The organism is Streptomyces sp. WAC 04229 (genome assembly GCF_003947455.1).
Classification (GTDB): Bacteria; Actinomycetota; Actinomycetes; order Streptomycetales; family Streptomycetaceae; genus Streptomyces.
The window spans coordinates 1-55,887 of sequence record NZ_QHJH01000027.1; the positions used below are offsets into that span (position 1 = coordinate 1).

The following is a 55,887-nucleotide window of genomic DNA, read 5'->3' on the forward strand; positions in this document are numbered from 1 at the left end:
GATGTGTGTATGAGAGACGGGCCCGCGTCCAGCCCCGAGAGCACCATGTGACCGATGCCCGCCGAGGCCCCCCGTACGGCGGAAGAAGCCGCGCTGGGCCATGCGGGCGGTGACCGCGCTGTCGGTGGTGGTGCTCGCCTCCGCGGGCATCGGTCACATGGTGCTCTCGGGGCTGGACGCGGACATCTCGCGTGTCGACCCCTTCAAGGACATGAAGAACCGCCCGAAGGCGGGCGACGGCATGAACGTCCTGATGGTCGGCACCGACGGCCGGGACCGGATCAGCGAGGCGGAGCGGCGCAGGTACAGACTGGGCGGCGCCCCCTGCCACTGCACCGACACCGTCATGATCGTGCACATCTCGGAGGACCGGGAGCGGGCGAGCGTGGTGAGTCTGCCCCGCGACTCGTACGCCGAGACGCCCGGCCACACCGACCGCACCACCGGGGAGCAGCACAAGGGGCACCCGCTGAAGCTGAACGCGGCCTACGCCGAGGGCGGCCCGCAGCTGACCATCCGTACCGTGGAGAACATGACCCACGTGAAGATCGACCACTATCTGGAGGTCGACTTCACCAGCTTCATGAAGACCGTGGACGTCCTCGGCGGTGTGAAAATCTGCACCGTCCAGCCGCTGAAGGACAGCTACACCGGGCTCGACCTCGCGGCCGGCGACCACACCCTGATGGGCGGGCAGGCGCTCCAGTACGTCCGGGCCCGCCACCTCGACGGGGCCTCCGACCTGAGCCGGATGAAGCGCCAGCAGCGCTTCCTGGCCGCCCTGATCGACCGGGCGACTTCCTCGGGCATCCTGCTGAACCCGCTCAAGTTCCGTGACGTCACCCGGGCCGTGCTGGGTTCGGTGCGGGCCGACAAGGGCTTCGGCACCGACGAGCTGCTGGCGCTGGGGCGGGCGATGCGGAACTTCTCACCGTCGTCCTCCGAGTTCACCACCGTGCCCATCGGGAGGATGGGGTACGCCGTGAAGGGCGTCGGTTCGACGCTGAAGTGGGACCCGGTGAAGTCCGAGCGGATCTTCGACGCCCTGCGCGAGGACAAGCCGCTGTCGGCACCCCGGCCGAAGCCCACGGGCCCGGCGCCGGTGCGGGTCCCGGTGGACCCGAAGCAGATCCGGGTCCAGGTGGAGAACGGCACCCGCACCCCGGGCCTGGGAAGGCGGGTGGACGACGCGCTGGCCGCGACCGGGTTCCGCACCACCCGGGCGCCGCGGAACGCCGCCGACCGCGCCGTCGAGCGCACCGTGGTCGCCTACGACCCCCGCTGGGACCAGTCGGCGAAGTCACTGGCCGCCGCCCTGCCCGGCAGCGAGCTGCGGCCCGTCAAGGGGCAGGGCGCGCTGCTGAAGGTGATCGCGGGCGCCGACTTCCGGCAGGCCGTCAAGGTGCGGCCGGCCGATCCGCCGCAGGGGTCGGGCACGGTGGTGCGGGGCGACGAGGTGGTCTGCGGCCAGGAGTGAGGGGCCCGGCCGCCCGGCGCCGGCTCAGTTGCCGGTGACGGTGACCTTCTCGTCGTTCTTCAGCTCCTGGACGAGCTGCTTCACCTTGGCGTCGTCCCACTTGAGGTTCCCGCCGACGCTGCCGGAGATCGGCATGTTCATCGAGGTGCCCTCGCCGCCGCTGACGCTCTTCATCGCCCAGAACATGCTCGCCAGGTCGAAGAGGCCCATGTCCTTGTCGACGATGAGGGAGTCCAGGCCGGCGCCCATCGTCGGGTACAGCTTGAACGGGTTGAGGACCGTCGAGGGGGTGGCCACCTGGCTCGCCAGCGCCGACAGGAACTTCTGCTGGTTCTTCGTGCGGTCCAGGTCGGAGCCGGCCAGCGCGTACCGGGTGCGGACGAAGGCGAGGGCCTCCTCGCCGTTCAGGGTCTGCTTGCCCTTCTTGAGGTCGGCGCCGGACTTCTTGTCCTTGATGTCCTGCGGGATGTCCATCTCGACGCCGCCGACCGCGTCCACGATGTTCGCGAAGCCGGCGAAGCCGATCTCCACGTAGTGGTCCAGGCGCAGCCCGGTGTTGTGCTCGACGGTGCGCACCAGCAGCTCGGGGCCGTCCTCGGCGTACGCGGCGTTCAGCTTCGTGTGCCGACCGGTGCCCGGGTACGTCTTGCCGGAGTCGGAGCCGACGAAGGAGGGGATCTCCACGTCCGAGTCACGGGGCAGCGAGATCAGCGTCGACCCGTTGTCCCCGGTGTGCAGGATCATCATGGAGTCGGTGCGCTTGCCCTCGGCGGAGCCGGTGTGCAGGTCCTTCTTCTGGTCGTCGGTCATGCCCTCGCGGCTGTCGGAGCCGACGATCAGGTAGTTCGTGCCCTCACCGGCCTCGGGCCGCTCGATGACCTTGGACAGGTCGACCTCGCGGTTGAGCTTGGAGTTGGCCCAGAAGTAGGTGCCGACGGTGGTGACGACCAGCGCGGTCACGACGGTGATCGCGGTCCACTTGATCCGTCTGCGCCAGTCCGGGGCGGGCCGTCCGGCCCCGCCGCGGCCCTGTCCCGGCCCGCGGCCGCCGGGGCTGCCGTAGACCTGGCCGGTGTTGTAGCCGCTGTCGTAGCCGTCGCCGCCGTGCCCCTGGCCGTCGACGTAGGAAGGCTGCTGCGGCACTCCGCCGCCGTACGGCGGGGCCGACGGGCCCGGGCCGGGCGGCGGGGCCGAGCCGCGGCGGACCTGGCGCATCACGCGTGCGCTCTCGGGCTGTGCGCTGCCGCTGCCACGTCCGTACCGGCCGCGGTTGTCACCGGACCATCCCTCGGGCCAATCATTCATGCGCACCAGTGTGCAGGTACCCGCTGTGGGCCATACAAGGGTCGTCGGAAAATAGGGGCAGCGCTGTTGCGAAGCTGACACAAATCACGCCGGTGTCGCCGCGGCATAAGGTGGAGGCCATGACAGACCAGGCAGAACAGGCCTCGGCCGCGCGGTCGGCGCCACCGGAGATCCCGGGCAAGCCGACCTCGGCCTCCCGCACCACCCTCAGCCACATCATGACGCACGGCGACACCAACCTTCTGGGCACCGTGCACGGCGGCGTGATCATGAAGCTCGTCGACGACGCGGCGGGCGCCGTGGCCGGACGGCACTCCGGCGGTCCCGCCGTCACCGCGTCCATGGACGAGATGGCGTTCCTCGAGCCGGTCCGCGTCGGCGACCTCGTCCATGTGAAGGCCCAGGTCAACTGGACCGGCCGCAGCTCCATGGAGGTCGGCGTCCGGGTCATGGCGGAACGCTGGAACGAGTCCACCCCGGCCACCCAGGTCGGCTCGGCGTACCTGGTCTTCGCCGCCGTCGACGCGGACGGCAAGCCGCGCACGGTCCCGCCGGTGCTGCCGGAGACGGAGAAGGACAAGCGGCGCTACCAGGAGGCCCAGATCCGCCGCACCCACCGCCTGGCCCGCCGCCGCGCCATCATGGAGCTGCGGGAGCGGCGGGTGGCGGAGGGGTACCAGGACTGAGCGAGCACCGGGTGTCAGAGCATCAGCAGCAGCCTCGTGTTCGGTACGAGCTTCCGGTTCACGCTGGTGCTCTGGACGAAGATCGTGAAGTCGTCGTTGTGGTCGGGCTTGACGCGGACCTCCACGTCCGGCAGGCCGAGCAGCGCTCGGGCCTCCGGGCCCGTGTACACCCGGTCCGTCTTCTTCTCCAGCACTGATATCTGCTTCTTCGGCTGGACCTTCTCCGACTTGCTCAGCTGGTAGAACGCACCGCCGGTGCGGTACGTGTACCCGCATTCGACAACCCAGTCCCGAATCGCCGCGTCACGCGTCACCGGGACCAACTGGTACTTCGACGTGTCCACCGGGGTGAGGCCGGCCGCCTTGATGGTGTCCTTGTTGATCGCTTCCGCGCCCGTGGAGAACACCGCCCGCGACCCCCGGATGCCCTGCGCGCGGCCCACCATGAACTTCTCGGTGGCCTCCTGGATGACCTGCCCGGCCTCCTGCAGACCCTGCGTGCTCGTGGCGTCCCAGATGGCGATGTTGTCCTTCGGGAAGCCGTACTGCATGGCCTCGCGCTTGCCCATCTGGTCCGGCACGAGGACGGCCAGCGTCCAGTTGTCCTCCTGCGTCTCGATCATCCCGGCGACGGCGTCGACCAGTGCACGCGGATCCCTGGCCGGGGCGTCCGGGCAGCGGTGGCTCACGTTCTCCTGCCCGTCGGTGAGGACGAAGGTCAGGAAGCTGTGGTCTCCGTACAGCTGGGCGGTGTGCGCCAGCTCCCGCTGCGACTTGAGCGTGGCCGCCAGCAGCGCGGTCATGCCGCCGACGCGGTACATCTGCTTGAGCGACGGCATCCGCAGCACGTCCTTGTCGTAGATGACGCACTCCACCCTGTCGGCGAAGACGTACACCGTGACGCGGGTCTCCTGGTCCAGTTCCTGCGATCGGCGGGCCAGGTAGGCGATCTGCTCGTCGGCGACCTCGACCACCTTCTGGCTCAGCCGGGACATGGACGAGCTGGCGTCCAGCACGAGAGCGACGTGGTTGATGTAGTTCTGGCTTCCGGACAAGGCGGCTCCCCCTCTTTCCGACTCGATGCCCCTACCGTCTCACCCACCACTGACAATCGGCCCGGACAGCGCCAGGGCACCCTGGGACGTACGACAGCAGCCCCCGGCGTCACGCCGGGGGCTGCCTCCTGACCTGCGAGATCCTGCTAGGGAAGGTTGCGCGCCATGACGATGCGCTGGACCTGGTTGGTGCCCTCGTAGATCTGCGTGATCTTGGCGTCGCGCATCATGCGCTCGACCGGGTAGTCACGGGTGTAGCCGTAGCCGCCGAGGAGCTGGACGGCGTCGGTGGTGACCTCCATCGCGACGTCGGAGGCGAAGCACTTGGCGGCGGCCCCCTGGAAGGTCAGGTCGCTGTCACCGCGCTCGGACTTCGCGGCGGCGGCGTAGGTGAGCTGCCGGGCGGCCTCGATCTTCATGGCCATGTCGGCGAGCATGAACTGGATGCCCTGGAAGTCGGCGATCGGCTTGCCGAACTGCTTGCGCTCCTTGACGTAGCCCTTGGCGTAGTCGAGGGCGCCCTGGGCGATGCCGAGGGCCTGGGCGGCGATGGTGATGCGGGTGTGGTCCAGCGTCTTCATCGCGGTGGCGAAGCCGGTGCCCTCCTCGCCGATCATGCGGTCGGCGGGGATGCGGACGTTGTCCAGGTAGACCTCGCGGGTGGGCGAGCCCTTGATGCCGAGCTTCTTCTCCGGGGCGCCGAAGGAGACGCCCTCGTCGGACTTCTCGACGACGAAGGCGGAGATGCCCTTGGAGCGCTTGGCGGGGTCGGTGACCGCCATCACCGTGTAGTACTCGGACTCGCCGGCGTTGGTGATCCAGCGCTTGACGCCGTTGAGGATCCAGTGGTCGCCGTCGCGCACGGCCTTGGTCTTCATGCCGGCCGCGTCGGAGCCCGCGTCGGGCTCGGAGAGGCAGTAGGAGAACATGCCCTCGCCCTGGGCGAGCGGGGTCATGTACTTCTTCTTCAGCTCCTCGGAGCCGGAGAGGATGACCGGCAGGGAGCCGAGCTTGTTCACCGCCGGGATGAGGGAGGAGGAGGCGCAGACGCGGGCGACCTCCTCGATCACGATGACCGTGGCGAGCGCGTCGGCGCCCGCGCCGCCGTACTCCTCGGGGACGTGGACCGCGTGCAGGTCGTTCGCGGTCAGGGCGGTGAGGGCCTCGCGCGGGAAGCGGGCCTCCTCGTCCACCGCCGCGGCGTGCGGCGCGATCTTCGCCTCGGCCAGCGCACGGACGGCGTCGCGGAGCATGTCGTGCTCCTCGGACGGGCGGTACAGGTCGAAGTCAGCCGATCCGGCCAAGGTGTCTCACGCTCCAAAACGCTGTGATGCTGGGCACGCTAACTACCGTTAAGTAACACAAATTTTAGAGCCCTGGCCGGGGTCGTGGATAGGTGAGCTTGGCGACAGCCGACCGACGAGGCCGCCCCGCACCCCCGTTATGCTCGGGCGCGCACCCCGCCGTACACCTCTGGAGCACCCATGGCCCTCAAGATCACCGTGATCGGTACCGGCTATCTCGGCGCGACCCACGCGGCGGCGATGGCCGAACTCGGTTTCGAGGTGCTGGGCCTGGACGTGGTGCCCGAGAAGATCGAGATGCTCAAGGGGGGCCAGGTGCCCATGTACGAGCCCGGTCTGGAGGAGCTGCTGGCCAAGCACGTCGCCGGGATCGAGGGCGCCACCGGGCGACTGCGTTTCACCACCGACTTCGCGGAGGTCGCGGCCTTCGGTGACGTGCACTTCCTGTGCGTGAACACGCCCCAGAAGCACGGCGAGTACGCCTGCGACATGTCGTACGTCGACTCGGCGATCGCCTCGCTCGCGCCCCATCTGACGGGCCCGGCGCTGGTCGTCGGGAAGTCGACGGTGCCCGTGGGCTCCGCCGACCGGCTGGCCGCCTACCTCGCCGAGCACGCGCCGGCCGGTGCGGACGCCGAACTGGCCTGGAACCCGGAGTTCCTGCGCGAGGGCTTCGCCGTCCAGGACACGCTGCGTCCCGACCGGCTCGTGGTCGGTGTCCGCAGCGAGCGGGCGGAGAAGCTGCTGCGCGAGGTGTACGCCACACCGATCGCGGAGGGATCTCCCTTCGTCGTCACGGACTTCCCGACCGCCGAGCTGGTGAAGACCTCCGCGAACTCCTTCCTGGCCACCAAGATCTCCTTCATCAACGCGATGGCGGAGGTGTGCGAGGCGGCCGACGGCGACGTCGCCAAGCTGGCCGAGGCGATCGGGTACGACGACCGGATCGGCCGGAAGTTCCTGCGGGCCGGGATCGGCTTCGGCGGCGGCTGCCTGCCCAAGGACATCCGGGCGTTCATGGCGCGCGCCGGTGAGCTGGGCGCGGACCAGGCGCTCACCTTCCTGCGCGAGATCGACTCGATCAACATGCGCCAGCGTGGCCAGATGGTGGAGCTGACCCGGCAGGCCCTGGGCGGCGGCCCGTTCCTCGGCAAGCGGATCGCGGTGCTCGGCGCCACCTTCAAGCCCGACTCGGACGACGTGCGGGACTCCCCCGCGCTGAACGTCGCCGGGCAGGTCCACCTCCAGGGCGCCCAGGTGACGGTGTACGACCCCAAGGGCATGGCGAACGCGCGGCGGCTCTTCCCGACCCTCGGGTACGCCGACTCCGCGCTGGAGGCGGTGCGGGGCGCCGACGTGGTGCTGCACCTGACGGAGTGGCGGGAGTTCCGCGAGCTGGACCCCGCGACGCTGGGCGAGGCCGCGGCGGCCCGGGTGATCCTGGACGGGCGCAACGCGCTGGACCCGCAGACCTGGCGCAAGGCCGGCTGGACCTACCGGGCGATGGGCCGTCCCACGGCCTAGCAGTGTCCGGTGAAGGGCGGCGCCGGTTCGGCCGAGGCTCAGTCGGCCGAACCGGCGCCGTCCGCATTCTGCCCCATCGCGCGGCCCGGGGCCGGTGAACCCCGTGTGGTTCACGCCTCCTTGGCCCGGTACCTGCGCATCTTGGCGCGCGCCCCGCACACCTGCATCGAGCACCAGCGGCCGCGTCCGGCCGGGCTGCGGTCGTAGTACGCCCAGAGGCAGTCGACGGCCTCGCAGGCCTTCAGCCGGTTCCAGGTGCCGGCGACCAGCGCCTCGGCGACGGCGGCGGCGACCCGTGCGGCCAGCAGGCCTTCCCGGGCCGGGGCGAGGGCGGCGGAGCCGTCGGCGTCGTCGACCGTCACCACCAGCGGAGCCGCGGCCAGCAAATCGCCCAGCGGGGTCACCGCGCGGTGCGGCGGATGGCCGGCGTGCGCGAGCAGCGTCACGCGCAGGGACTCGCGCAGCTCGCGGGCGTCCGGTACGGCGTCCTCCGCCAGGCCGAACCGCGCCCGGTTCTCCGGCGTGTCCAGCGAGTCGGCGCCCGTCTCGACGTCCAGCGTGTTCACCAGGGCCCGGACCAGCTCCAGACCTCCCGGCGCGGGCGATCTCACACTCATGCTTGCGACGTTACCGCCAATGCGGGAGCATGAGGTAACCGTTACCGGTTACCCGCCTCATGCAGGTAACCGTCGCAGCGACCACCGCGGACCTCAAGGAGGAAGTCATGGCTGTCGCCGAACTGGGCGTCGTCGTCCTGGACTGTCCCGACCCGCACGCACTGGCCCGCTTCTACGCCGGCGTGCTCGGCGGAACCGTCGAGGACAAGAGCGACGACCACGACGAGTGGGTCGACCTGAACCTGCCCGGCGGGCAGACGCTGGCCTTCCAGGCCTCCCCCGGCTACGTACCGCCGAAGTGGCCCGGGCCCGACGGCGCCCAGCAGTTCCACCTCGACCTCGACGTCAAAGACCTCGACGCGGCCGAGAAGGCCGTGCTGGAGCTGGGCGCGCGCCCGCTGGACGCGGAGGACCGCGCCCGCACCTTCCGGGTCTACGCCGACCCCGCCGGGCACCCGTTCTGCCTCTGCGCCTGCTGAGCAAGGCACCCACCGAACCAGGAGGATCCCGCATGGCCACGACACCCGCCGCACGTTTCCGCTCCGTCGTCCTCGACTGCCCCGAGCCGCGTGAGCTGGCCCGGTTCTACGCAGAGGTCGGCGGCGGGACGCCCGACGAGGAGGACCCGGACTGGGTGGTGCTCCACGTGCCCGGCGGTCCGCGGCTGTCCTTCCAGCGGGCCCCCGGCCTCACCCCTCCGGAGTGGCCGCGCTCCGACCGCAACGCCCAGCAGTTCCACCTCGACTTCGACGGCGGGTCGACCTGGGCCGAGATGGACGCGGCGCACGAGCGGGTGCTCGCCCTGGGCGCCCGGCCGCTGGACCTGGAGGACCGGGAGACCAAGGGCTTCATGGTGTACGCCGACCCGGCCGGGCACCCCTTCTGCCTGTGCCGGATCGAGCACCCCTGACCGGCCCGGCGCTCAGCCGTCCAGTTCGGCGATCGTCGCCGTCGACGGCTCCCGGCGCTGCTGCACCGCGCGGGCGGTGAAGGCCGCGCCGCGCAGCACGCGCTGGACGTTGCCCCAGGTCAGCAGGGCCACGTCCGCCTCGTCCCAGCCACGGCGCAGCAGCTCGGCGATGAGCCGCGGGTAGCAGGAGGCGTCGCCCAGCTCCAGCGGGTGGGCGGCGCCCGAGTCGTAGGTGCCGGCCAGGCCGACGCTCTCCGGTCCGGCCACCGTGCGGACGTGGTCGAGGTGGTCGGCGACGTCGCGGACGGTCGGGCCGGTCTGCTCGGCGGTCAGCGGCACCATGCACAGCCCCCCGGCCGCGCCCAGCTCGACCAGCAGGTCGTCGGGCAGGTTGGCGGGGTGCGGGCGCAGGGCCCGGGCGGCGGAGCGGGTGCACACGGCCGGCGCCTTGGAGACGGCGAAGGTGCGGCGGATGGTCTCGGCGGAGGCGCCGGAGAGGTCGGCGAGCACGCCGAGCCGGTTCATCTCCCGGACGACCTCCTCGCCGAACCGGGTCAGCCCCGCCTCGCTCGCCCAGCTCACCCCGGACAGCGTCAGCACGCGCAGGCCGAGGGCGTGCAGCGAACGCAGGATGCCGAGGCAGTCGCCGAGGGCGGGGGCACCCGCGGGACCCGGCACCACGGCGACCCGGCCGCAGTTGCGGGCGTCGATGGCCTGCCCGGCGTCATAGGCCAGCCGCAGCCCCTCGGGATGGGCCCGCACGACCATCTTGACCAGGTCCAACTGCTCCAGCGTGGCGCCGATCGCGCGGTCACCGTCGAGGGCCTCGGGCAGGTGCAGCGACCACAGCAGCGCGCCCACGTGGCCCTCGCGCAGCCGCGGCACATCGGTGTCGACGGCGCTCTCGCCCAGCTCCAGGTCGTACCAGGGCAGGTGCTTGAGCGCCCAGGGCAGCCCGCTGTAGCCGTCGGCGACGGGGTGGGAGGCCAGGACGGCGTGCGCCCGGGTCAGCGGCTCGTCGTCGGGGTCGGAGACGGGCGTGTACGGCTCCGGCGGGAAGGCCTGCGCGGCGAGCGGCTCGGACAGGTCGCCGAGCCCGCCGGCCTCGGTACCGGTGTGCAGGTCGTCCTGGAGGTCTGCCATGGCGCGCTCCGTACGCTCGTTCGTGAGGTACGGCCACCGTCGCACGGAGCGGAAAGGGCTTCCTGGTGAGCGGGGCGTTCGGGGGTACGCGGCTCAGCCCCCGGCCGCGTCGATCACCTCGTCCAGGGTGTCCCGGGAGCGGAGCAGGTCGGCGATGGTCCGGTCGATGCGGGCGCGCTCGGCGGTGAGCTCGGCGACCAGCTTCGGCGTCGCCATGGCCGAGGGGCCGCCGTCGCCGTCGCGCATGCACGGCAGCAACTGCGCGATCTTGCTGCTGCACAGCCCGGCCGCGTACAGCTCCTGGATGCGGACGACCCGGTCGACGGCCGCCTCCGCGTAATCGCGGTGCCCGCCGGGCGTACGCCCGGCCGCGAGCAGCCCCTGCGTCTCGTAGTAGCGCAGCGAGCGCTCGCTGACGCCCGTGCGCCGGGCCAGTTCGCCGATCCGCATCCGCCGTACCCCCCGCTCCGGGCTTGATTCTGACATTGGTGTCAAGTTTTAGCGTACGGGCATGTCGAACACAACAGACCTCCTCGCGTCCACCCCGCTCGGCCCGCTCACCCTGCCCAACCGCCTCGTGATGGCCCCCCTCACCCGGAACCGGGCGGAGGCCGACGGCACGCCGACCCCGCTCATGGCGGCCTACTACGCCCAGCGCGCGACCGCCGGGCTGATCGTCGCCGAGGCCGCGACGCCGAACGCGGCCGGGCAGACGTACCCGAACATCACCGCCGTGCACAGCGCCCGGCACGTGGCGGGCTGGCGGCGGGTCACCGACGCCGTGCGGGCGGCGGGGGGCCGGATGTTCCTCCAGCTCCAGCACGGCGGCCGGGTCGGCCATCCGGCCACCAGCGGCCTGACGCCGGTCGCGCCCTCGCCCGTGCCGCTGCCCGAGACGATCCACACCCCCGACGGACGCAGGCCCGCCGTGGTCCCCAGGGAGATGACCACCGAGGACATCCGGACCACCGTCGCCGACTTCGCGCGGGCCGCCCGCAACGCGCTGGACGCCGGTTTCGAGGGGGTGGAGGTGCACTCCGCCAACGGTTACCTGCTGCACCAGTTCCTGGCCGCCAACACCAACCTGCGCACCGACGGCTACGGCGGCTCCGTCGCCGCGCGGATCCGGTTCACGGCCGAGGTGGTGGAGGCGGTGGCCGCCGAGATCGGCGCCGAGCGGGTCGGCCTGCGCGTCTCCCCCGGCAACACCGTCAACGGCATCGCGGAGGGCGCGACCGACGCGCTGTATCCGGCCCTGGTGGAGCGTCTCGGCGGACTGGGGCTCGCCTATCTGCACCTCGTGCACGCCGACCCGGACGCCCCGCTGTTCGGCAGGCTCCGCGCCGGGTGGCCCGGGGTGCTGATCGCCAACCCGGTCCTGCCCGAATCCCCCGCCACGGACGCCGTACGGCACGCCTCCGCCCGGCTGCTGGCCGCCGGGGCCGACCTGGTCGCGCTCGGCCGGCCCTTCCTCGCCAACCCGGACCTGGTGGCGAGGCTGCGGCTCGGCGCGCCGCTGAACCCCGTACGGGGCCGGTACCTGATGTACGTGGGCGGGGCGACCGGATACACCGACTACCCCGCCCTCGGAGAGATGACGGCTCAGCCGTCGAGTTCCTCCAGCGACGCGTTGGACGGCTCCCGGGTGGTCTGAAGCCCCCGGGCCACGTCCTCGGCGTCGCCCAGCACCCGGACCGCGTTCTTCCAGGTCACCTTGGACAGGTCGGCCTTGGACCAGCCGCGGTCGAGCAGCTCGGCGATGAGGTTCGGGTAGCCCGCGACGTCGCCGAGGCCGTCCGGGGTGAAGGGCGTGCCGTCGTAGTCGCCGCCGATGCCGAGGTGGTCGACGCCGGCGGCCTCGCGCATGTGGTCGAGGTGGTCGGCGACCGTGGAGACGGTGGCGACGGGACGCGGGACGCGCTCCTCGAAGGCGGCGTGCACCTTCATCGCCTCGGGGCTGGAGTCGAGGTGGTGGAAGCCGTGCGCGCGCATGTTCTCGTCGGCCTCGGCGGTCCAGTCGACGGCCGCCTGGAGCACGAACTTCGGCACGAACGTCACCATCGCCATGCCGCCGTTGGCGGGCAGCCGCTCCAGGACGTCGTCCGGGATGTTGCGCGGGTGGTCGCAGACGGCCCGGGACGAGGAGTGCGAGAAGATCACCGGCGCGGTCGAGGCGTCCAGCGCGTCGCGCATCGTCGTCGCCGCGACGTGCGAGAGGTCGACCAGCATGCCCTCGCGGTTCATCTCGCGGACGACCTCGCGGCCGAAGGCCGACAGGCCGCCGACGCCGGGCTCGTCGGTCGCCGAGTCCGCCCACGCGACGTTGTCGTTGTGGGTGAGCGTCATGTAGCGCACGCCGAGCGCGTACAGGGCGCGCAGGGTGGCCAGCGAGTTGTCGATGGAGTGGCCGCCCTCGGCACCCATCAGCGACGCGATCCGGCCCTCGGCGCGGGCCGCCTCCATGTCGGCGGCGGTGAGCGCCGCCCGCAGGTCCTCGGGGTGGCGGCCGATCAGCCGCCGCACGCAGTCGATCTGCTCCAGCGTCGCCGTCACCGCGCCCGGCAGGTCGGAGCGGACGTACACCGACCAGTACTGCGCGCCGACGCCGCCGGCCCGCAGCCGGGCCAGGTCGGTGTGCAGGTGGGCGGACTGGTCGGAGGCGATGTCACGGGCGTCGAGGTCGTAGCGGACCTGCTCGCGCAACGCCCAGGGCAGGTCGTTGTGCCCGTCGACGACGGGGAACTCGCGCAGCAGTTCCCGGGCCTGGTCCAGCGAGGTCATCCGCGTCCCTTCGGTCACTGTCCGTCCGTCACTTTCCGAATCCGAAGCCGGCCGCGGCGCCCTCGACCTTGCTGCGCAGCCGCTTGCCCTTCTCGGTGGCCTGGTCGTTCAGCTCCTGCTGGAACTCGCGCATGCGGCCCTGCAGTTCCTCGTCGTGCGCGGCGAGGATGCGGGCGGCCAGCAGACCGGCGTTGCGGGCGCCGCCCACGGAGACGGTGGCGACGGGGACGCCGGCCGGCATCTGCACGATGGACAGGAGGCTGTCCATGCCGTCCAGGTACTTCAGCGGCACCGGGACGCCGATGACCGGCAGCGGGGTGACGGAGGCGAGCATGCCGGGCAGGTGGGCGGCGCCCCCGGCCCCGGCGATGATCGCCTTGAGTCCGCGGCCGGCGGCCTGCTCGCCGTACGCGATCATCTCGTGCGGCATGCGGTGCGCCGAGACGACGTCGACCTCGTAGGCGATCTCGAACTCGTCGAGGGCCTTCGCGGCGGCCTCCATGACGGGCCAGTCGGAGTCCGACCCCATGACGATGCCGACAACTGGGCTCATTCGGTGATCGTCCCTCTCAGGTAGCCGGCAGCGTGACGGGCGCGCTCCAGCACGTCGTCGAGGTCGTCGCCGTAGGTGTTCACGTGGCCGACCTTGCGGCCGGGCTTCACGTCCTTGCCGTACATGTGGATCTTCAGCTGGGGGTCGCGGGCCATGCAGTGCAGGTACGCGGAGTACATGTCCGGGTAGTCGCCGCCGAGGACGTTGACCATCACGGTCCACTTCGCGCGCGGGCGCGGGTCGCCGAGGGGGAGGTCGAGGACGGCGCGGACGTGGTTGGCGAACTGCGAGGTGATCGCGCCGTCCATCGTCCAGTGGCCGGAGTTGTGCGGGCGCATCGCCAGTTCGTTGACGAGGACGCGGCCGTCGCGGGTCTGGAACAGCTCGACGGCGAGGTGGCCGACGACGCCGAGTTCCTTGGCGATGCTGAGCGCCATCTCCTCGGCGTGCAGGGCCAGGTCCTCGTCGAGGCCGGGGGCGGGCGCGATCACGGTGTCGCAGACGCCCTTGACCTGCCGGGACTCGACGACCGGGTAGGCCACCGCCTGGCCGTGCGGGGAGCGGACCACGTTGGCGGCCAGCTCGCGGACGAAGTCGACCTTCTCCTCCGCCAGCACCGGCACCCCGGCGCGGAAGGGGTCGGCGGCCTCCTCGACGGAGTCCACCACCCACACGCCCTTGCCGTCGTACCCGCCCCGGACCGTCTTGAGGACGACGGGGAATCCGTCGCCCTCCGCCGCGAAGGCGGCCACGTCGTCCGGATCGCGCACGATCCGGTGCCGCGGGCAGGGCACGCCGATCGCGTCGAGTCTCGCGCGCATCACGCCCTTGTCCTGGGCGTGCACGAGCGCGTCGGGGCCCGGACGGACGGGGATGCCGTCCGCCTCCAGGGCCCTGAGGTGCTCGGTCGGCACGTGCTCGTGATCGAAGGTGATCACGTCACAGCCGCGCGCGAACTCGCGCAGCGTGTCCAGATCGCGATAGTCGCCGATGACGACTTCGTTCACGACCTGCGCCGCAGAGTCCTGAGGTGTGTCACTGAGAAGCTTGAACCTGATGCCCAACGGGATGCCCGCCTCGTGTGTCATACGAGCGAGCTGGCCACCGCCGACCATGCCGACTACGGGGAACGTCACACCCCTAGCGTATCGGCCGCGCGGAGCCCACCTGTTTACCGGCCGTTTCCCGCCCCTCCGGCCGCCCGTTCCCGACCCCCGCCGGTCTCTCGGCAGGAAGATCGCGCGTCCGGGTGGTTAGCATGAACAGATTGACGCCAACCGAAGGACGGGGGCCTGCACGACCATGGAACGTGGTTCCTCGGGTGCTCACATGGCTCCCCCCGCTCCGCCCGCGCCCCGCGGCCCGCTGCGGGCGCGGATCGACCGGCTGGTGCGTGAGGTCGTGAAGTTCGGCGCGGTGGGCGGCGCGGGGGTGCTGGTCAACCTCCTCGTCTTCAACTTCGTGCGGCACGTGACCGACCTCCAGGTGGTGCGGGCCAGCATCGTGGCGACGATCGTCGCGATCGTCTTCAACTACGTGGGCTTCCGCTACTTCACCTACCGCGACCGCGACAAGGGCCACCGGACCCGCGAGATGTCGCTGTTCCTGCTGTTCAGCGCGGTCGGACTGGTCATCGAGAACGGTGTGCTCTACACGGCGACGTACGGCTTCGGCTGGGACAGCCCGCTGCAGAGCAACATCTTCAAGTTCCTCGGCATCGGACTCGGCACGCTCTTCCGCTTCTGGTCGTACCGCACCTGGGTCTTCCGCACGCTGCCCGCCCGTCCGCCGGTGACCGGCGCGGACACCTTCCGGGAGCACGGGCGCCCGGCCCCGGTACCCACCTCCGACGGCACCCCCGCGGCCCACCGCTGAGCGCCGGCTAGCGCACCGTGCCGCCCGCGTCCCCGGACGACTTCTTCGGGGGCGGGGTGCGGGACAGGAAGAGTCCGAAGACCGGGGGGCGGCCCTGGAGCAGCTCCAGGCGGCCGCCGTCCGCCTCGGCCAGGTCCCGGGCGACGGCGAGACCGATGCCCGTCGAGTTCCGGCCGCTGATCGCGCGCTCGAAGATCCGCGCCCCGAGGTCGCCCGGGACGCCGGGGCCCTCGTCGGTGACCTCCACGACCGCCTGGTTGCCGGTCACCCGGGTCCGCAGGGCCACCGTGCCGCCGCCGTGCATCAGGGAGTTCTCGATCAGCGCGGCCAGCACCTGTGCCACGGCACCCGGCGTGCCCACGGCCGTCAGGTGCCGCTTGCCCGAGCTGACGATCGCCCGGCCCTCGCTGCGGTAGGCGGGACGCCACTCGGCGATCTGCTGCTGGATGACGTCGTCCAGTTCGAAGGTGACGGCGGAGCCGCTGCGCGGGTCGCGCGAGTTGGTCAGCAGCCGGTCCACGACGTCCGTCAGCCGCTCCACCTGCGACAGCGCGATCGTCGCCTCCTCCTTCACCGTCTCCGGCTCGTCGGTGAGGGTGATCTCCTCCAGCCGCATGGACAGCGCGGTCAGCGGCGTACGCAGTTGGTGGGAGGCGTCGGCGGCCAGGCGGCGCTCGGCGGTGAGCATCCGGGCGATGCGCTCGGCGGAGGAGTCCAGCACGTCGGCGACCCGGTCCAGCTCGGGGACGCCGTACCGCTTGTGCCGCGGGCGCGGATCGCCGGAGCCGAGGCGCTCGGCGGTCTCGGCGAGGTCGGTGAGCGGGGAGGCGAGGCGGTTGGCCTGCCGGATCGCCAGCAGCACGGCGGCGACCACCGCGAGCAGCGCCACCAGGCCGATGATCAGCAGGGTGCGGCCGACCTCCCGGGTCACCGAGGAACTGGGCTCCTCGACCAGGACGGTCTCGCCCTCCTCACCGGTGGCCGTGCCCCGCAGCACCTCACCCGTCGGCTTGCTGCCGACCTCGATGACCGGTTCGCCGGGGATGCGGATCACGGCGTACCGCGCGTCCCGGATCTGCTCCCGCAGGAACCGCGCGTCGACGGAGCCGGTGCCGATCAGCCGGCTGTCCACGATGCTGGCCAGCCGCACCGCCTCCAGGTCGACCCGTTCCTGCGCGGTGCTGCTGATCGTCCGGGTCTCCACGATCACGAGGGAGACGCCGAAGACGGCGATCACGACGAGCACCACGGCGAGCGTGGACTGGATCAGTCGGCGGCGCATGTCCTCTTACCCGGGCAGGCCCTGCGGGGGCTCAGTTCTTCTCGAAACGGAAACCCACACCGCGCACGGTGGCGATGTAGCGAGGGTTCGCCGCGTCGTCGCCCAGCTTCTTGCGCAGCCAGGAGATGTGCATGTCCAGGGTCTTGGTCGACGACCACCAGGTGGTGTCCCAGACCTCGCGCATCAGCTGGTCGCGGGTGACGACCCGGCCCGCGTCGCGCACCAGCACCCGCAGCAGGTCGAACTCCTTGGCGGTGAGCTGGAGCTCCTCCTCGCCCATCCAGGCCCGGTGCGACTCGACGTCGATCCGCACGCCGTGCGTGGCGGGCGGCTGCGGCGGCTCGACGGCGCCGCGCCGCAGCAGGGCCCGGACCCGGGCGAGCAGCTCGGCGAGGCGGAAGGGCTTGGTGACGTAGTCGTCGGCGCCCGCGTCCAGACCGACCACGGTGTCCACCTCGTCGGCGCGCGCGGTCAGGATCAGGATCGGTACGGCGTGGCCCTCGGAGCGCAGCCGCCGGGCGACCTCCAGACCGTCCATGCCCGGCAGGCCCAGGTCCAGCACGACCAGGTCGATGCCGCCCTGGAGCCCGGCGTCGAGTGCGGCGGGTCCGTCCTCACGCACCTCGACCTCGTACCCTTCCCGGCGCAGGGCGCGGGCCAGCGGCTCCGAGATGGACGCGTCGTCCTCGGCGAGCAGTACACGGGTCATGAGCTGATGGTAGACCGCTCGGAGCAACGCCCGGGGCATGATCGCCGCCCGGAACTCTTACCCATGGACAAGCCGGACACCCCGGCGCCGAGCGGGTCCACGCACCCCCGGCTCGGCCCTGCGGCTGTGGGATGCCATTCTGGAATGGACCTTCGAATGATCGTTCGCGGTTCCGGAATCACCTGTGATCCGTGTCTCAAGTCCTTCCATACCGGGCGGTGTCCTGCCGTATGGTGAATCAGCGCCTGTAGCACCCAGGGGACCTTTGGCGACAGTTCGACGCTGAAGGTCTCTTTTGTGTGCGGGCCGACCCCAGGGGCCGGCCTCGAAAGGAATGACCTGTGGCCGGGCCTCGAAGCGTGCGGTGACGCGCGGGGAGGCGTGGATCCCGGTGGCCGCCGTCCACCGCTCCGTGATCCGGAGCGGAATCCCTCAGGCGTGGGGTGGGCGGGCGAAGGCCGCCGGTGCCGGCCGCCCCCCACCGGGCGCGCATCGCCTCATGAGCGCGTCCCGACCAGCAAGGATCGACCATGGCGTCCAGCCTGACGAAGGACTCGGTCACACCGGGCACCCCCGGCTCCGAGAAGACCTTCTTCGGCCACCCCCGCGGACTGGCCACACTCTTCATGACCGAGATGTGGGAGCGTTTCTCCTACTACGGCATGAGGGCTCTGCTCCCGCTGTACCTCGTCGCCCCGGGTGGCCTCGGCCTCAACGCCGGCACAGCGACCGCGATCTACTCGGTGTACCTCTCGCTGGTGTACCTGCTGACCATGCCCGGCGGCTGGTTCGGCGACCGCGTCTGGGGCCCCCGCAAGACCGTCGCCATCGCCGGCGGCGTGATCATGCTCGGCCACCTCACCCTGGCGCTGCCGTCCTCCGGCACCTTCTACGCGGGCCTCGGCCTGGTCGCCATAGGCTCGGGTCTGCTGAAGGCCAACATCTCCACGATGGTCGGCCAGCTCTACGACGGCCCCGACGACCCGCGCCGCGACGGTGGCTTCACCGTCTTCTACATGGGCATCAACCTCGGTGCCTTCGCGGCGCCGCTGGTCATCGGCACCATCGGTGAGAACGTCAACTGGCACCTGGGCTTCGCGCTCGCCGCACTCGGCATGGGCCTGGGCGTGATCCAGTTCCTGCTCGGCAGCCGCCACCTGGCGCCCCACTCCAGCGTGGTCCCCAAGCCGCTGTCCGTCGAGGAGAAGACCTCGACGCTGCGCAAGGCCGCGTTCTGGGCCGCGCTCGCCGTGGTGTTCTACGCGATCGTCGGCTTCTCCGGTGCCTACACCCTGAACTGGATCCTGGTCCCGCTGACCCTGCTCGGCGTCATCATCCCGGTGCTGGTCCTGACCCGCATCAAGCGCGACAAGTCCCTGGACCGCGCCGAGCAGTCCAAGATGTCGGCGTACATCTGGTTCTTCGTCGCCGCGGCCGTGTTCTGGATGATCTACGACCAGGGCGGCTCGACGCTGTCGCTGTTCGCCGACTCCTCGGCCGAGAACAGCGTCCTCGGCTGGGACTTCCCGGTCTCCTGGTACCAGTCGGTCAACCCGGTCATCATCATGGCCCTGGCCCCGGTCTTCGCCATGCTGTGGCTGGCGCTCGCCCGCCGCGGCAAGGAGCCGAGCACCATCGTGAAGTTCTCGTTCGGCCTGGTCCTGGTCGGAGCGTCCTTCTTCCTCTTCCTGGCCCCGCTGGCCATCGCGGACGGCGGCCACAAGGCGGCCGCCCTGTGGCTGGTGGCGATCTACTTCGTCCAGACCTGCGGTGAGCTGCTGCTCTCCCCGGTCGGCCTGTCGGTCACCACGAAGATGGCGCCCGTGAAGTACGCCTCGCAGATGATGGGCGTCTGGTTCCTGGCCGTCACCGCCGGTGACGCCACGACCGGCCTGCTCTCCATCGCGGGCGTCGACCTGAACAAGACGGGCATCGTCGCCGCGGAGGCGACCCTCGCGGTCGTCGCCGGCCTGGCGATCTGGATGTACCGCAAGCGCGTCAAGGAGCTCATGGGCGACGTGCGCTGAGGCTCGCCGGCCGAAGCACTCCTCGGAAGGGTCACCGCGTCCCGGGTGGACGCGGTGGCCCTTCCGGCTTTCCGGGGGCCGCCCCGGCCCCCTCCCTCTAGCCCAACCAGGTCTGATCCCCGCCCGCCCCTCCCTCCCCCGGTGCGTCCACGTGGCCGATGCGAGCCGCACGGACGATGTTGGTGGGCGGCGTGTGCCGCGCCGGTGAAGCGGTGCGGCACCGGACGGGTACGAGAGCGAGGGAGCCGCGATGTCGGAACTGTTCGTCGACGGAGAGTGGACCGGCGCCGTGGGCGGGGCGCGGCGGGACGTGGTCAACCCGTTCGACGCGTCCGTCGTGCAGCAGGTCGACGAGGCGGACGAGGCCGACGTCGACCTCGCCGTACGGGCCGCCCGGCGGGCCTTCGACCGGGGGGACTGGTCGTCGGCGCCCACCCGTGAGCGGGCCGACGTGCTGCTCAGGGTGGCGCGGTTCCTGCTGCGCGACCAGGAGGAGATCGCCCACGTCGAGTCGCTGGACACCGGCAAGACCCTCAAAGAGGCGCGGATCGACGTGGAGGACGTCTCCAACGCGTTCCGCTACTTCGGCGAGATCGCCGACAAGGACGGCGGCCGGATCGTGGACGTGGGCCCCGACGTGCTCAGCCGGGTCGTCTACCAGCCCATCGGGGTCTGCGCGCTGATCGCGCCGTGGAACTACCCGATGCTCCAGGCGTCCTGGAAGGTCGCCCCGGCCCTGGCCGCGGGCAACACCTTCGTGCTCAAGCCCAGCGAGACGACCCCGCTGTCCACCATCCACATGGTCCGCCTGATCGCCGAGGCGGGGGCACCGCCCGGCGTCGCCAACCTGGTGCTCGGCCCCGGCTCCACCGTGGGCGCGGCGATGTCCGCCCACGAGGACGTGGACCTGGTCTCCTTCACCGGCGGCCTGGCCACCGGGCGCCGGATCATGGAGGCGTGCGCGCCGGGCGTGAAGAACCTCGCGCTGGAGCTGGGGGGCAAGAACCCCAACGTGGTCTTCGCCGACTGCGACTTCGACGCCGCCCTCGACTACGCGCTCGACGCCGCGTTCCTGCACTCGGGGCAGGTCTGCTCGGCCGGTTCGCGGCTGATCGTGCAGGACGAGCTGCACGACCACTTCGTGGAGCGGCTGGCCGCCCGCGCGCGGACCATCCGGCTGGGCAGCGGCCTCGACCCGGCGACCGAGAGCGGGCCGCTCAGCTCGGCGGAGCACCGCGCGAAGGTGGAGAGCTACCTGGAGATCGCCCGCGACGAGGGCGCCCAGCTGGTCTGCGGCGGTACCCGGCCGGACGACCCGGAACTCTCCCGCGGCTTCTTCCTGCTGCCCACGATCTACGCCAACTGCGACCGCTCCATGCGCATCGTGCAGGAGGAGGTCTTCGGGCCCGTCGTCACGGTGGAACGCTTCCGCACCGAGGACGAGGCCGTGGAACTCGCCAACGACACGCGGTACGGGCTGGCCGGCGGCGTCTGGACGGGCGACGCGTCCCGCGCCCAGCGGGTCGCCGGACGGCTGCGGCACGGCACCGTCTGGATCAACGACTTCCACCCCTACCTGCCCCAGGCGGAGTGGGGCGGCTTCGGCCGCTCCGGCTTCGGCCGGGAGCTGGGACCCACCGGGCTGCGCGAGTACCAGGAGGCCAAGCACATCTACCAGAACCTGCGGCCGGCCCCTTCCGGCTGGTTCAAGGGCTGACCGGGCAGGGCGAGAGAGCCGGACAGGGCGAGAGAGGCAGACGCATGGACGACGAGACGACGACCTACGACTACGTGATCATCGGCGGCGGCACGGCGGGCTCGGTGCTGGCCGCGCGACTGAGCGAGGACCCGGCCTGCCGGGTGTGCGTGGTGGAGGGAGGTCCCAGCGACGTCGGCGACGAGCGCATCCTGCGGCTGCGCAACTGGATCAACCTGCTCGGCTCCGAGTTCGACTACGGCTACACCACCGTGGAGCAGCCGCGCGGCAACTCGCACATCCTGCACTCCCGCGCCCGCGTGCTCGGCGGCTGCTCCTCGCACAACACGCTGATCAGCTTCCTGCCGTTCCCCGAGGACCTCGACGAATGGGCGGCCCGCGGCTGCGAAGGCTGGGGGCCCGAGACGATCCTGCCGTACCGGCAGCGGCTGCAGAACACGATCGTTCCCGTCGGCGCCGCCGACCGCAATCCGATCGCCCAGGACTTCGTCACCGCCGCCGCCGCGCGGCTCGGTGTCCCGGTCGTGGAGGACTTCAACGCCCGCCCCTTCACCGACGGCACCGGCTTCTTCTCCCTGGCGTACGACCCGGAGACCAACATCCGCTCCTCGGCCTCGGTCGCCTACCTGCACCCCGTCCTGGACCGGCCCAACCTGACGCTGCGTCTGGAGACCTGGGCGTACCGGCTGCTGCCCGACGGCGAGGGCCGCTTCACCCGCGTCCAGGTCCGCAACCCCGACGGCTCCCTGTCGACCCTGGAGGCCGAGGCGGAGGTACTGCTGTGCGCCGGGGCCATCGACACGCCGCGGCTGCTCATGCTCTCCGGCATCGGCCCCGCCGACCATCTGCGCGACCTGGGCATCGAGGTCCGCGCGGACCTGCCCGGGGTGGGCGAGAACCTGCTGGACCACCCCGAGTCGGTGATCGTGTGGGAGACCCGCGGACCGCTGCCGCCCAACTCGGCCATGGACTCCGACGCCGGCCTCTTCGTACGCCGCGACCCGGCGGGCGGCCCCCGCCCGGACCTGATGTTCCACTTCTACCAGGTGCCGTTCACGGTCAACACCGAACGGCTGGGGTATCCGGCCCCGCAGCACGGCGTCTGCATGACGCCGAACGTGCCGCGCGCCCGCTCCGTCGGCCGCATGTGGCTGACCAGCGCCGACCCGGAGGTCAAACCGGCGCTGGACTTCCGCTACTTCACCGACCCGGACGGGCACGACGAGCGCACCATCGTCGACGGTCTGCGGATCGCCCGCGAGGTGGCGGCCACCGCACCGCTCAGCGACTGGCTGCTGCGCGAGGTGGCCCCCGGCCCGGACGTGACGTCGGACGCGGACCTGTCCGAGTACGGGCGCCGCGCCGCGCACACCGTGTACCACCCGGCGGGGACCTGCCGGATGGGCGCCGAAGACGATCCGCTCGCAGTGCTCGATCCGCAGCTCAGGCTGCGCGGACACGACGGGCTGCGGATCGTGGACGCGTCCGTCTTCCCCACGATGCCGACGATCAACCCGATGGTCACGGTGCTGCTGGCCGCCGAGCGCGCGGCGGACCTGATCACCGCCCGGCCCGCCCCGCGTCCGCTGACGACGGAAGGACAGGAGCGGTGACCCAGCCGGCGACACCGGGCGGCGCCGCGGAATCCGGCCCCCAGGAGGGCGAGTCGGAGTTCCGCAAGGAGATGGGCCCGTGGGCGAACTTCGCCCTCGGCTTCACCTATCTGTCCCCGGTCGTGAGCACGTACACCCTGTTCGGCACGGCCCTCGCCGACGGCGGCCCGCCGATGATCTGGGCGTTCGTGCTGGCGGGCTGCGGTCAGTTCCTCGTCGCCCTGGTCTTCGGCGAGGTCGTCGCGCAGTACCCGATCGCGGGCGGCGTCTACCCGTGGGCGCGGCGGCTGTGGGGCAAGCGCTGGGCGTGGATGACCGGCTGGGTGTACCTCTGGGCGCTGCTCGTCACGATCACCTCGGTCGCCTACGGCGCCGGGCCCTACATCGCCATCCTGCTCGGCTACGACGCCACCGTGCACACCACGGTGCTGTGCACGATCGCCCTGATCGTCATCGCCGTGCTCATCAACTACGCGGGCACCAAGGCCCTGTCGTGGGCCGCGCTGATCGGTTTCAGCGCCGAGCTGATCGGCGCGCTCGCCGTCGGCGTCATCCTGCTCACCACGCACCGCTTCCACGGGCTCGGCGTCCTCTTCGACGACTACGGCGCGGCCGAAGGCGGCTCCTACCTGCCCGTCTTCCTGGGGGCGGCGATCATCGGCTTCTACCAGTACTACGGTTTCGAGGCGTGCGGGGACGTCGCCGAGGAGGTAGCGCATCCCGGCAAGGTCATCCCCAAGGCGATGCGGCGCACCATCTACGTCGGCGGTGCGGCGGCGACGTTCACCTGTCTGACGCTGCTGCTGGCGGTCGTGGACTACCGGGCGGTGATCTCGGGCGAGGACTCCGACCCCGTGGTCCGGGTGCTGTTCGACGCCCTCGGGGAGGTCGGCGCGCGGCTGGTGATGGCCGTGGTCCTGATCTCGTTCCTGTCCTGCACGATCAGCCTGCAGGCCGCGGCGGGGCGGCTGATCTACTCGTACGCCCGGGACGAGATGATCATCGGCCACAGGCTGCTGCGGAAGTTCTCGTCGAAGCGCGCGGTGCCCGAGTACGCGCTGCTGCTCGCCGCCGTCATCCCGGCCCTGATCGCGGTGGGCTCGCTGATCTCCGAGGACGCCCTCACCAAGATCGTCTCGTTCGCGATCCTCGGCATCTACGCGGCGTTCCAGATGGTCGTCCTCGCCGCGCTGCGGGCCCGGCTCAAGGGCTGGCGGCCGGGCGGCGAGTTCCGGCTGGGCCGCTGGGGGCTGCTGGTGAACGTCGGGGCGCTCGCCTACGGCCTCTTCGCCATCATCAACATCTCCTGGCCGCGTACGCCGGACGTCCCCTGGTACGACAACTGGATCGTGCTGCTCAGCGGCGGCATCGTGCTGGCGGTGGGCCTCCTGTACATGTTCACGACCCACCACTACGGCCGCGGCGACGCACCGGCGGGAGTCGCGATCCCGGGCCGGGGCAGGGCGAACGCCGGCGGGGGAAGGACGAACCCGGACTAGGCCGGTGCGCCCAGCTCCGCCCACACCCGCTTGCCGGCCACTCCCGGTGTCCGCACGACGCCCCAGTCCAGGCACAGCCGCTGCACGATGAACATGCCGTGCCCGCCGGGACGTCCGGCCCGGTGCGGTGTGCGGGGCGCCGGCTGGCCGGTACCGCGGTCGGAGACCTCCAGCCGGATCACCTTCTTCTCACAGGTGATCCGCAGCTCGTCCGGCCCCTCGGCGTGCAGGCAGGCGTTGGTGACCAGTTCGGACACCACGAGCAGTACGTCCTCGGCGGCGGCCCGCTGGTCCGCGGTGGCGGAGGGCAGCCAGCCCCACGCGTACAGCGCCTCGCGGGTGAAGTCACGGGCGAGCGGGACGACCCCGCTCGCGTCCTCGAAATTCAGCAGGCGGACCTGCCGCCCGCCCTCTGAGACGGGCCCGGGCGGGGCCGGAGCCGCGGCGCCGGAAGCTGCCGGGGCCGCGCCCGCGGGCACGGGAGCGCCCATCACGGCGGCCTGCCCGGCGGGCACGCCTCCCTCGGACTCCCCGGTCCCGGGCACGCCCCTCCCGGGCGCCCCGGAAGCGCCGCCGGACTCCGGACCGCGGTCGCCCGGCGAGTAGGGCCGGGTGGTGCTCATCAGCGCTTCACCTCACCGATCCACCAGTTCACATTTCAAGTCTTGGACAGGAACGTCGTACAGCCGACTCAGGGTCTCTCCTGCCCGACCGGGCCGTCCGAACACCCCTGTAATCGGCACGAAACACGGGACGAGGCGAAAACGCCCGTCCCGTGAGGCGCACGAAACCCGCCGACGGCCGGACAAGAACCGGCTCAGTCGGACTCGTCGGCCAGGGCGGCCGCAAGCGTGTCGTGCAGGGTGAAGACCGCCTCGGCCCCCGTGATCTCGAAGACACGGGCCACCACCGGCTGCATGGCCACCAGATGCACACCGCCCCCCGCCGCCTCCGCCTTCAGCCGCGCGCCGAGCAGGACGTTGAGTCCCGTGGAGTCGCAGAACTCCAGACGCGAGCAGTCGACGACAAGGCGGTTGAATCCCTTGGCGAGGCACTCCTCCAGCGGCTCACGCAACAGCTCGGCGGTGTGGTGATCCAACTCACCCGCCGGGGTCACGACGGCGCTGGGGCCCTCTTCCCGTACCTCGACCAGAAGCCGGCCCGACTGGGCACTGCCGACCGTCCCGCGGTCCATGCCGTTTCTCTCTCCCGAGGTCATGTCTGCTTGCTGACGACCTCGAACACTACGCCTTCCCCGCGCACTCCGACACCCGAACAACCGCACACAAACGGACATAAGCGTACAGAACACACTTGCGATCGCCTCGGTAAACCCGGTAGGCCTAGGTGGACACGTAAAACGACACGGCCGGCTTTGGAGGCGCCGCACACCGCAGTGCACGTCATTGGCTTCGGCAGCCGTATGCCGAGAACGATGGAGGACACCATGTCACCCCGGCTCGACGGATCGCGTACCCAAGAAGCGACGTCGACACTCCCTCCGGAACATCTGGATCCCATCGAGCACCCCGACGCCGTCGTCGACCACGACGGCGCACTCGCCGGGCTTCCGGACATCCCCGCGTACGACGAGGTCGCTCCGGCGGACGCCAGGGCCCTGTCCAAGACCCTCTTCGGGCGACTGGAGTCGCTGGAGGAAGGCACCCACGAGTACGCGTACGTACGCAACACGCTCGTCGAGCTGAACCTGGCCCTGGTCAAGTTCGCCGCCTCCCGCTTCCGCTCGCGCAGCGAGCCGATGGAGGACATCATCCAGGTCGGCACGATCGGCCTGATCAAGGCGATCGACCGCTTCGAGATGTCGCGCGGTGTGGAGTTCCCCACGTTCGCGATGCCGACCATCATCGGCGAGATCAAGCGCTTCTTCCGCGACACCTCGTGGTCCGTGCGCGTCCCCCGCCGCCTCCAGGAGCTGCGGCTCGACCTCGCCAAGGCCGGCGACGAGCTGGCCCAGCGGCTCGACCGCGCCCCCACCGTGGCCGAGCTGGCCGAGCACCTCGGCCTGACCCGGGACGAGGTCGTCGAGGGCATGGCGGCGTCGAACGCCTACACCGCCTCCTCGCTGGACGCCCAGCCGGAGGAGGACGACGCCGAGGGCGCGCTCGCCGACCGGATCGGCTACGAGGACCACGGGCTCGAGGGCATCGAGTACGTCGAGTCGCTGAAGCCGCTGATCGCCGAGCTGCCCGCCCGGGACCGGAAGATCCTCTCCCTCCGCTTCGTCGCGGGCATGACCCAGTCGGAGATCGGCGAGGAGCTGGGCATCTCCCAGATGCACGTGTCGCGGCTGCTGTCGCGCACGCTCGTGAAGCTGCGCAAGGGGCTCACGGTCGAGGAGTGATCCTCACCCGATGACGCTTGCCCTCCAGGGGGGTGGTCCGAGGCCGGGCCGCCCCCCTTCGGGCTGCTCAGACCACGCGTACGCCGCGCCGCCAGACCCCGCTGACCAGCGGCACGCCCGGCCGGTAGGCGAGGTGCACGTGGCTCGGGGCGTCGAGGAGCGTCAGGTCGGCGTACGCGCCCGGCGTGAGGCGGCCGACGTCGTCCCGGCGCAGGGCCGCGGCGCCGCCCGCGGTGGCCGACCAGACCGCCTCGTCCGGCGTCATCCCCATGTCCCGCACCGCGAGCGCGACGCAGAACGGCACGGAGGACGTGAAGGACGAGCCGGGGTTGCAGTCGGTGGACAGCGCGACCGTCACCCCCGCGTCGAGCAGGCGCCGGGCGTCCGGCCACTCGGCGCGGGTGGAGAACTCGGCGCCCGGCAGCAGCGTGGCGACCGTCCTGCTGCCCGCCAGCGCGTCCACGTCGGCGTCGGTGAGGTGGGTGCAGTGGTCGGCGCTGGCGGCGTCGAGCTCGACCGCGAGCTGGACGCCCGGGCCGTAGGAGAGCTGGTTGGCGTGGACGCGGGGGTGCAGGCCCCTGGCCCGGCCCGCGGTGAGGATCGCGCGGGCCTGGTCGCCGTCGAAGGCGCCCTTCTCGCAGAACACGTCGATCCAGCGGGCGTGCGGCGCGCAGGCGTCGAGCATCTCGCCGGTGACGAGGGCGACGTAGGCGGCGGGGTCGTCGGCGAGTTCGGGGGCGACGATGTGCGCGCCGAGGAAGGTGACCTCGTCGGTGTGGCGGGCGGCGACGCGCAGGGCGCGGGACTCGTCGGCGGTGGTCAGGCCGTAGCCGGACTTGGTCTCGAAGGTCGTGGTGCCCTGGCGCAGGGCCTCCGCGAGGTAGCGGGTGAGGCCCGCCTCCAGTTCCGCGTCGCTGGCGGCGCGGGTGGCGGCGACGGTGGTGCGGATGCCGCCGGCGCTGTAGGGGCGGCCGGACATGCGGGCGTTGAACTCCTCGGTGCGGTCGCCGCCGAAGAGGAGGTGCGAGTGCGAGTCGACGAAGCCGGGCAGGACCGCCCGGCCGCCGGCGTCGACCCGGTTGTCAGTGGCGGGTGCTTTGCTTGATTCACCGGTCCACGCGACGCGGTCGCCGTCGATGACGACGGCCGCGTCCCGGACCAGCCCGAGCGGGGAGTTGTCACCTAGGGAGGAATCGTTGGTGACGAGTGCGGCGATGTTGGTGATGACGGTGCTGGTACTCATGGCGTCGGTGGCGTCCTCGTGGGGGCGGTCGGTGGTCGGTTCTATGCGCGCAGGGCTTCCACGGCCCGTGCGAGGGACCGCGGGACCTCGGGTACGAGGGTGTGCTCCCCGTCGCGTACGACGTGCCGTCCGCCCACGACCGTGTGCCGTACGTCCGCTGCCGTCGCGGCGAATACGGCCGTCTCGGCGCCCAGCCTGGGCAGCGGTCCCGCCGTCCTGACCGAGTCGAGGGCGACCGTCGCGAGGTCGGCGCGGGCGCCGGTCTCGATCCGGCCGGTGTCGTCCCAGCCGAGCGCGGCGTGGCCGTCGGCGGTGGCGGCGCGCAGCAGGGCGGCGGCGGTCCAGTGGCCGCGGGTGCGGGTGCGCAGGCGCTCGTTCAGCTCCATGGCGCGCGCCTCCTCCAGCAGGTCGACGACGGCGTGGCTGTCGGAGCCGAGGGAGAGCGGTGAGCCCGCCCGCTGGAGGGCGGCGGCGGGGCCGATGCCGTCGGCGAGGTCCCGTTCCGTGGTGGGGCACATGCAGGTGCCGGTGCGGCTGCCGCCGAGCAGGGCGATGTCCTCGTCCGTGAGGTGGGTGCTGTGGACGCCGGTGGTGCGCTCCCCCAGCACGCCGTGGTCGGCCAGCAGGCGGGTGGGGGTGCGGCCGTGGGCCCGGTGGCAGGCGTCGTTCTCGGCGGTCTGCTCGGACAGGTGCACATGCAGCGGGGCCCGCCGCTCCCCGGCCCAGCGCGCCACGGTCTCCAGCTGGTCCGCGGGCACGGCCCGTACGGAGTGGATCGCGGCCCCGATCCGTGCGTGATCCCGTTCCTTGAGAAGTGAAGAGCGTTGCGCCCAGGCGTCCGCCGTCCCGTCGGAGAAGCGGCGCTGGTGGGTGTTCGGGGGCTCGCCGAAGCCGGCCGACAGGTAGCAGGTGTCCAGGAGGGTGATGCGGATGCCGGCCTCGGCGGCGGCCTCGATCAGCGCCTCGCCCATCGCGTTGGGGTCGGCGTAGGGGGTGCCGCCGGGCGTGTGGTGGACGTAGTGGAACTCGCCGACGGTGGTGATGCCGGCCAGCGCCATCTCGGCGTACACCGCGCGGGCCAGGTCGAGGTAGGTGTCCGGGTTCAGCCGGTCGGCGACGGAGTACATGACCTCGCGCCAGGTCCAGAAGGTGCCGGAGCCGACCTGGACGGTGCCGCGCAGGGCGCGGTGGAAGGCGTGGCTGTGGGCGTTGGCCAGGCCGGGCAGCGTCAGTCCGCGCAGGATCTCGGCGCCGGGGGGCGGGGCGGGGGTGTCCTGGCGGACGGCGGCGATGCGGCCGTCCGCCACCTCGACGGCGACGCCCGGCTCGACGTGGGTGCCGAGCCAGGCGTGCTCCAGCCAGTAGGTCCGGGTCCGCTCGGTGGGGGTCACGTGCAGGCCAGCCCTTCCAGTGCGTCGGCGAGTGCGTTCACCCCGGCCACGCAGTCGTCCTCGGCCGCGTACTCGGCCGGGGAGTGCGAGACGCCGGTGGGGTTGCGTACGAACAGCATGGCGGTCGGGATGCGGTCGGAGAGGATTCCGGCGTCGTGTCCGGCGCCGGTGCCGAGCACGGGGACCTTCAGCTCCGTCGCGCCGCCCAGGATGCGGGCGAGTTCGTCGCGCAGGGCGTGGTCGAACTCGACGACGGGCGTGAAGGACTCGCGGACGACGTCGAGGTCGGCTCCGTGGGCCGCGGCGTACTCGCGGGCCGCCCGCTCCACCCCGGTGACCACGGCGTCCAGGCTCTGCTGGTCGGCGGCGCGGGAGTCGAGCCAGCCGCGGACCAGGGACGGGATGGCGTTGACGCCGTTGGGCTCCACACTGACCTTGCCGAAGGTGGCGACCGCCCCCGCGAGTTCGGCCTCGCGGCGGGCGGCGAGGACGGTCTCGGCGTAGGACAGCATCGGGTCGCGGCGGTCGGCGAGGCGGGTGGTGCCGGCGTGGTTGGCCTCGCCCCGGAAGTCGAACCGCCAGCGTCCGTGCGGCCAGATGGCGGAGGCGATGCCGATCCGGTCACCGGACAGGTCGAGGGCGCGGCCCTGCTCGACGTGGAGTTCGACGTATGCGCCGATGCGGGCCAGCCGCTCGGGATCCGGGCCGAGGGCGTCCGGGTCGTAGCCGGCGTCCTCCATGGCCCGCGGGAGGGTGATGCCGTCCCCGTCGGTCAGCCGGTGGGCCTGCTCCACGGTGAGCGCCCCCGCGGTGAGCCGGGAGCCGACGCAGGCCAGGCCGAAGCGGGCGCCCTCCTCGTCCCCGAAGTTGACGATGCCGAGCGGCCTGGTGAACCGCGCTCCCCTCCCGCGCAGTTCGTCCAGGGCGGCGAAGGCGGAGACGACACCGAGGGGCCCGTCGAAGGCGCCGCCGTCGGGCACGGAGTCCAGGTGGGACCCGGTGACGACGGCGTCCCCGGCGGCCGGGTCACCGAGCCAGGCCCACTGGTTGCCGTTGCGGTCGGTCTCGTAGGCCAGTCCGCGTGCCTCGGCCTGCTCCTGGAACCAGGTGCGGCAGTCGGCGTCGGCGCCCGTCCAGGCGTAGCGGCGGTAGCCGCCGGTGGCGGAGCTGCGGCCGATCGGCAGCAGCTCCGCCCACATGCTGTGGAAGCTCACGCCGCCCCACCCTCGCGGCCCTCGCGCATCGGCACCCGCACGCCCCGCTCCCCGGCGACCGACTCGGCGATGTCGTACCCGGCGTCGACGTGCCGGATGACGCCCATGCCGGGGTCGTTGGTGAGGACGCGGCGGATCTTCTCCCCGGCGAGTGCGGTGCCGTCGGCGACCGTCACCTGGCCGGCGTGGATGGAGCGGCCCATGCCGACGCCGCCGCCGTGGTGGAGGGAGACCCAGGAGGCGCCGGAGGCCACGTTGACCATGGCGTTGAGCAGCGGCCAGTCGGCGATGGCGTCGGAGCCGTCGAGCATCGACTCGGTCTCGCGGTACGGGGAGGCGACGGAGCCGCAGTCGAGGTGGTCGCGGCCGATGACGATCGGCGCGGCCAGCTCACCGCTCGCGACCATGTCGTTGAAGCGCTCACCGGCCTTGTCGCGCTCGCCGTAGCCGAGCCAGCAGATCCGGGCGGGCAGGCCCTGGAAGTGGACCCGCTCCCCCGCCATCTTGATCCAGCGGGCCAGGGACTCGTTCTCCGGGAAGAGGTCGAGGATCGCCTTGTCGGTCTTGGCGATGTCGGCGGGGTCGCCGGAGAGGGCGGCCCAGCGGAAGGGGCCCTTGCCCTCGCAGAAGAGGGGGCGGATGTAGGCGGGGACGAAGCCGGGGAAGGCGAAGGCCCGGTCGTATCCGGCGAGCTGGGCCTCGCCGCGGATGGAGTTGCCGTAGTCGAAGACCTCGGCGCCGGCGTCCTGGAAGCCGACCATGGCCTCGACGTGCCGGGCCATGGACTCGCGGGCGCGGGTGGTGAAGCCCGCCGGGTCCTTGAGGGCGGCGTCGGCCATGTCCTCGAAGGCGATGCCGGTGGGCAGGTAGGCCAGCGGGTCGTGGGCCGAGGTCTGGTCGGTGACGATGTCGATGGGGGCGCCCATGGCGAGCAGTTGCGGGACCAGCTCGGCGGCGTTGCCGAGGACACCGATGGACAGCGGCTTGCGCTGGTCCCGGGCCTCGGTGGCCAGCTGGAGGGCGTGGTCGAGGGAGTCGGCCCTGACGTCGAGGTAGCGGTGCTCGATGCGGCGGTCGATGGCGCGCGGGTCGCAGTCGACGCAGATCACGACGCCGTCGTTCATGGTGACGGCGAGGGGCTGGGCGCCGCCCATGCCGCCGAGGCCGGCGGTGAGGGTGATGGTCCCGGCGAGGGTGCCGCCGAACTTCTTGGCCGCGACGGCGGCGAAGGTCTCGTAGGTGCCCTGGAGGATGCCCTGGGTGCCGATGTAGATCCAGGAGCCGGCCGTCATCTGCCCGTACATGGTCAGACCGAGGGCCTCCAGGCGGCGGAACTCCTCCCAGTTGGCCCAGTCGCCGACGAGGTTGGAGTTGGCGATGAGCACGCGCGGGGCCCACTCGTGGGTCTGCATGACACCGACCGGGCGGCCGGACTGGACGAGCATCGTCTCGTCCTGCTTGAGCTTCTCCAGGGTGCGGACCATGGCGTCGAAGGAGCGCCAGTCGCGGGCCGCCTTGCCCGTGCCGCCGTAGACGACGAGCTTGTCGGGGTGCTCGGCGACCTCGGGGTCGAGATTGTTCTGCAGCATCCGCAGGGCGGCCTCCTGCTGCCATCCCAGGGCACTCGGCGTGGTCCCGCGTGGTGCTCGGACGGGGCGGGGTCCGGACATGGTGTGCCTCCTGGTGGCTTGCTCCCGGCGGATTGTTACTACGGATATTCACATACTCGCTTCGTGAATAGAACTAGTCAATACGTTCGTGTCCCGCGCCGGGCGCGTGCGAGTGTTTGGCTGGATGCAAAGGCAGGCTGCGACGACAGGGAGGATCGCGTGAGCGACGGCACGGGCATGAACGGTGACCTCGACGGCACGGGGACGGAGCGGGCCGCGCGGCGGGACGGGGCGGTGCGGGCCGCGGTGGAGCAGGGGCTGCTCGGGCCGGACGTTCCGCTCGTCGGGCTCCTCGACGTCGCCGGGATCCGGGAGTCGGCGGCGGCCCTGCGGGCGGCGTTCGACGCGGTGACGGCGCCCGGTACGCCCGTGCTGCACGCCTTCGCGGTCAAGGCGACCCCGCTGGTCCCGGTGTTGCGGCTGCTGCACGAGGAGGGCATCGGCGTGGAGGTGGCCAGCCCCGGCGAGCTGGCGCTGGCCCGGGCCGCGGGGGTGCCGGCGGAGCGGACGGTGCTGGACTCGCCCGCGAAGACGCCGGAGGAGCTGCGGGAGGCGCTGGAGCTGGGGATCGCGGTCAACGCGGACAACCCCCAGGAGCTGGAGCGCCTCGACGCCCTGGTGAAGGCGCTGCCCGACACCGCCTCACCCCTCGGGATACGGGTGAATCCGCAGGTCGGCGGGGGCTCCATCGAGGCCCTCTCGACGGCGACCGCGACCTCGAAGTTCGGCGTGGCGCTGCGGGACGAGGGGGCGCGGGAGTGGGTGGTGCAGGCGTACCTGGACCGGCCTTGGCTGACCCGGTTGCACACCCACACCGGGTCCCAGGGCATCCCGCTCACCCTGATGGCCGAGGGCGTGGCGGCTTCGTACGCCCTCGCCGAGGAGATCAACGAGCGGGCCGGGCGGCAGCAGGTCGACACCCTGGACATCGGCGGCGGGCTGCCGGTGAACTTCGCGTCGGACGAGGAGTCGCCGACGTACGCCGAGTACGCGCGCGTGCTGCGCGAGGCGGTGCCGGGGCTGTTCGACGGCCGGTACGGGCTGGTCACCGAGTTCGGGCGGTCCCTGCTCGCCAAGCACGGCACGGTCGTGGCGCGCGTGGAGTACGCCAAGAGCGCGGGCGGGCGGCCGGTCGCGGTGACGCACGCGGGCGTGCAGGTCGCGACGCGGACGGTGTACGCGCCGGGGGCGTGGCCACTGCGGATCGCCGCGTACGACGGCAAGGGGCTGCCGAAGGAGGGGCCCGACGTGGTCCAGGACGTGGCGGGGCCGGCGTGCTTCGCGGGCGACCTGCTGGCCGTGGGGCGGGCGATGCCGTTGCTGGCGCAGGGGGACTACGCGGCGGCACTGGACACGGGGGCGTACTACTTCGCGCATCACTACGCGTACAACTCGCTGGCGCGGCCCGGAGTGTACGGGTTCGTCTCCGACGGGGGCGGGGGTGTCTCCTTCGCCACCGTGCGGGAGGAGCAGCGCGTCGAGGAGATCGTGGCCGAGGCGGGTGGGGGTCACGCCGACGCGCTGACCGTCGCCGTTCGCCGTGGGGGTGCCGGCCGTTCGTAGGCCGGGTACTCGTCGCGGCCGGGTATTCGTCGCGGCCGGGCGCGCCCACGCGGCGGAGCCGCGTGAGGTCACCGCCCCGCGCCCCTGACGAGACCGTCAGACCGGTGCCGGGGCCTTGCGCCGCGCGCCGCCCGGGGCCGCGTCGCCCGCCGCGATGCCCGTGCTGCGGTAGGCCTTGACCGTCTTGCCCGCCGGGCGGCCGGTGCTGTCGGCGAGCCAGTCCACGCGGACCCACAGCAGGGCGTCGCCGGACTGTTCGCGGCGGCCGATCCAGGCGGACTTGAGCCACAGGCCCGCGCCGCAGCCGGCCATCAGCAGTCCGCCCGCGGCGGGCGCGGCGAAGGCGCTGCCCAGGGCGGCGAGGAAGGCGAGTAGCAGCCACCAGCGGTGGCCCCGGCGCCAGTTGCGCAGGGTCACCGCGCGGTCCTGGAGTACGTCGTGCCTGCCCGCGCGGGCGGCCGATACGGCCAGGGCCGTGTAGCGCCCGCGCCGCGTCCACGCCACGACGGCCGCCGCGACGATGAACAGCGCGGCACCGGCCAGTACGCCGATCCGGCGCCCGGTCAGCCCCGGCACCAGCGCGCCGGCGCCCGCCGCGAGAAGGCCCAGCCACCACAGCGGTGCGGCTCCCGCCCGTACGACCACGGCGACCCGAGCCAGCCCCACCTGTCCTCCGCGCGCCACGTCCTGCCTCCCGTCCCGTTTCTGCCCGTGCGATACGCCTGAAGGGCGTGTCAGGCGCCGCACTGTAACGGGGCAAGCTGAGACGAGTCTGAGAACGCGTCCGCCGTGGATCACTCCACGAACAGCCCCCGCGCCGCGGCCTTGGTGTCGAACTCCTCCAGCCGCGCCTGCGCGTCGGGCAGGTCGTCGCACATCGCCTCGAGCAGCACCCGGCCCAGGAGCATCGGCGCGCAGGCCGTGTCGAAGGCGAGGCCCGTGCCGACGGCGGCGGGCAGCAGCAGGTCGGACACCTTGGCGACCGGCGCGAAGGCGGAGTCGGCGACCGTCACCACCATGAGCCCGGCCTCCTTGGCGTGGGTGAGCGCGTCGACGACCTCGCGCGGATGCCGGGGCAGGGCGAAGCAGAGCAGGGCGGTCGCGCCGGCCCGGACGGCGGCGTCGACGCGGTCGTGGAGCATCGTGCCGCCCTCGTTGAGCAGCCGGACGTCCGGGTGGACCTTCGCGGCGAAGTAGGCGAAGCCGTGCGCCTGGGCCGCGGCGGCCCGCAGTCCGAGCACCGGCAGCGGCCGGCTCCCGGCGAGCATGCGGCCCGCCTCCGCCACCGGCCCGGGGTCGGCCAGCACCTCCGCCAGGTGCCGCAGGTTCTCGATCTCGGCGGCGACCGCCTGCTGGTACTCGTTGCGGGAGGCGGCTCCGGTGTCCGGTTCCGCCGGGGCGACCTCGCGCAGGTGGCGGCGGAGTGCCGGGTAGCCGTCGAAGCCGAGCGCGACGGCGAAGCGGGTCACCGACGGCTGGCTGACCCCGGCCAGTTCGGCCAGCTCGACGCTCGACAGGAAGGGCACCTCGGGCGCCCGGCGCACCATGCTGTGGGCGATGCGCCGCTGGGTCGGCGTCAGCCGGTGTCCCTCGAAGAGCGCCTGGAGCCGTGCGGCCGGGCTGTCCGCCCCGCCCGTCCCCCCACTCGCGCCGGCCCCGCTGGTCCCGCTCATGGCCTGCTCCCCCTAGGTCTATTCACGTCGCCCGGTCACTGCATACCGTTATACATCCAGGCGCCGGAGGGCACGATGCCGAGCGCGACGGGACAGAGGGAACGGGACGACGGATGACCGAGTTGTGGAACGCCGGCACCCCCAAGCTGGTGGAGCTGCCCTCGGGCCGCAGGCTCAGGGGCCGCGGCCTGAGGTACGACCTGCCGGAGGGGCAGAAGCCGACGTTCACCGTGCACCTGACGGATCACGAGCCGCCCAGCCCGCCGTGGGAGTCGGTCTGGGTGCCCTGGCGGGACTTCTGGCTCCCCGCCGACCCGATGGACGCCATGCGCAAGCTCCGCGACGCCTACGAGCGCGCGCCGGGCGAACGCGTGGAGGTCTGCTGCGGGGGCGGCGTCGGCCGGACCGGTACCGCGCTGTCCGCGATGTGCGTCTTCGAGGGCATGGACCCCAAGGAGGCGGTCACGTGGGTGCGGCGCAACTACCACTCCCGTGCCGTCGAGGTGCCCTGGCAGCGGCGCTTCGTCCGCCAGGTCCACGCCGCGAGCACCGGCGGAAGCGGGCGGGCGTGACCTCGTCCGTCCTCGCGGACCCCTGCGGGACATCCCCCACCGGATACGGGGGCTGTCCCCAGTGCCACCGCCTCCCCGGCCGCCTACCTTGAGTGACATGACGGGAATGGACGCGCGGGACGCCGACCTCAAGAAGGAACTTGACGCCACCCTGCAGACCCGCAGGGAGCTGGGCGAGGAGTACGAGTCCGCGCTGGTCGACTCGTTCCTGGAGAAGGTCGACCAGCGCATCGACGGCGCGGTGGAACGCAGGGTGCGCCGGCAGTTCGCCGAACAGCAGATGAGCACGGCCCGGGAGAGCCGGTCGCCGAGGCCCACGGACTCCTTCGGTGAGCGCTTCGGCTTCGGCATCGTCTCGCTGGTGCTCGCCGTCCCGCTGTCCGCGATCGGCGGCGGAGTCGCCGACCTCCCCGGTCTGCTGGTCGCCTGGGCGGGGATCGTCGGGGTGAACGTCGTGCAGGCCGCGCGCACCAACCCGGGCCTGTTCGGACGCCGCCGCACCCCTCGGGACGACGCCTGGGAGGACTGACGTAAGGGCCGTCGGAAGACTGCGCGGGGACCGCCGGCACCCCCATCACTGGGGGGCGGGACGACGGCGGTCCCCGCGGGGGACGCGCGGTGCCGGGCCTCACGGCCGGGGCGGCGCGTCCGTGGCGTCCTTGGAGGTCCGGGAGCCGCTCCGGAAGGTCCGTGACGCCGTTCGGCGCCGGCCGGACCGGGGAGCCGCTCCCAGTCCTGCCGACACCGCATACTCTGCCCGTCGCGTGTTAAGCGACTGCTGCGCGCACGTGACGTGCGCGTACCGCTTCCGCGAAGTCCACGAAGATCGCGGAGCGGGCCAAGTCGGCGGTGCCCTCCGGGGATTCACCCGGCGGACACCGCCGGTTCTACTTCCCGCGGGCGAGGAAGGACAGCAGGTCCTGACGGCTCACCACGCCGGTGGGCCTGCCCTCGACGAGGACGATCGCCGCGTCGGCGCGGCCGAGCACCGACATCAGGTCCTCGACCGGCTCGCCGGAGCCGACCTGCGGCAGCGGGGCGGACATGTGCTTCTCCAGCGGGTCGTCCAGCGAGGCGCGCTTGGTGAACAGGGCGTCCAGCAGCTCGCGTTCCACGACCGAGCCGACGACCTCGGCGGCCATCACGTCCGGGTGGCCGGCGCCGGGCTTGACGATGGGCATCTGCGAGACGCCGTACTCGCGCAGCACCTCGATGGCCTGACCGACCGTCTCGTCCGGGTGCATGTGGACGAGGGAGGGGATGGCGTCGCCCTCCTTGTGGTTCAGGACGTCGGCGACGCGGGCGCTGGGGCCGGCGTCCTCCAGGAAGCCGTAGTCGGCCATCCACTCGTCGTTGAAGATCTTGCTGAGGTAGCCGCGCCCGCTGTCCGGCAGCAGTACGACCACCACGTCGTCCTCGCCGAGCCGCTCCGCCACCTCGAGCGCCGCGACGACCGCCATGCCGCAGGAGCCGCCCACCAGCAGGCCCTCCTCCTTGGCGAGGCGGCGGGTCATCTGGAAGGAGTCCTTGTCGGAGACGGGGACGATCTCGTCCGCGACGTTCCGGTCGTACGCGGTCGGCCAGAAGTCCTCGCCGACACCCTCGACGAGGTACGGCCGTCCGGAACCGCCGGAGTAGACCGAGCCCTCGGGGTCGGCGCCGATCACCTGCACGGCGCCGTCGCTGATCTCCTTCAGGTACCGGCCGGTGCCGGAGATGGTGCCGCCGGTGCCGACGCCGGTCACGAAGTGGGTGATCTTGCCGGCGGTCTGCTCCCACAGCTCGGGGCCCGTGGAGTGGTAGTGGGAGAGCGGGTTGTGCGGGTTGGAGTACTGGTCCGGCTTCCAGGCGCCCGGCGTCTCACGGACCAGCCGGTCGGAGACGTTGTAGTAGGAGTCCGGGTGCTCGGGGTCGACCGCGGTCGGGCAGACGACGACCTCGGCGCCGTACGCGCGCAGGACGTTGATCTTGTCGGTGGACACCTTGTCAGGGCAGACGAAGATGCACTTGTAGCCCTTCTGCTGGGCCACGATCGCGAGGCCCACGCCGGTGTTGCCGCTGGTGGGCTCGACGATGGTGCCGCCGGGCTGCAGCTCTCCGCTCTTCTCGGCGGCCTCGATCATGCGCAGGGCGATGCGGTCCTTCACCGAGCCGCCCGGGTTGAAGTACTCCACCTTGGCCAGGACGGTAGCCCTCAGGCCCTTGGTCACGCTGTTGAGCCGCACCAGCGGGGTGTTGCCGACGAGGCTGATCATCGAGTCGTGGAAATGCACCGTGGTCTCCGGATGCCGCAAAGGATGGGTCTTTTATCGGGTCCGGCCAGCCTATGGCCTGCCCGGCCCGTGCACCCGCCCGTGCCACGTGACGGTCGTTCACTCCCCGTTGAGATTGGGCGACCGTCCGTACGGGGCAAGGAGTGGGTGTACGGCTTGACGGAGGTGGCGGCGACGTATGACGAGCATGTCCAGAGCGAGGGTGGCGCGGCGGATCGCGACGGGAGCGGCCTACGGAGGCGGCGGCATCGGGCTGGCCGGTGCGGCCGCGGTCGGTCTGCTGCTGGCGGAGGTGCAGCTGGCCAGGCGCCGGGTGGGCATCGGCACGCCCGACCGGGTACCGAACGCGCAGGGGCTGTACGGGGACGGCCTGCCGACGGCCGGTGCGCCGCCGCTGCGCCTGATGATGCTGGGCGATTCCACGGCCGCCGGGCAGGGCGTGCACCGGGCCGGCCAGACACCGGGCGCGCTGCTGGCCTCGGGGCTGGCGGCGGTGGCCGAGCGGCCGGTGGACCTGGGTTCGGTCGCGGCGCCCGGGGCGTGTTCTGACGACCTGGACCGGCAGGTGGCGCTGGTGCTCGCGGATCACGGCCGGGTGCCCGACATCTGCGTGATCATGATCGGCGCCAATGACGTCACCCACCGGATGCCGGCGACCCAGTCGGTCCGGCACCTGTCGGCGGCGGTACGGCGGCTGCGCACGGCCGGCGCGGAGGTGGTGGTCGGCACCTGCCCGGATCTGGGCACGATCGAGCGGGTGCGGCAGCCGCTGCGCTGGGTGGCCCGGCGCACCTCGCGGCAGCTGGCTGCGGCGCAGACCATCGGCGTCGTGGAGCAGGGCGGGCGCACGGTGTCGCTGGGCGACCTGCTGGGCCCGGAGTTCGCGGAGAACCCGCGGGAGCTGTTCGGCCCCGACAACTACCACCCCTCCGCCGAGGGGTACGCCACGGCCGCGATGGCCGTCCTGCCGTCGGTGTGCGCCGCGCTCGGCCTGTGGCCGGCCGAGGAGGAGCATCCCGACGCCCTGCGCCGCGAGGGCTTCCTGCCGGTGGCCCGGGCGGCGGCGGAAGCGGCGTCCGAGGCCGGCACGGAGGTCGCGGCGGCGATGCCGACGGGGCCCCGGGGACCGTGGGCACTGCTCAAGCGCCGCCGGCGCCGCAGGGTGTCGGAGACGGAGCCGGCACCGTCGGCACAGCCGAGGTAGGGCCGGGGGGACGCTCACCGGCACTCGCGGGGTGCCGCTGCGCCCACCCTCCCCCACTCTCGGCTTCGCTCGAGCGGGGGGACCCCCATCGCCCCGGCGGCACGACTGCCCGCAGCGGCGGCCAGGCAAAAGCAAGCGCTTAGAAAGTTGCGGTCCATGTCACACCCCCACACCCGTGACCCAGGCCATACGTCCGGGTAACTTCCCCAGCAGCCGCCCACCGCCTCTCCACTGGAGCCGTGATGCCCGAAGCCGTGATCGTTTCTGCCGCCCGCTCCCCCATCGGCCGCGCTTTCAAGGGCTCCCTGAAGGATCTGCGCCCCGACGACCTGGCCGCCACGATCATCCAGGCCGCGCTCGCCAAGGTTCCGGAACTGGACCCCCGGGACATCGACGACCTGATGCTCGGCTGCGGCCTGCCCGGCGGCGAGCAGGGCAACAACCTCGGCCGGATCGTCGCCGTCGAGATGGGCATGGACCACCTGCCGGGCTGCACCGTCACCCGGTACTGCTCCTCGTCCCTGCAGACCTCCCGCATGGCCCTGCACGCCATCAAGGCCGGCGAGGGCGACGTCTTCATCTCGGCCGGCGTCGAGATGGTCTCCCGGTTCGCCAAGGGCAACTCCGACAGCCTGCCGGACACGCGCAATCCGCTCTTCGCCGAGGCGGAGGCCCGTACCGCCGCCGTCGCCGAGCAGGAGGGCACCACCTGGCACGACCCGCGCGAGGACGGCCTGATCCCCGACCCGTACATCGCGATGGGCCAGACCGCCGAGAACCTCGCCCGCTCCAAGGGCGTCACCCGGCAGGACATGGACGAGTTCGGCGTCCGCTCCCAGAACCTCGCCGAGGAAGCCATCAAGAACGGCTTCTGGGAGCGCGAGATCACCCCGGTGACCCTCCCCGACGGCACCGTCGTCGCCAAGGACGACGGCCCCCGCGCCGGCGTCACCCTGGAGGGCGTCCAGGGCCTGAAGCCGGTGTTCCGCCCCGACGGGCTGGTCACCGCCGGCAACTGCTGCCCGCTCAACGACGGCGCCGCCGCCCTCGTGATCATGAGCGACACCAAGGCTCGTGAGCTGGGTCTGACCCCGCTCGCCCGCATCGTCTCCACCGGCGTCTCCGGCCTCTCCCCCGAGATCATGGGCCTGGGCCCGGTCGAGGCCAGCAAGCAGGCCCTGTCCCGCGCCGGGCTGAGCATCGGCGACATCGACCTGGTCGAGATCAACGAGGCGTTCGCCGCGCAGGTCATCCCCTCCTACCGCGACCTCGGCATCCCGCTGGAGAAGCTGAACGTCAACGGCGGTGCCATCGCCGTCGGCCACCCCTTCGGCATGACCGGCGCCCGCATCACCGGCACGCTCATCAACTCCCTCCAGTGGCACGACAAGCAGTTCGGCCTGGAGACGATGTGCGTCGGCGGCGGCCAGGGCATGGCGATGGTCATCGAGCGCCTGAGCTGACGGCCGTACCGGGCGGATGACTGAAGGACTGTCAGTAGCGCCCGGGGGACCCTGCGTGACGCCACGGCCCGGGACCCTGTGACCACAGGGTTCTGGGCCGTTTTGTGACCCAATCTCCCCCAGGATGTGACCTACCTCTCCCGTCCCCTTGATTTACGCAGGTCAGACCAACCACACCCCTCCCCTCCGGGCCCAAAGTCCTGTCCGTTTCGTGACGTTACGCACTGACAGGCGGATAGTCCTCCCTTCAAGCTGATGTAGGAAGTCGGGGGTCGACTTTGAACCGGGAGTACGTCAGTGAGCGCCATGCCGATCGCCCTGCTGCTCACCACGGCCGCCACCGGCGCCGTGGGCGTCGCCGTCCTGCGCAGCATTCTGGTGCTGCGCCGGCAGGTGACCGCCCTGCGCGCCGAGCTGGCCGAGAGCCGGGCCACCGCAACGCGGGGCCGCGTGCCGGCCGCCCGCACCACCGCCGACGCCGAGGAGATACGCGCCGCCGTCGCGGAGGCGCTCGCCGAGGAGCGCGAGCGGGAACTCGCCGAGGCGAGGGCCTTCTGGGCCGCCCAGGAGTCGCGGGACGCGTCCGACGCACCACTGCTGCTCGGGCTGACCGACAGTGAGCTGTTCCTGCCCCGCCAGGCCGACCTCGTGGGCCTGGAGCCCGTGATCGAGCCGGTCGCGGAGAGCGACGAGCCGTCCGCGCAGGACCTCGCCGGACCGAGGGACTCGGCCGAGCTGGCCGCCGCGCGCCGCCGGCACCCCTCGCACCCCGACTTCGTACCGAACCCGGCGCCGGCCGTGAACGACCACGAGCGGACCGTCGCCACCCTGGAGGGGCTGGCCGAGTCGGGTGTCACGCTCGCGGACGTCCGTCCGGGGCCGCTGGGCACGCTCGACGTGTACGTCTTCTCCGACGGCACCACCCTGTGCATGACCCCGGGCCACCGCGAGACCGCGGAGCGCCTGGCGGACGCGCTGGGCGCCGGCCAGACGCCGTACCTCCTCGGCGGCTCGGGGATCTCCGGCGCCTACACGCTGACCTTCGCGTGCGGCGAGGAGAACGTGTACATCCTGGCGGACCGGGTCATCGCGTCCCTGTAGTCCCGGCACACAGGACCCCGCCGCACCGAGTCCCTAGACCCCGGCCCGCTTGCGGGCCTCCTCCACCAGCCCCGCCGCTTCTTCCACCTGGCCCTCGTCCGTCAGCACGAGGGCCAAGTCGTGTGCGGCGACGGCGATCTGGTCGGCGGCCGCGAACATGCCCGCGTCGGGCATCAGACGGGGCTCGGCCCCCGGCTCCTCGATCAGCTGGGCGCGCCGGGCCAGCTCCCTGGCCAGCTCCAGCGCCTCGGCGGCGGCACCGCGTTGGAGCCTGCTCTGCGGGGCGGCCCGCAGCCGGTCGGCGAAGTCGTCCACGGCACGGGTCAAAGGCGTCGTATCAACCACGGCGCGAGCGTACGCGGCCGTCCGGGACTGTTGCCAACGGGCGAACACTCGGGCACGGTGACCTGAAGGACCGGCTTACATCCCCTTTCGCCCGGAGGCGCCGATGTCCCAAGTCTTCTCCGAGGAGACCCATCGCAATCTGCTCGCCCGCATTCCCCAGTGCACCGGTCGTGAGATCTCCGACTGGCTGCGTGCCGTCGAGGACGGCCCCTCCCTTTTCCGCTTCGAGGAGAAGGTCAGCTGGCTCCGCCACGAACACAACCTCGCGTACGGCCACGCGAAGGCCATCGTCCACGAGTACGACCTGAGAAGGGCCGCGCGCAAACTGCTCTGAGCGGGCACGCCGGCACCACACGACGAAGGGCCCCGGGCTTGGAGCCCGGGGCCCTTCACTTGTCACACCGACGGCGGTGTCCGCTAGTCGTTGCTGTTCAAGATCGCGATGAGTCGCAGGAACTCGAGGTAGATCCAGACCAGCGTCAGCGTCAGGCCGAAGGCCGCGAGCCAGGCCTCCTCGCGCGGCGCACCGTAGGCGAGCCCGTCCTCGACCTGCTTGAAGTCCAGGGCGAGGAAGCAGGCGCCGAGGATGACGCCGATGATGCCGAAGACGACACCGAGCGCACCGCTGCGGAAGCCGAGGCCGTCGCCGCCGCCGAAGACGGCGAACAGCAGGTTCACCATCATCAGGAAGACGAAGCCGAGCGCCGCCGCCATCACGAAGCCGTAGAAGCGGCGGTTGACGCGGATCCAGCCGGCCTTGTAGGCGATCAGCACACCGGCGAAGACCGCCATCGTGCCGATCACGGCCTGCATGGCCGCGCCGTCCGCGATGCGGTTGTCGACGACGCTGGAGACGACGCCGAGGAAGACACCCTCGAACGCCGCGTACGACAGGATCAGCGCGGGCGAGGCCTTGCGCTTGAAGGACTGGACGAGCGCCAGGACCATGCCGATCAGGGCGGCACCGATACCGATGCCGTACGAGCGGCCGATGTTGGCGTCGTCCACGGGCAGCAGCGCCCACGCGAGCGCGGCGGTCACCACGAGCACGCCGAGCGTGCTGCCGGTGCGGATGACGACGTCGTCCATCGTCATCCGGCCGGTGGTGGCCGGCGCCTGCGGCGGCGTGCCGTACTGAAGGTCCTGCTGGGCGTACGGGTTCTGCGCGTACGGGTTGCCGGCGGGCTGGGCGTACGGGTTGCCCTGCGTGCCCTGCGCGTACGGGTTGCCCTGCGTGGCGACGGCGGGTCCCCCGGCCTGCGGCGCGGCGTTGAAGCCCGCGTAGCCGTTGTCGCGGCTGAACCCCCGTCGCGAGAAGACCGGGTTTCTGCTCCTCATTTCACTCCTCCATGGCCACACGGCGCAGCCTTGGCTCAAGAGTAATAGAACGGCAAAGGAATGACCCTACTGCTTGGGGAGGATCTTTCCCTCGCTCTGGCGCACAACACGCTACGCCGATCAGTGATTCCCCTCACGGCCGGGGCCTCGCGGGGACGTCCGGGGCCACTCACCCGATCGGGAACCCGGTGTAGGCCTCGGCGAGGTCGGCCTCGGCGGCGCGGGAGGAGGCGATCCGGTCCAGGCGGGCCACCTGGAGGCGGTCCTCGAAGGGCGTGGCGGCCGGGTCGCGGTGCAGCAGGGTCGTCATGTCGTACGAGAACCGCTCGGCCTGCCAGACGCGGCGCAGGCAGGTGGCGGAGTAGGCGTCGAGCAGCGCGTCGGAGCCGGTCCCGGCCCGGTGGACCAGCGCCCGCGCGAGGGTGACGACGTCGCCGACGGCGAGGTTGAGGCCCTTGGCGCCGGTGGGCGGCACGATGTGCGCGGCGTCGCCGGCCAGGAAGAGGCGGCCGTGCCGCATGGGCTCGTGGACGTAGGAGCGCATGGGAGTGACGGACTTCTGGGTGATGGGGCCGCGGCGCAGCGTCCAGTCGTCGTCGGTCTCGAAGCGGCGCTCCAGCTCGGCCCAGATCGCGTCGTCGCTCCAGCTGTCGGCGTCCGTGTCCGCGGGGACCTGGAGGTAGAGGCGGGAGACGGACGGGGAGCGCATGGACAGCAGGGCGAAGCCGCGGTCGTGGCGGGCGTAGATGAGCTCGTCGTGGGAGGGGGCGACGTCGGCGAGGATGCCGAGCCACCCGAAGGGGTACGTGCGTTCGAAGGTGCGGCCGCCTGGGACCGCCGTCCGGGCGATGCCCCAGAAGCCGTCGCAGCCGACGACGTAGTCGCACTCCAGGACGTCCTCCGCCCCCCCGGCGCCGTCGGCGCCGCCGTGCCGGAAGCGGATGCGCGGGCGGTCGGTCTCGGCGCCCTCCACGGCCAGCGCCTCGGCCTCGAAGAGCAGCGGCCCGCCGTCCTCCAGCTGGAGGGCGATGAGGTCCTTGCAGACCTCGGTCTGGGCGTAGACCATGACGGACCTGCCGCCGGTGAGCGCGGGGAAGTCCACACGGTGGCGCCGCCGGCCGAAGCGCAGCTCGATGCCGTCGTGGCGCAGCCCCTCGCGGTCCATCCGCTCCCCCGCCCCGGCCGCGCGCAGCACGTCCACCGTGCCCTGCTCCAGGATCCCGGCGCGCTGCCTGCGCTCGACGTAGGCGCGGTCGCAGCCCTCCAGGACGACCGAGTCGATACCGGCGTTGTGGAGCAGCCGGGCCAGCAGGAGTCCGGCGGGGCCGGCCCCGATGATGCCGACGGTGGTGCGCATCGGTCGTCCCTTCGTCGCGTCGCCTTGTTCGCATGGTGAAGTTTCCTTCACTGCATACCGGGGGGAGTTTCCGACCACACGCATGCCGCTGTCAACGGTTCGAGGGGATCGGAAGCCTGCGGAACTGAAGGGAAGCGTCGGAAGTGCCCGGAGCCGGACTTGAACCGGCACGCCCTCGAAGGGGCAGCGAGGTTTAAGCTCGCCGTGTCTGCATTCCACCATCCGGGCAGGCCATGGGCTCCGCGTCGAGTGCCTTGAGCCTATCGGGACACACCTCCCGAACCGTGGGCGGGAGGTGCGATGTTGTCTTATTTTATTGGCGCCTGAGGGTCCATCAGTTCCTGGTTCAGGCCATCAGTACTCGCCAACAGCCTCACGGGCGGTGGCCCGCGGCGCACGTGGAATGACGGGAATTCACCGTCCCGGTGAGGGCGCCCGCCCCGTTCCGCCGTCGGGGTCGGCCGTCATCCGCAGGTATGACACCGCCGCCGTCCGTCCGACCGAAGTCGCCCCCCGAAACCGGAACAGCGGCTGACTACACGGCGCCGTCCGGGCGGAACGATGGGAGACGTCCCCGAGCACACGCCGTACCGACAGGAGCGCCCTTCCCGTGACCACCGCACCCATCGCCGACCGGTCCACCGTCGTGGCCGCACGCGCCACGGAGCTGTCCAAGATCTACGGCCAGGGTGAGACCCAGGTGGTCGCCCTGGACCGGGTCTCCATCGACTTCCGGCAGGCCGAGCTGACCGCCATCATGGGCCCCTCCGGCTCCGGCAAGTCCACGCTGATGCACTGCGTGGCCGGCCTCGACACCTTCTCCTCCGGCTCCGTGCGCATCGGCGAGACCGAACTGGGGACGCTGAAGGACAAGCAGCTGACCAAGTTGCGCCGGGACAAGATCGGCTTCATCTTCCAGGCGTTCAACCTGCTGCCGACGCTGACCGCGCTGGAGAACATCACCCTCCCGATGGACATCGCGGGCCGCAAGCCGGACAAGCAGTGGGTGGACTCCGTGATCCAGATGGTCGGCCTCTCCGGCCGGCTCGGTCACCGCCCCGCCCAGCTCTCCGGCGGCCAGCAGCAGCGGGTCGCCGTGGCCCGGGCGCTGGCCTCCCGGCCGGAGATCATCTTCGGTGACGAGCCGACCGGAAACCTCGACTCCCGCTCCGGCGCCGAGGTGCTCGGCTTCCTGCGCAACTCGGTGCGGGAGCTGGGCCAGACCGTCGTGATGGTGACCCACGACCCGGTGGCCGCGGCCTACGCGGACCGGGTGGTCTTCCTCGCCGACGGACGCATCGTCGACGAGCTGTACGGGCCGACGGCCGACGCGGTGCTGGACCGCATGAAGCGGTTCGACGCCAAGGGCCGCACCAGCTGACGTTCCCGTCCGCGCCCCGTCCGCCCCACCCCGTACCCCGTACGCCCGTACGTCTGGACAGAGAAGACCCCCATGTTCCGTACCGCCTTGCGCAACGTCTTCGCGCACAAGGCCAGGTTGTTGATGACCGTGCTCGCCGTGATGCTCGGCGTGGCGTTCGTGTCGGGCACCCTGGTCTTCGCCGACACCCTCTCCAACGCCTTCCGCAACCAGTCGGCGAAGAGCTACGACGACGTCGCCGTCGCCGTCAGCTCGCACGCCGACCCGGACAACCCCAAGGAGGAGCCCGGCCTCTCCGGCGAGGTCCTCGACAAGATCTCCGCCGCGGACGGCGTCGCCGGAGTGTACGGCCGCGTCGAGGGCTTCGCCGGGGTCGCCGACCCCGACGGGAAGCTCATCGGCGTCGGCTGGTCCAACAAGGGCTCCAACTTCGCGCCCGGCAAGGACGGCAAGGACGCCGCGTACACGTTCACCGACGGCTCCGGCCCGGTGAAGGACGACCAGATCGCCCTGGACGAGGAGTCCGCAGGCAAGGGCGAGTACAAGGTCGGCGACCGGGTGCGCGTGGCGACCAACGGCCCGGTGAAGGAGTACACCCTCAGCGGTGTGTTCACCACCGAGGACGGCGCCGTCAACGCCGGCGGCAGCCTCGTCCTCTTCGACACCGCCGTCGCCCAGCAGCAGTACCTCCGGCCCGGCTACTTCGAGAGCGCCACCGTCGCCGCCGCCCCCGGCGCCGACGACACGCGGGTCCTGAAGGCGGTCGAGCCGCTGCTGCCGGAGAACGCCGAGGCGCAGACGGGCCAGGCGCTCGCGGACGAGCAGGCCGACCAGATCGAACAGGGCATGGGCAACCTCAAGCAGGTCCTGCTCGGCTTCGCGGGCATCGCGCTCTTCGTCGGCATCTTCCTGATCTCCAACACGTTCACGATGCTGGTCGCCCAGCGCACCAAGGAAATCGCCCTGATGCGTGCCGTCGGCGCGTCCCGCAGGCAGATCACCCGCTCGGTGCTCGCCGAGGCCGCGCTGGTGGGTCTGGTGGCCTCGGCCGTCGGCTTCGCCCTCGGCGTCGGTCTGGCCGTCGGACTGCGCTCGGGCATGGCCGCGTTCGACATGAAGATGCCGGCCGGTCCGCTGGTCCTGTCCGCCACTCCGGTGGTCGCGGCGTTCGCGGTGGGCGTGCTGATCACGGTGTTCGCCGCCTGGCTGCCGGGCCGCCGGGCCGCGAAGATCCCGCCGGTGGCGGCCATGAACAGCGTCCACGCGGTGGCCACCACCAAGTCGCTGGTGCTGCGCAACTCCATCGGTGCGGCCGTCACCGCCCTGGGTGCGGTGGGGATCGTGGCGGGCGCCTCGACCGGCGGCGACGACGGCCGGCTGTACATCGGCGCGGGCGCGTTCCTGGCGCTGATCGGCGTGATCGTCCTCATCCCGCTGCTGTCCCGGCCCGTGATCGCACTCGTCCGTCCGCTGCTCGTCGGGCCGTTCGGGGTGGCGGGCAAGCTGGCCGGCCAGAACGCGGTCCGCAACCCGCGCCGTACCGGCGCCACCGCCTCGGCGCTGGCGATCGGACTGACGCTGGTGACCGCCCTGTCGGTGCTCGGCGTCACGGTCGGCGCGGCCATCGACAAGATGACCACGGACAACATCAGGGCCGACTACATGATCTCGATGGCCAACGGAGGCGACCTCGACCGGTCCGCGCTGACGGCCCTGGAGAAGGCCGACGGTGTGTCCGCGGTCTCGCCGCAGCAGGACGCCTACTTCCGGGTCGACGGCGACTTCGTGTCCGCCTCGGCGGTCACCCCGGGCGACATCGAGAAGGTCCTGACCGTCGACACCGTCAGCGGCAACGCGGGCTCGCTCGCCCAGGGCCGGATCGCGGTCGCCGAGAAGACGGCCGAGAGCCGGGGCTGGAAGCCCGGCGACACGGTCTCCGTCACCTTCGACGACGACGAGAAGGCGAAGCTGACGGTCGGCGCCGTCTACAAGGACAGCGAGTTCCTCTCCCCCGTCCTCGTGGACCGGAAGGTCGTGGCGGGGCACGAGGCCAAGCCGTCCATCCGGCAGATCTTCGTGAAGACCGACGGCGGTCAGTCGGCGGCGAACGAGAAGGTCCTCGTCGACGCGCTCGGCGACAACCCCGCGATCACCGTGATGGACCGGCAGGACATCCGCGACGAGTTCGGCGGCGCCATCAACACCCTGCTGAACGTCATGTACGGCCTGCTGGCGATGGCCCTGATCATCGCGGTGCTCGGTGTCGTCAACACCCTCGCGATGTCCGTCTTCGAACGGCAGCAGGAGATCGGCATGCTGCGCGCGATCGGTCTGGACCGGCGCCGGGTGAAGCGGATGGTGCGGCTGGAGGCCGTCGTCATCTCGGTGTTCGGCGCGGTGGTCGGCATCGGTCTCGGCACGTTCCTCGGCTGGGCGATCGGCGAGACCGTCGCGGACAGCATCCCGGGGTACGCGCTGGTCCTGCCCTGGGGCCGGATCGGGATCTTCGTGGTGCTGGCCGCTCTGGTGGGTGTCCTGGCCGCCATGTGGCCGGCCCGCAACGCCGCCCGGCTGAACATGCTGAACGCGATCAAGGCCGAGTGACCTCGCCGCGACGCGGCACACCGAAGGGCCGGGCTCCCCGCACGGGGGCCCGGCCCTTCGGGGCGTGACGGATCAGGATCGGCCCGGCGCGCCCCAGACGCGGGCGCGCAGCGGCATCCCGGAGTCGCCCGAGGCGGGCGTCTTCACGGCGAGGACCTGGTTGACGCCGATGCGGTTGCGCTCGAAGGCGAGCGCGGAGGCGGCCATGTACAGCCGCCAGACGCGGGCGCGGCCGGGGCTGACCAGCTTCAGGGCCGACGTCCACTCGGCCTCCAGGTTGGCGACCCAGCGGCGCAGGGTGAACGCGTAGTGCTCCCGGATCGCCTCCACGTCGCGGACCTCGAACCCGGCCCGCTCCAGTTGCGTGACCGTGGTGCCGACGGGGGCGAGTTCGCCGTCGGGGAAGACGTAGGCGTCGATGAACTCGTCGACCTGGTAGGCGGACTCGTCCCGCTGGGGGCGGCGGGCGATCTGGTGGTTCAGCAGCCGTCCGCCGGGCTTGAGGAGCCGGTGCAGGTCGGTGGCGTACTCCAGATAGCGCTCGGCGCCGACGTGCTCGGCCATGCCGATGGACGAGATGGCGTCGTACGGCCCGTCGGACACGTCCCGGTAGTCCTGGACGCGGATCTCCACGCGGTCGGTGAGGCCCTCGTCGGCGACGCGCTTGCGGGCGTACACCGCCTGTTCCTGGGAGAGCGTCACACCGACGACGCTCACCCCGTGCTCGCGGGCCGCGTGGATCGCCATGGACCCCCAGCCGCAGCCGACGTCGAGGAGGCGCTGATTGGGGCTCAGGCCGAGCTTGCGACTGACGAGTTCGAGCTTGTCGCGCTGGGCGTCCTCCAGGGTGCCGCCCTCGGCCGGAGGGGCCGGCCAGTAGGCGCAGGAGTACACCATGGACGGGCCGAGGACGAGTTCGTAGAAGTCGTTGCCCACGTCGTAGTGGTGGCTGATGGCCCGTCTGTCGCTGCGCTTGGTGTGCAGGTGGCCGCGGGCCCGGCGGATCTCCTCCGGCGGCGGTGCGGGCGGCAGCGGCGGCCCGGCGAGCCGCACCAGTCCGCGTACGGCGGCCCGGACCTCGGGGTCGCGCAGCGCCTCGGCCAGGCCGCGGGCGTCCTCGCCCCGCTCCCAGACGAGTCCGGCCATCGCTTCGAGGACGGTGTAGAGGTCCCCGTCGACGTCGAGGTCGCCGGCCACCCAGGCACGGGCCAGGCCGAGTTCACCCGGCTTGAACAGCAGGCGGCGCAGGGCCCTGCGGTTGCGGACGACGAGGGTCGGCGCACCCGGCGGGCCCGCCTCAGAACCGTCCCAGGCGCGGATGCGCACCCTCAGGGGTGCTCCCAGCAACTGTTCGAAGAGGTTCTGCAGCCGCAGCGCGGCGTCAGCCATGGCGTACCTCCGTGACGTGCGATCCCGGAATGTCCAACACCACGTAAACACCTGGGAGCCCGCCGCACAGTCCCCGGCACGCGTTACGACTCGGCAAAATACTTGTACACACCACGGAATCCCCGTTCCGCCGGAGCAACGCGAAGGGGCCGCCCGCACCACGGATGGCGGGCGGCCCCTTCGGGGTACCGCGGGTACTACCGACGCTCGGGAGCCGGGGTCAGGAGGCCTTGGCCTTCTCCTCGGACTTCTCCGACGACGCGGCCTTGTCGCCCTGGCCGGCGGCGACCGGCGGCGCGACCGGCGCCGGCTTGGCGGCCTCGTAGAACTCCTCGCGCGGGGTCTCCATCGCACCGAGGGAGACGACCTCGCGCTTGAGGAACATGCCGAGCGTCCAGTCCGCGAAGACGCGGATCTTCCGGTTGAACGTCGGCATCGCCATGCCGTGGTAGCCACGGTGCATGTACCAGGCGAGACGGCCCTTGAGCTTGATCTTCATCTTGCCCATGACGATCATCGCGACGCCCTTGTGCAGGCCGAGGCCCGCCACCGCGCCCTTGTTGGCGTGGCTGTACTCCTTCTGCGGGAAGCCCCGCATGCCGGAGATCACGTTGTCGCCGAGGACCTTGGCCTGACGCAGCGCGTGCTGGGCGTTCGGCGGGCACCAGGCGTTCTCGTTGCCCGCCTTGCGGCCGACGAGGTCCGGCACCTGGGCGTTGTCGCCCGCGGCCCAGATGTAGTCGGTGCCCTTGACCTGGAGGGTCGGCTCGCAGTCGACGTGGCCGCGGGGACCCAGCGGCAGGCCGAAGCGCGAGAGCGCCGGGTTGGGCTTGACGCCGGCCGTCCACACGATGGTGTTGGAGTCGACCTCAAGACCGTTCTTCAGCACCACGTGGCCGTCGACGCAGGAGTCCATGGAGGTGGACAGGTAGACCTCGACACCGCGGCCCTCGAGGTGCTCCTTGCCGTACTGGCCGAGCTTGGGGCCGACCTCGGGGAGGATCTTGTCGGCGGCGTCGACGAGGACGAAGCGCATGTCCTCGCGGGAGACGTTGGTGTAGTACTTGGCCGCGTCGCGGGCCATGTCCTCGACCTCACCGATGGTCTCCGCGCCGGCGAAACCGCCGCCGATGAAGACGAAGGTGAGCGCCTTGCGGCGGATCTCCTCGTCGGTGGTGGAGTCGGCCTTGTCGAGCTGCTCCAGGACGTGGTTGCGCAGGCCGATGGACTCCTCGATGCCCTTCATGCCGATGCCCTGCTCGGCGAGGCCGGGGATCGGGAAGGTGCGGGAGACCGCGCCCATCGCGATGACCAGGTAGTCGAAGGGCAGCTCGTACGCCTCGCCCACCAGCGGGGCGATCGTGGCGACCTTGCGGTCCTGGTCGATGGTGGTGACCCGGCCGGTGAGGACCTCCGCCTTGGGGAGCACGCGCCTGAGGGGGACGACGACGTGTCGGGGGGAGATGCTGCCGGCGGCGGCTTCGGGGAGGAAGGGCTGGTAGGTCATGTACGACCGCGGGTCGACGACGGTGACGGTCGCCTCGCCGTAACGCATCTTCTTCTGGATGCGTCGAGCTGCGTACAGGCCTACGTACCCACCGCCTACTACGAGGATCCTGGGACGCTCCGTGGTGCTCATGCCATCGAGTATCCACCCGCCCCAGGGGGGTCGTTCGTGCGCCCCTTCACAAGCTCTTGTTAGGTCTGTGTTACCATCCGCCACTCACGTGACGGAGATCATGGTGAGGAGAGGAACCGGACCCCCTCACACCCCGTTGTCAATGCCGCGTGAGCTGCTCCTCCGCGCCGCCGGGGAGGGCGGACCACCCGCTCCCGGCCCGTCTTCGAGGCACCCTCCGAGCACCGTCCTGAACACGTTCAAAGGGCAGTTGACACCCCAAAAGGGTCAACGACCGCGCTTTCGTCGTCCGACAGGGCCCAATTCCTTGTGAAGAACTTCACGAACTTTCCGGACGGGACGTCACCGGGAGGCCCGTGAGGCCCCCCGGCGGCCGCTCAATCGTCGTCCGTCCTGCTCAGACCGGCACCCCGCAGGGCTATGCGACCGACCACGCGATGCCGTCGAGGATCGCCCACGAACGCAACTCGCGACAGATACCAACGTGTACACGAGCGCGCGTACACTGGGCTCATGACTGAGAACACCGTGACCGTACGGGAAGCCCGAGCCCACCTCGCCGACCACATCAACCGGGCCGAGGAAGGTGTCCCGACCGTCATCACGCGCAACGGCGCACCGGTGGCGGCCGTGGTTCCGATCTCGGACTTCGAAGCGTTGGAGGAAGCCGCCGACGTGATGTTGGCGCGCGAGGCCGAAGCCGTGCTGGCCGAGGGCGGCGCCACCGTGACGATGGCGGAACTGCTGGCGGACCTGTTCACCGAGAAGGACGGCGAGGCGGCGTGAAGTACGCCTTTCGGTTCACCGCGGCGGCGCAGCGTCAGCTTCGGGCCGTCAGCCGACCCGACGCCATGCGCATCCTGACCGCGCTGACCGCACTCGGTGACGACCCGTACCGCCAGGACGCCGACGTCAAGAAGCTCACCGGCCCGTCGGGCCTCTACCGGCTCAGGGTCGGTAGCTACCGGGTCGCCTACCAGATCAACGATGGTGAACTCGTCGTCCTCGTGGTCAAGGTGGGCGACCGGCGGGACGTCTACCGCAACCTGTGACGCCCCGCCCGGCACCGGCACCGGCACCGGCACCGCCTCAGCGAGCCTCGGAGGCGCAACTCCAAGCAATGCCGTCGAGGATGTCGTGCTCGCTCACGACGACCTCCTCCGCACCCGTCCGCTCCATGATCGAGAGCAGCACCAGCGCGCCCGCCGCGATCACGTCGACGCGGCCCGGGTGCATGGAGGGGACGGCCGCCCGCTCGGCGTGCGTGGAGCGCAGCAGCCAGTCGGTGATCTCCCGGACCCGGTCCCGGGAGACCCGGGAGTGGTGGATGGCGGCCGAGTCGTACTCCGGCAGCTCCTGCGCGATGGCGGACACCGTCGTCACCGACCCGGCCAGCCCGACCAGCGTGCGCGCCTCACGCAGCGGCACCGTCTCCTCGGCGAGGTCGAGGGCCGCCTCGATGTCGGCCCGCATCGCCGCGACCTGCTCGGCGGTGGGCGGGTCGGTCACCGCGCCCTCGCGCACCAGGTGCCGCTCGGTCATCCGCACGCAGCCGACGTCCACCGAACGGGCGGCGCGCACCCGGTCGTCGCCCACCACGAACTCGGTGGAGCCGCCGCCGATGTCGATGACGAGGTAGGGCCGGTCGAGGTGGTCGCGCCCCGCCAGCTCCCTGGTCGCCCCGGTGAAGGAGAACTCCGCCTCCTGGTCGCCGGAGATGACCTCCGGCTCCACGCCGAGGATGTCCAGCACCCCGCGCACGAAGTCGTCGCGATTCTCCGCGTCCCGGGAGGCGGAGGTCGCCACGAAGCGCAGCCGCTCGGCGCCGTGCTCCTTGATCACCTCGGCGTACTCGCGGCAGGCGGCGAAGGTCCGCTCCAGCGCCTGAGGCGCCAGCCTGCCGGTGCGGTCGACACCCTGACCGAGCCGCACGATGGTCATGCGGCGGTCCAGGTCGGTCAGCTCACCGGTGGCCGGGTCCGCGTCCGCGACCAGCAGCCGGATGGAGTTCGTACCGCAGTCCACGGCGGCGACCCGGGTCACTGGGCGTCCTCCTGATCGGCGGGACCGGCGGGCGTCACGCACGGACCCTTGCGCCACCACTCGGGCAGCAGCGCGATCGCCTCGTCGCCCAGCGGATTGACGCCGGGTCCGGCCGCCAGCGAATGGGCGACCAGCACGTGCAGGCACTTGACCCGGTCCGGCATGCCGCCCGCGCTCGGGAAACCGGTCAGCTCCTCGATCTCGTCGCGGCGCCGGATGTAGTCCTCGTGCGCCGCGCGGTAGGCGGCGGCCAGCTCCGGGTCGGCGGCGAGGCGCTCGGTCATCTCCTTCATCACGCCGTTCGCCTCCAGCGTGCCGATGGCGGAGGCCGCCTTCGGGCACGTCAGGTAGTACAGCGTCGGGAAGGGGGTGCCGTCGGGCAGCCGCGGCGCCGTCTCCACGACGTCCGGCTGCCCGCAGGGGCAGCGGTGCGCGATGGCGCGCAGGCCGCGCGGAGGACGGCCGAGCTGCTGCTTGAAGGCCAGCACGTCCGCGTCGGTGGGCTCGGTGCGCGGCGTGGTCGGCGGGGGAGTCTGCATGACTGTCTTCTGCTGGTCTTCCTGTTGAGTCAGTGCCGGCGCGGTCGGTTCACGGCCGGCGGGCGGCGGCGTCGGCCTTGTCGACACCGTCCCAGACGTTCCGGTACCAGGGGCGGTCGGCGCCGCCGGACTCGGCGCGGGCCTTCCTGGCGGCATCCGGGTCGACGACGACGAACCCCGTCTCCCCCGGCATCACGTAGTGCAGCCGCAGCCGGACCTGCTGCTCGGCGTAGGCGTCGTCCTGCCAGCGCGCCTTGAGGTCGCGCAGCTCCTCGACCCGGTCCCGGGTCTCCTGCTGCTCCCGCCGCAGGTCGGCGATCTCGGCGCGCTGGGCGACGTACTGCCGTATCGGATAGGCGAGCGCCACGACGAGCGAGCAGAGCACCATCGCGAGCAGCGCGGCCCGGCCGGTCAGCCGGGAGCGACGGGCCTGGCGCTTGGTCTGCGAGCGGTAGACCCGGGCCGCGGTCTGCTCCCCGATGATCCGGATCCTGGTCGCGGTGGAGAAACGGTCCCGGTCCTTCACCGCCATGTCTGTCCCCGCTTCCCGTCCACACGTGCGTACGTCCCCGCACACGGTACGGGACCGAGTACGGGGACGTACGTACGACGCCGCCTGTGACGGCGGCGCTCAGCCCTTGAAGCGCGGGAAGGCGCTGCGGCCGGCGTACACCGCGGCGTCGTCGAGGATCTCCTCGATGCGAAGCAGCTGGTTGTACTTGGCGACGCGCTCGGAGCGGGCCGGGGCGCCGGTCTTGATCTGGCCGCAGTTGGTGGCGACGGCCAGGTCGGCGATGGTGACGTCCTCGGTCTCGCCGGAGCGGTGGGACATCATGCACTTGAAGCCGTTGCGCTGGGCCAGCTCCACGGCGTCCAGGGTCTCGGTCAGCGAACCGATCTGGTTGACCTTGACGAGCAGGGCGTTGGCCGAGTTCTCCTCGATGCCGCGGGCCAGGCGCTCCGGGTTGGTGACGAACAGGTCGTCGCCGACGAGCTGCACCTTGTCGCCGAGCTTGGCGGTGATGGTGTTCCAGCCGTCCCAGTCGTCCTCGAACAGCGGGTCCTCGATGGAGACCAGCGGGTACGCCTCGACCAGCTCGGCGTAGTACTCGGTCATCTCGGCGGCGGTGCGGTTCTTGCCCTCGAAGGCGTAGGAGCCGTCCTTGTAGAACTCGGACGCGGCGACGTCGAGCGCGAGGGCGATCTGCTCGCCGGGGGTGTAGCCGGCCTCCTTGATCGCCTCGAGGATGAGGTCGAGGGCCTCGCGGTTGGAACCGAGGTTCGGGGCGAAGCCGCCCTCGTCGCCGAGGCCGGTGGCCAGGCCCTTGTTCTTCAGGACCTTCTTCAGCGTGTGGTAGACCTCGGCGCCCCAGCGCAGGGCCTCGGAGAAGGACTCCGCGCCGATCGGGGCGATCATGAACTCCTGGATGTCCACGTTGGAGTCGG

The 55,887-nt window shown here is 71.6% G+C and carries 52 protein-coding genes and 1 tRNA gene (1 of these 53 only partly in view); 23 read left to right on the plus strand and 30 right to left on the minus strand.

Going from position 1 to position 55,887, the window contains the following annotated elements; translation table 11 throughout:
• The first annotated feature begins 100 nt into the window (after positions 1-100).
• Positions 101-1,477: an LCP family protein gene (locus tag DMH12_RS10655; protein WP_125491323.1), complete on the plus strand. Its 1,377-nt coding sequence runs from the start codon at positions 101-103 to the stop codon at positions 1,475-1,477.
• Between the two features lie 24 nt (positions 1,478-1,501).
• Here the strand turns inward: DMH12_RS10655 and DMH12_RS10660 are convergent, their stop codons facing one another.
• The gene (locus DMH12_RS10660; RefSeq protein WP_185832243.1) at positions 1,502-2,782 is read right to left on the minus strand and encodes an LCP family protein; all 1,281 of its coding nucleotides are present in this window, start codon (positions 2,780-2,782) and stop codon (positions 1,502-1,504) included.
• Positions 2,783-2,901: 119 nt separating this feature from the next.
• Here DMH12_RS10660 and DMH12_RS10665 point away from each other — a divergent pair, with 119 nt between their 5' ends.
• Positions 2,902-3,468, plus strand: coding sequence for an acyl-CoA thioesterase (locus DMH12_RS10665; protein WP_161329101.1), 567 nt, complete (start codon positions 2,902-2,904; stop codon positions 3,466-3,468).
• A gap of 14 nt (positions 3,469-3,482) precedes the next feature.
• Here the strand turns inward: DMH12_RS10665 and DMH12_RS10670 are convergent, their stop codons facing one another.
• Together DMH12_RS10670 and DMH12_RS10675 are read right to left on the minus strand one after the other, a co-directional pair.
• A complete protein-coding gene (locus DMH12_RS10670; RefSeq protein WP_125491325.1) occupies positions 3,483-4,523 on the minus strand; it encodes a vWA domain-containing protein in 1,041 nt (346 codons plus the stop codon).
• Positions 4,524-4,669: 146 nt separating this feature from the next.
• Positions 4,670-5,827, minus strand: a complete 1,158-nt coding sequence (locus DMH12_RS10675) for an acyl-CoA dehydrogenase (protein ID WP_125491326.1) — start codon at positions 5,825-5,827, stop codon at positions 4,670-4,672.
• Between the two features lie 180 nt (positions 5,828-6,007).
• Here DMH12_RS10675 and DMH12_RS10680 point away from each other — a divergent pair, with 180 nt between their 5' ends.
• On the plus strand, positions 6,008-7,351 hold the full coding sequence (locus tag DMH12_RS10680) for a UDP-glucose/GDP-mannose dehydrogenase family protein (RefSeq protein ID WP_125491327.1): 1,344 nt from the start codon (positions 6,008-6,010) through the stop codon (positions 7,349-7,351).
• Between the two features lie 110 nt (positions 7,352-7,461).
• On the opposite strand, the gene DMH12_RS10685 is transcribed toward DMH12_RS10680, so the two are convergent.
• Complete coding sequence (locus DMH12_RS10685; RefSeq protein WP_125491328.1) at positions 7,462-7,968, minus strand: CGNR zinc finger domain-containing protein; 507 nt, start codon at positions 7,966-7,968, stop codon at positions 7,462-7,464.
• A gap of 107 nt (positions 7,969-8,075) precedes the next feature.
• On the opposite strand from DMH12_RS10685, the gene DMH12_RS10690 reads away from it, so the two are divergent.
• Positions 8,076-8,447, plus strand: coding sequence for a VOC family protein (locus tag DMH12_RS10690; RefSeq protein ID WP_125491329.1), 372 nt, complete (start codon positions 8,076-8,078; stop codon positions 8,445-8,447).
• A gap of 32 nt (positions 8,448-8,479) precedes the next feature.
• Complete coding sequence (locus tag DMH12_RS10695; RefSeq protein ID WP_125491330.1) at positions 8,480-8,878, plus strand: VOC family protein; 399 nt, start codon at positions 8,480-8,482, stop codon at positions 8,876-8,878.
• A gap of 12 nt (positions 8,879-8,890) precedes the next feature.
• Here the strand turns inward: DMH12_RS10695 and DMH12_RS10700 are convergent, their stop codons facing one another.
• Positions 8,891-10,021, minus strand: a complete 1,131-nt coding sequence (locus DMH12_RS10700) for a dipeptidase (RefSeq protein ID WP_125491331.1) — start codon at positions 10,019-10,021, stop codon at positions 8,891-8,893.
• 93 nt (positions 10,022-10,114) lie between these two features.
• Entirely contained in the window at positions 10,115-10,471 is a 357-nt protein-coding gene (locus DMH12_RS10705; RefSeq protein WP_125491373.1) for a MerR family transcriptional regulator, read from the minus strand.
• Positions 10,472-10,532: 61 nt separating this feature from the next.
• On the opposite strand from DMH12_RS10705, the gene DMH12_RS10710 reads away from it, so the two are divergent.
• On the plus strand, positions 10,533-11,675 hold the full coding sequence (locus tag DMH12_RS10710) for an alkene reductase (protein ID WP_125491332.1): 1,143 nt from the start codon (positions 10,533-10,535) through the stop codon (positions 11,673-11,675).
• Here the strand turns inward: DMH12_RS10710 and DMH12_RS10715 are convergent.
• The 3 genes from DMH12_RS10715 to DMH12_RS10725 are packed head-to-tail and all read right to left on the minus strand — an operon-like array spanning position 11,624 to position 14,491.
• Positions 11,624-12,802, minus strand: a complete 1,179-nt coding sequence (locus tag DMH12_RS10715) for a dipeptidase (RefSeq protein WP_125491333.1) — start codon at positions 12,800-12,802, stop codon at positions 11,624-11,626. The two genes, DMH12_RS10710 and DMH12_RS10715, sit on opposite strands and share 52 nt — an antisense overlap.
• 28 nt (positions 12,803-12,830) lie before the next feature.
• On the minus strand, positions 12,831-13,355 hold the full coding sequence (gene purE, locus DMH12_RS10720) for a 5-(carboxyamino)imidazole ribonucleotide mutase (protein WP_122617052.1): 525 nt from the start codon (positions 13,353-13,355) through the stop codon (positions 12,831-12,833).
• On the minus strand, positions 13,352-14,491 hold the full coding sequence (locus DMH12_RS10725) for a 5-(carboxyamino)imidazole ribonucleotide synthase (protein WP_185832244.1): 1,140 nt from the start codon (positions 14,489-14,491) through the stop codon (positions 13,352-13,354). The genes purE and DMH12_RS10725 overlap by 4 nt, the downstream gene beginning before the upstream one ends.
• A gap of 166 nt (positions 14,492-14,657) precedes the next feature.
• Here DMH12_RS10725 and DMH12_RS10730 point away from each other — a divergent pair, with 166 nt between their 5' ends.
• Positions 14,658-15,230: a GtrA family protein gene (locus tag DMH12_RS10730; RefSeq protein ID WP_125491335.1), complete on the plus strand. Its 573-nt coding sequence runs from the start codon at positions 14,658-14,660 to the stop codon at positions 15,228-15,230.
• 7 nt (positions 15,231-15,237) lie between these two features.
• Here DMH12_RS10730 and draK read toward each other — a convergent pair whose 3' ends face one another.
• A complete protein-coding gene (gene draK, locus DMH12_RS10735) occupies positions 15,238-16,512 on the minus strand; it encodes a two-component system sensor histidine kinase DraK (protein WP_125491336.1) in 1,275 nt (424 codons plus the stop codon).
• Between the two features lie 31 nt (positions 16,513-16,543).
• Positions 16,544-17,221: a response regulator transcription factor gene (locus DMH12_RS10740; protein WP_125491337.1), complete on the minus strand. Its 678-nt coding sequence runs from the start codon at positions 17,219-17,221 to the stop codon at positions 16,544-16,546.
• Positions 17,222-17,751: 530 nt separating this feature from the next.
• Here DMH12_RS10740 and DMH12_RS10745 point away from each other — a divergent pair.
• The 4 genes from DMH12_RS10745 (at position 17,752) to DMH12_RS10760 (ending at position 24,077) form a co-directional block, all read left to right on the plus strand.
• The gene (locus tag DMH12_RS10745; RefSeq protein ID WP_125491338.1) at positions 17,752-19,248 is read left to right on the plus strand and encodes an MFS transporter; all 1,497 of its coding nucleotides are present in this window, start codon (positions 17,752-17,754) and stop codon (positions 19,246-19,248) included.
• 250 nt (positions 19,249-19,498) lie between these two features.
• Positions 19,499-20,965, plus strand: a complete 1,467-nt coding sequence (locus tag DMH12_RS10750; protein ID WP_125491339.1) for an aldehyde dehydrogenase family protein — start codon at positions 19,499-19,501, stop codon at positions 20,963-20,965.
• Positions 20,966-21,009: 44 nt separating this feature from the next.
• Positions 21,010-22,578 (plus strand): GMC family oxidoreductase, encoded by a 1,569-nt coding sequence (locus DMH12_RS10755; RefSeq protein ID WP_125491340.1) that lies wholly within the window; start codon positions 21,010-21,012, stop codon positions 22,576-22,578.
• On the plus strand, positions 22,575-24,077 hold the full coding sequence (locus DMH12_RS10760; protein WP_260474174.1) for an APC family permease: 1,503 nt from the start codon (positions 22,575-22,577) through the stop codon (positions 24,075-24,077). Before DMH12_RS10755 ends, DMH12_RS10760 begins: the two co-directional genes overlap by 4 nt.
• On the opposite strand, the gene DMH12_RS10765 is transcribed toward DMH12_RS10760, so the two are convergent.
• On the minus strand, positions 24,074-24,700 hold the full coding sequence (locus DMH12_RS10765) for an ATP-binding protein (protein WP_125491341.1): 627 nt from the start codon (positions 24,698-24,700) through the stop codon (positions 24,074-24,076). The genes DMH12_RS10760 and DMH12_RS10765 overlap by 4 nt on opposite strands.
• A gap of 194 nt (positions 24,701-24,894) precedes the next feature.
• Entirely contained in the window at positions 24,895-25,272 is a 378-nt protein-coding gene (locus tag DMH12_RS10770) for an STAS domain-containing protein (protein ID WP_125491375.1), read from the minus strand.
• Positions 25,273-25,512: 240 nt separating this feature from the next.
• On the opposite strand from DMH12_RS10770, the gene DMH12_RS10775 reads away from it, so the two are divergent.
• Positions 25,513-26,439: an RNA polymerase sigma factor SigF gene (locus DMH12_RS10775; protein WP_185832245.1), complete on the plus strand. Its 927-nt coding sequence runs from the start codon at positions 25,513-25,515 to the stop codon at positions 26,437-26,439.
• A 67-nt stretch (positions 26,440-26,506) separates the two neighbouring features.
• Here the strand turns inward: DMH12_RS10775 and hutI are convergent, their stop codons facing one another.
• Genes hutI through hutU form a run of 4 tightly spaced genes read right to left on the minus strand, consistent with a single transcriptional unit; the run spans position 26,507 to position 31,957 of the window.
• On the minus strand, positions 26,507-27,682 hold the full coding sequence (gene hutI, locus DMH12_RS10780; protein WP_125491343.1) for an imidazolonepropionase: 1,176 nt from the start codon (positions 27,680-27,682) through the stop codon (positions 26,507-26,509).
• 41 nt (positions 27,683-27,723) lie between these two features.
• Complete coding sequence (locus DMH12_RS10785; protein ID WP_125491344.1) at positions 27,724-29,073, minus strand: formimidoylglutamate deiminase; 1,350 nt, start codon at positions 29,071-29,073, stop codon at positions 27,724-27,726.
• Positions 29,070-30,287: an allantoate amidohydrolase gene (locus tag DMH12_RS10790; RefSeq protein ID WP_125491345.1), complete on the minus strand. Its 1,218-nt coding sequence runs from the start codon at positions 30,285-30,287 to the stop codon at positions 29,070-29,072. The genes DMH12_RS10785 and DMH12_RS10790 overlap by 4 nt, the downstream gene beginning before the upstream one ends.
• Complete coding sequence (hutU, locus tag DMH12_RS10795) at positions 30,284-31,957, minus strand: urocanate hydratase (protein WP_125491346.1); 1,674 nt, start codon at positions 31,955-31,957, stop codon at positions 30,284-30,286. Before hutU ends, DMH12_RS10790 begins: the two co-directional genes overlap by 4 nt.
• Positions 31,958-32,134: 177 nt before the next feature.
• Here hutU and DMH12_RS10800 point away from each other — a divergent pair, with 177 nt between their 5' ends.
• A complete protein-coding gene (locus DMH12_RS10800; protein WP_125491376.1) occupies positions 32,135-33,520 on the plus strand; it encodes a diaminopimelate decarboxylase in 1,386 nt (461 codons plus the stop codon).
• A gap of 96 nt (positions 33,521-33,616) precedes the next feature.
• Here the strand turns inward: DMH12_RS10800 and DMH12_RS10805 are convergent, their stop codons facing one another.
• Both DMH12_RS10805 and DMH12_RS10810 read right to left on the minus strand, forming a co-directional pair.
• A complete protein-coding gene (locus DMH12_RS10805; protein ID WP_125491347.1) occupies positions 33,617-34,204 on the minus strand; it encodes a hypothetical protein in 588 nt (195 codons plus the stop codon).
• Positions 34,205-34,314: 110 nt separating this feature from the next.
• On the minus strand, positions 34,315-35,193 hold the full coding sequence (locus tag DMH12_RS10810) for a MurR/RpiR family transcriptional regulator (RefSeq protein WP_125491348.1): 879 nt from the start codon (positions 35,191-35,193) through the stop codon (positions 34,315-34,317).
• Positions 35,194-35,306: 113 nt separating this feature from the next.
• On the opposite strand from DMH12_RS10810, the gene DMH12_RS10815 reads away from it, so the two are divergent.
• Complete coding sequence (locus tag DMH12_RS10815; RefSeq protein ID WP_125491349.1) at positions 35,307-35,765, plus strand: protein-tyrosine phosphatase family protein; 459 nt, start codon at positions 35,307-35,309, stop codon at positions 35,763-35,765.
• A gap of 106 nt (positions 35,766-35,871) precedes the next feature.
• Positions 35,872-36,294 carry a hypothetical protein gene (locus DMH12_RS10820; RefSeq protein ID WP_185832246.1) on the plus strand — a complete coding sequence of 141 codons (423 nt, stop codon included), beginning with the start codon at positions 35,872-35,874 and terminating at the stop codon, positions 36,292-36,294.
• A gap of 358 nt (positions 36,295-36,652) precedes the next feature.
• On the opposite strand, the gene DMH12_RS10825 is transcribed toward DMH12_RS10820, so the two are convergent.
• A complete protein-coding gene (locus DMH12_RS10825; RefSeq protein ID WP_125491351.1) occupies positions 36,653-38,038 on the minus strand; it encodes a cystathionine beta-synthase in 1,386 nt (461 codons plus the stop codon).
• 178 nt (positions 38,039-38,216) lie between these two features.
• Between DMH12_RS10825 and DMH12_RS10830 the strand changes: the two genes are divergently transcribed.
• From DMH12_RS10830 to DMH12_RS10840, 3 genes are all read left to right on the plus strand, one after another.
• Positions 38,217-39,242, plus strand: coding sequence for an SGNH/GDSL hydrolase family protein (locus DMH12_RS10830; RefSeq protein ID WP_125491352.1), 1,026 nt, complete (start codon positions 38,217-38,219; stop codon positions 39,240-39,242).
• Positions 39,243-39,484: 242 nt separating this feature from the next.
• On the plus strand, positions 39,485-40,705 hold the full coding sequence (locus DMH12_RS10835) for an acetyl-CoA C-acetyltransferase (RefSeq protein ID WP_125491353.1): 1,221 nt from the start codon (positions 39,485-39,487) through the stop codon (positions 40,703-40,705).
• A 297-nt stretch (positions 40,706-41,002) separates the two neighbouring features.
• Positions 41,003-41,806 carry a hypothetical protein gene (locus DMH12_RS10840; protein WP_125491354.1) on the plus strand — a complete coding sequence of 268 codons (804 nt, stop codon included), beginning with the start codon at positions 41,003-41,005 and terminating at the stop codon, positions 41,804-41,806.
• Between the two features lie 33 nt (positions 41,807-41,839).
• Here the strand turns inward: DMH12_RS10840 and DMH12_RS10845 are convergent, their stop codons facing one another.
• The gene (locus DMH12_RS10845) at positions 41,840-42,151 is read right to left on the minus strand and encodes a hypothetical protein (protein WP_234961090.1); all 312 of its coding nucleotides are present in this window, start codon (positions 42,149-42,151) and stop codon (positions 41,840-41,842) included.
• 103 nt (positions 42,152-42,254) lie between these two features.
• Between DMH12_RS10845 and DMH12_RS10850 the strand changes: the two genes are divergently transcribed.
• On the plus strand, positions 42,255-42,485 hold the full coding sequence (locus tag DMH12_RS10850; protein WP_125491355.1) for a DUF4287 domain-containing protein: 231 nt from the start codon (positions 42,255-42,257) through the stop codon (positions 42,483-42,485).
• Between the two features lie 83 nt (positions 42,486-42,568).
• Here DMH12_RS10850 and DMH12_RS10855 read toward each other — a convergent pair whose 3' ends face one another.
• The 3 genes from DMH12_RS10855 to DMH12_RS10865 form a co-directional block, all read right to left on the minus strand.
• On the minus strand, positions 42,569-43,489 hold the full coding sequence (locus DMH12_RS10855; RefSeq protein ID WP_125491356.1) for a Bax inhibitor-1/YccA family protein: 921 nt from the start codon (positions 43,487-43,489) through the stop codon (positions 42,569-42,571).
• 169 nt (positions 43,490-43,658) lie between these two features.
• Complete coding sequence (locus DMH12_RS10860) at positions 43,659-44,846, minus strand: 4-hydroxybenzoate 3-monooxygenase (RefSeq protein WP_125491357.1); 1,188 nt, start codon at positions 44,844-44,846, stop codon at positions 43,659-43,661.
• Positions 44,847-44,990: 144 nt separating this feature from the next.
• Positions 44,991-45,074 (minus strand) — tRNA-Leu (locus tag DMH12_RS10865).
• Positions 45,075-45,456: 382 nt separating this feature from the next.
• Here DMH12_RS10865 and DMH12_RS10875 point away from each other — a divergent pair.
• On the plus strand, positions 45,457-46,227 hold the full coding sequence (locus DMH12_RS10875) for an ABC transporter ATP-binding protein (protein WP_125491358.1): 771 nt from the start codon (positions 45,457-45,459) through the stop codon (positions 46,225-46,227).
• A 72-nt stretch (positions 46,228-46,299) separates the two neighbouring features.
• Positions 46,300-48,831, plus strand: a complete 2,532-nt coding sequence (locus tag DMH12_RS10880) for an ABC transporter permease (protein WP_125491359.1) — start codon at positions 46,300-46,302, stop codon at positions 48,829-48,831.
• A 72-nt stretch (positions 48,832-48,903) separates the two neighbouring features.
• On the opposite strand, the gene DMH12_RS10885 is transcribed toward DMH12_RS10880, so the two are convergent.
• Positions 48,904-50,220 carry a cyclopropane-fatty-acyl-phospholipid synthase family protein gene (locus tag DMH12_RS10885; protein WP_125491360.1) on the minus strand — a complete coding sequence of 439 codons (1,317 nt, stop codon included), beginning with the start codon at positions 50,218-50,220 and terminating at the stop codon, positions 48,904-48,906.
• 220 nt (positions 50,221-50,440) lie between these two features.
• The gene (locus tag DMH12_RS10890; protein ID WP_125491361.1) at positions 50,441-51,859 is read right to left on the minus strand and encodes an NAD(P)/FAD-dependent oxidoreductase; all 1,419 of its coding nucleotides are present in this window, start codon (positions 51,857-51,859) and stop codon (positions 50,441-50,443) included.
• Positions 51,860-52,372: 513 nt separating this feature from the next.
• On the opposite strand from DMH12_RS10890, the gene DMH12_RS10895 reads away from it, so the two are divergent.
• A complete protein-coding gene (locus tag DMH12_RS10895) occupies positions 52,373-52,645 on the plus strand; it encodes a type II toxin-antitoxin system Phd/YefM family antitoxin (protein ID WP_125491362.1) in 273 nt (90 codons plus the stop codon).
• Positions 52,642-52,911: a type II toxin-antitoxin system RelE/ParE family toxin gene (locus tag DMH12_RS10900; RefSeq protein ID WP_125491363.1), complete on the plus strand. Its 270-nt coding sequence runs from the start codon at positions 52,642-52,644 to the stop codon at positions 52,909-52,911. Before DMH12_RS10895 ends, DMH12_RS10900 begins: the two co-directional genes overlap by 4 nt.
• A 37-nt stretch (positions 52,912-52,948) precedes the next feature.
• Here DMH12_RS10900 and DMH12_RS10905 read toward each other — a convergent pair whose 3' ends face one another.
• From DMH12_RS10905 to eno, 4 genes are all read right to left on the minus strand, one after another.
• Entirely contained in the window at positions 52,949-53,902 is a 954-nt protein-coding gene (locus DMH12_RS10905) for a Ppx/GppA phosphatase family protein (RefSeq protein WP_125491364.1), read from the minus strand.
• Entirely contained in the window at positions 53,899-54,441 is a 543-nt protein-coding gene (locus tag DMH12_RS10910; protein WP_125491365.1) for a DUF501 domain-containing protein, read from the minus strand. The genes DMH12_RS10905 and DMH12_RS10910 overlap by 4 nt, the downstream gene beginning before the upstream one ends.
• A 49-nt stretch (positions 54,442-54,490) precedes the next feature.
• Entirely contained in the window at positions 54,491-54,973 is a 483-nt protein-coding gene (locus DMH12_RS10915) for a septum formation initiator family protein (protein WP_125491366.1), read from the minus strand.
• A 99-nt stretch (positions 54,974-55,072) separates the two neighbouring features.
• Positions 55,073-55,887 carry the 3' portion of a phosphopyruvate hydratase gene (gene eno / locus DMH12_RS10920; RefSeq protein WP_079030721.1) on the minus strand. The gene runs 466 nt beyond the window's last position, so the window shows 815 of its 1,281 coding nt (coding positions 467-1,281); its start codon lies beyond the right edge, outside the window; the stop codon is at positions 55,073-55,075.

Bases quoted from the DNA above. Each gene is read 5' to 3' on its own strand.
- DMH12_RS10655 (WP_125491323.1), top strand. From the start codon at position 101: ATGCGGGCGGTGACCGCGCTGTCGGTGGTGGTGCTCGCCTCCGCGGGC.
- DMH12_RS10660 (WP_185832243.1), bottom strand. From the start codon at position 2,782: ATGAATGATTGGCCCGAGGGATGGTCCGGTGACAACCGCGGCCGGTAC.
- DMH12_RS10665 (WP_161329101.1), top strand. From the start codon at position 2,902: ATGACAGACCAGGCAGAACAGGCCTCGGCCGCGCGGTCGGCGCCACCG.
- DMH12_RS10680 (WP_125491327.1), top strand. From the start codon at position 6,008: ATGGCCCTCAAGATCACCGTGATCGGTACCGGCTATCTCGGCGCGACC.
- DMH12_RS10685 (WP_125491328.1), bottom strand. From the start codon at position 7,968: ATGAGTGTGAGATCGCCCGCGCCGGGAGGTCTGGAGCTGGTCCGGGCC.
- DMH12_RS10690 (WP_125491329.1), top strand. From the start codon at position 8,076: ATGGCTGTCGCCGAACTGGGCGTCGTCGTCCTGGACTGTCCCGACCCG.
- DMH12_RS10695 (WP_125491330.1), top strand. From the start codon at position 8,480: ATGGCCACGACACCCGCCGCACGTTTCCGCTCCGTCGTCCTCGACTGC.
- DMH12_RS10700 (WP_125491331.1), bottom strand. From the start codon at position 10,021: ATGGCAGACCTCCAGGACGACCTGCACACCGGTACCGAGGCCGGCGGG.
- DMH12_RS10705 (WP_125491373.1), bottom strand. From the start codon at position 10,471: ATGCGGATCGGCGAACTGGCCCGGCGCACGGGCGTCAGCGAGCGCTCG.
- DMH12_RS10710 (WP_125491332.1), top strand. From the start codon at position 10,533: ATGTCGAACACAACAGACCTCCTCGCGTCCACCCCGCTCGGCCCGCTC.
- DMH12_RS10715 (WP_125491333.1), bottom strand. From the start codon at position 12,802: ATGACCTCGCTGGACCAGGCCCGGGAACTGCTGCGCGAGTTCCCCGTC.
- purE (WP_122617052.1), bottom strand. From the start codon at position 13,355: ATGAGCCCAGTTGTCGGCATCGTCATGGGGTCGGACTCCGACTGGCCC.
- DMH12_RS10730 (WP_125491335.1), top strand. From the start codon at position 14,658: ATGGAACGTGGTTCCTCGGGTGCTCACATGGCTCCCCCCGCTCCGCCC.
- draK (WP_125491336.1), bottom strand. From the start codon at position 16,512: ATGCGCCGCCGACTGATCCAGTCCACGCTCGCCGTGGTGCTCGTCGTG.
- DMH12_RS10740 (WP_125491337.1), bottom strand. From the start codon at position 17,221: ATGACCCGTGTACTGCTCGCCGAGGACGACGCGTCCATCTCGGAGCCG.
- DMH12_RS10745 (WP_125491338.1), top strand. From the start codon at position 17,752: ATGGCGTCCAGCCTGACGAAGGACTCGGTCACACCGGGCACCCCCGGC.
- DMH12_RS10750 (WP_125491339.1), top strand. From the start codon at position 19,499: ATGTCGGAACTGTTCGTCGACGGAGAGTGGACCGGCGCCGTGGGCGGG.
- DMH12_RS10755 (WP_125491340.1), top strand. From the start codon at position 21,010: ATGGACGACGAGACGACGACCTACGACTACGTGATCATCGGCGGCGGC.
- DMH12_RS10765 (WP_125491341.1), bottom strand. From the start codon at position 24,700: ATGAGCACCACCCGGCCCTACTCGCCGGGCGACCGCGGTCCGGAGTCC.
- DMH12_RS10770 (WP_125491375.1), bottom strand. From the start codon at position 25,272: ATGGACCGCGGGACGGTCGGCAGTGCCCAGTCGGGCCGGCTTCTGGTC.
- DMH12_RS10775 (WP_185832245.1), top strand. From the start codon at position 25,513: ATGGAGGACACCATGTCACCCCGGCTCGACGGATCGCGTACCCAAGAA.
- hutI (WP_125491343.1), bottom strand. From the start codon at position 27,682: ATGAGTACCAGCACCGTCATCACCAACATCGCCGCACTCGTCACCAAC.
- hutU (WP_125491346.1), bottom strand. From the start codon at position 31,957: ATGTCCGGACCCCGCCCCGTCCGAGCACCACGCGGGACCACGCCGAGT.
- DMH12_RS10800 (WP_125491376.1), top strand. From the start codon at position 32,135: ATGAACGGTGACCTCGACGGCACGGGGACGGAGCGGGCCGCGCGGCGG.
- DMH12_RS10810 (WP_125491348.1), bottom strand. From the start codon at position 35,193: ATGAGCGGGACCAGCGGGGCCGGCGCGAGTGGGGGGACGGGCGGGGCG.
- DMH12_RS10815 (WP_125491349.1), top strand. From the start codon at position 35,307: ATGACCGAGTTGTGGAACGCCGGCACCCCCAAGCTGGTGGAGCTGCCC.
- DMH12_RS10820 (WP_185832246.1), top strand. From the start codon at position 35,872: ATGGACGCGCGGGACGCCGACCTCAAGAAGGAACTTGACGCCACCCTG.
- DMH12_RS10830 (WP_125491352.1), top strand. From the start codon at position 38,217: ATGACGAGCATGTCCAGAGCGAGGGTGGCGCGGCGGATCGCGACGGGA.
- DMH12_RS10835 (WP_125491353.1), top strand. From the start codon at position 39,485: ATGCCCGAAGCCGTGATCGTTTCTGCCGCCCGCTCCCCCATCGGCCGC.
- DMH12_RS10850 (WP_125491355.1), top strand. From the start codon at position 42,255: ATGTCCCAAGTCTTCTCCGAGGAGACCCATCGCAATCTGCTCGCCCGC.
- DMH12_RS10855 (WP_125491356.1), bottom strand. From the start codon at position 43,489: ATGAGGAGCAGAAACCCGGTCTTCTCGCGACGGGGGTTCAGCCGCGAC.
- DMH12_RS10860 (WP_125491357.1), bottom strand. From the start codon at position 44,846: ATGCGCACCACCGTCGGCATCATCGGGGCCGGCCCCGCCGGACTCCTG.
- DMH12_RS10880 (WP_125491359.1), top strand. From the start codon at position 46,300: ATGTTCCGTACCGCCTTGCGCAACGTCTTCGCGCACAAGGCCAGGTTG.
- DMH12_RS10885 (WP_125491360.1), bottom strand. From the start codon at position 50,220: ATGGCTGACGCCGCGCTGCGGCTGCAGAACCTCTTCGAACAGTTGCTG.
- DMH12_RS10890 (WP_125491361.1), bottom strand. From the start codon at position 51,859: ATGAGCACCACGGAGCGTCCCAGGATCCTCGTAGTAGGCGGTGGGTAC.
- DMH12_RS10895 (WP_125491362.1), top strand. From the start codon at position 52,373: ATGACTGAGAACACCGTGACCGTACGGGAAGCCCGAGCCCACCTCGCC.
- DMH12_RS10910 (WP_125491365.1), bottom strand. From the start codon at position 54,441: ATGCAGACTCCCCCGCCGACCACGCCGCGCACCGAGCCCACCGACGCG.
- DMH12_RS10915 (WP_125491366.1), bottom strand. From the start codon at position 54,973: ATGGCGGTGAAGGACCGGGACCGTTTCTCCACCGCGACCAGGATCCGG.